The sequence below is a fragment of the Desulfatiglans sp. genome (assembly GCA_012513605.1).
Classification (GTDB): Bacteria; Desulfobacterota; DSM-4660; order Desulfatiglandales; family HGW-15; genus JAAZBV01.
In genome coordinates, this window is the sequence record JAAZBV010000137.1 from 1 (window position 1) to 57,671 (window position 57,671).

The 57,671-nt window shown below is 44.0% G+C and carries 53 protein-coding genes and 1 pseudogene (1 of these 54 running past the window's edge); 29 read left to right on the forward strand and 25 right to left on the reverse strand.

Translation table 11 applies throughout. From position 1 onward, the window contains the following. Positions 1-83: 83 nt before the first annotated feature. The 6 genes from GX654_18770 to GX654_18795 form a co-directional block, all read right to left on the reverse strand. A complete protein-coding gene (locus tag GX654_18770; GenBank protein ID NLD38907.1) occupies positions 84-1,151 on the reverse strand; it encodes a hypothetical protein in 1,068 nt (355 codons plus the stop codon). A 2-nt stretch (positions 1,152-1,153) separates the two neighbouring features. Next, entirely contained in the window at positions 1,154-2,557 is a 1,404-nt protein-coding gene (locus GX654_18775; protein NLD38908.1) for a PQQ-binding-like beta-propeller repeat protein, read from the reverse strand. Positions 2,558-2,682: 125 nt separating this feature from the next. After that, positions 2,683-5,994 (reverse strand): hypothetical protein, encoded by a 3,312-nt coding sequence (locus GX654_18780; GenBank protein NLD38909.1) that lies wholly within the window; start codon positions 5,992-5,994, stop codon positions 2,683-2,685. Between the two features lie 21 nt (positions 5,995-6,015). Next, the gene (locus tag GX654_18785; GenBank protein ID NLD38910.1) at positions 6,016-6,711 is read right to left on the reverse strand and encodes an ABC transporter ATP-binding protein; all 696 of its coding nucleotides are present in this window, start codon (positions 6,709-6,711) and stop codon (positions 6,016-6,018) included. 27 nt (positions 6,712-6,738) lie between these two features. After that, positions 6,739-8,037 (reverse strand): glycosyltransferase family 4 protein, encoded by a 1,299-nt coding sequence (locus GX654_18790; GenBank protein ID NLD38911.1) that lies wholly within the window; start codon positions 8,035-8,037, stop codon positions 6,739-6,741. Then, complete coding sequence (locus GX654_18795; protein NLD38912.1) at positions 8,034-9,227, reverse strand: PQQ-binding-like beta-propeller repeat protein; 1,194 nt, start codon at positions 9,225-9,227, stop codon at positions 8,034-8,036. Before GX654_18795 ends, GX654_18790 begins: the two co-directional genes overlap by 4 nt. 228 nt (positions 9,228-9,455) lie before the next feature. On the opposite strand from GX654_18795, the gene GX654_18800 reads away from it, so the two are divergent. The 17 genes from GX654_18800 (at position 9,456) to GX654_18880 (ending at position 26,256) form a co-directional block, all read left to right on the forward strand. Then, positions 9,456-10,718: a PQQ-binding-like beta-propeller repeat protein gene (locus GX654_18800; GenBank protein ID NLD38913.1), complete on the forward strand. Its 1,263-nt coding sequence runs from the start codon at positions 9,456-9,458 to the stop codon at positions 10,716-10,718. Between the two features lie 68 nt (positions 10,719-10,786). Then, positions 10,787-11,419: a flavodoxin family protein gene (locus GX654_18805; protein ID NLD38914.1), complete on the forward strand. Its 633-nt coding sequence runs from the start codon at positions 10,787-10,789 to the stop codon at positions 11,417-11,419. A 231-nt stretch (positions 11,420-11,650) separates the two neighbouring features. Beyond that, the gene (locus GX654_18810) at positions 11,651-12,091 is read left to right on the forward strand and encodes an Rrf2 family transcriptional regulator (GenBank protein ID NLD38915.1); all 441 of its coding nucleotides are present in this window, start codon (positions 11,651-11,653) and stop codon (positions 12,089-12,091) included. A gap of 65 nt (positions 12,092-12,156) precedes the next feature. After that, positions 12,157-13,329, forward strand: a complete 1,173-nt coding sequence (gene nifS / locus GX654_18815) for a cysteine desulfurase NifS (GenBank protein ID NLD38916.1) — start codon at positions 12,157-12,159, stop codon at positions 13,327-13,329. A gap of 65 nt (positions 13,330-13,394) precedes the next feature. Beyond that, a complete protein-coding gene (locus GX654_18820) occupies positions 13,395-13,757 on the forward strand; it encodes an iron-sulfur cluster assembly scaffold protein (GenBank protein ID NLD38917.1) in 363 nt (120 codons plus the stop codon). Next, complete coding sequence (gene mnmA, locus GX654_18825; GenBank protein NLD38918.1) at positions 13,754-14,818, forward strand: tRNA 2-thiouridine(34) synthase MnmA; 1,065 nt, start codon at positions 13,754-13,756, stop codon at positions 14,816-14,818. The genes GX654_18820 and mnmA overlap by 4 nt, the downstream gene beginning before the upstream one ends. Positions 14,819-14,830: 12 nt before the next feature. After that, positions 14,831-15,757, forward strand: a complete 927-nt coding sequence (gene cysK, locus GX654_18830) for a cysteine synthase A (protein ID NLD38919.1) — start codon at positions 14,831-14,833, stop codon at positions 15,755-15,757. Positions 15,758-15,771: 14 nt separating this feature from the next. Beyond that, positions 15,772-16,938, forward strand: coding sequence for a homoserine O-acetyltransferase (locus GX654_18835; protein ID NLD38920.1), 1,167 nt, complete (start codon positions 15,772-15,774; stop codon positions 16,936-16,938). After that, complete coding sequence (gene metW, locus GX654_18840) at positions 16,928-17,530, forward strand: methionine biosynthesis protein MetW (protein ID NLD38921.1); 603 nt, start codon at positions 16,928-16,930, stop codon at positions 17,528-17,530. The genes GX654_18835 and metW overlap by 11 nt, the downstream gene beginning before the upstream one ends. 22 nt (positions 17,531-17,552) lie before the next feature. Continuing rightward, positions 17,553-18,302 carry a serine O-acetyltransferase gene (gene cysE, locus GX654_18845; GenBank protein ID NLD38922.1) on the forward strand — a complete coding sequence of 250 codons (750 nt, stop codon included), beginning with the start codon at positions 17,553-17,555 and terminating at the stop codon, positions 18,300-18,302. Positions 18,303-18,305: 3 nt separating this feature from the next. After that, positions 18,306-19,127, forward strand: a complete 822-nt coding sequence (locus GX654_18850; GenBank protein ID NLD38923.1) for a xanthine dehydrogenase — start codon at positions 18,306-18,308, stop codon at positions 19,125-19,127. Then, complete coding sequence (locus GX654_18855) at positions 19,120-19,929, forward strand: EF2563 family selenium-dependent molybdenum hydroxylase system protein (protein ID NLD38924.1); 810 nt, start codon at positions 19,120-19,122, stop codon at positions 19,927-19,929. Before GX654_18850 ends, GX654_18855 begins: the two co-directional genes overlap by 8 nt. Next, positions 19,917-20,771, forward strand: coding sequence for an ATP-dependent sacrificial sulfur transferase LarE (larE, locus tag GX654_18860; protein NLD38925.1), 855 nt, complete (start codon positions 19,917-19,919; stop codon positions 20,769-20,771). The genes GX654_18855 and larE overlap by 13 nt, the downstream gene beginning before the upstream one ends. Positions 20,772-20,781: 10 nt before the next feature. After that, positions 20,782-21,933 (forward strand): cysteine desulfurase, encoded by a 1,152-nt coding sequence (locus GX654_18865; GenBank protein ID NLD38926.1) that lies wholly within the window; start codon positions 20,782-20,784, stop codon positions 21,931-21,933. 53 nt (positions 21,934-21,986) lie between these two features. Then, a complete protein-coding gene (locus tag GX654_18870) occupies positions 21,987-23,000 on the forward strand; it encodes a thiazole biosynthesis adenylyltransferase ThiF (GenBank protein NLD38927.1) in 1,014 nt (337 codons plus the stop codon). Positions 23,001-23,018: 18 nt separating this feature from the next. After that, a complete protein-coding gene (locus tag GX654_18875) occupies positions 23,019-25,013 on the forward strand; it encodes an FAD-dependent oxidoreductase (GenBank protein ID NLD38928.1) in 1,995 nt (664 codons plus the stop codon). 334 nt (positions 25,014-25,347) lie between these two features. Then, positions 25,348-26,256, forward strand: coding sequence for a sulfurtransferase (locus GX654_18880; protein NLD38929.1), 909 nt, complete (start codon positions 25,348-25,350; stop codon positions 26,254-26,256). A gap of 53 nt (positions 26,257-26,309) precedes the next feature. Here the strand turns inward: GX654_18880 and GX654_18885 are convergent, their stop codons facing one another. The 15 genes from GX654_18885 to GX654_18955 form a co-directional block, all read right to left on the reverse strand. Next, positions 26,310-28,106 carry an adenylyl-sulfate kinase gene (locus tag GX654_18885; GenBank protein NLD38930.1) on the reverse strand — a complete coding sequence of 599 codons (1,797 nt, stop codon included), beginning with the start codon at positions 28,104-28,106 and terminating at the stop codon, positions 26,310-26,312. A 1-nt stretch (position 28,107) separates the two neighbouring features. Continuing rightward, positions 28,108-28,989 (reverse strand): sulfate adenylyltransferase subunit 2, encoded by an 882-nt coding sequence (locus tag GX654_18890; GenBank protein ID NLD38931.1) that lies wholly within the window; start codon positions 28,987-28,989, stop codon positions 28,108-28,110. Between the two features lie 5 nt (positions 28,990-28,994). Further along, positions 28,995-29,735 (reverse strand): phosphoadenylyl-sulfate reductase, encoded by a 741-nt coding sequence (locus tag GX654_18895; protein ID NLD38932.1) that lies wholly within the window; start codon positions 29,733-29,735, stop codon positions 28,995-28,997. Positions 29,736-29,761: 26 nt separating this feature from the next. Further along, positions 29,762-30,622, reverse strand: a complete 861-nt coding sequence (locus GX654_18900) for a 4Fe-4S binding protein (GenBank protein NLD38933.1) — start codon at positions 30,620-30,622, stop codon at positions 29,762-29,764. A 58-nt stretch (positions 30,623-30,680) separates the two neighbouring features. Beyond that, positions 30,681-31,751, reverse strand: a complete 1,071-nt coding sequence (locus GX654_18905; protein NLD38934.1) for a sulfate/molybdate ABC transporter ATP-binding protein — start codon at positions 31,749-31,751, stop codon at positions 30,681-30,683. Positions 31,752-31,754: 3 nt separating this feature from the next. Continuing rightward, on the reverse strand, positions 31,755-32,732 hold the full coding sequence (gene cysW / locus GX654_18910; protein NLD38935.1) for a sulfate ABC transporter permease subunit CysW: 978 nt from the start codon (positions 32,730-32,732) through the stop codon (positions 31,755-31,757). After that, positions 32,719-33,567: a sulfate ABC transporter permease subunit CysT gene (cysT, locus tag GX654_18915; GenBank protein NLD38936.1), complete on the reverse strand. Its 849-nt coding sequence runs from the start codon at positions 33,565-33,567 to the stop codon at positions 32,719-32,721. The genes cysW and cysT overlap by 14 nt, the downstream gene beginning before the upstream one ends. 75 nt (positions 33,568-33,642) lie before the next feature. Then, complete coding sequence (locus GX654_18920; protein ID NLD38937.1) at positions 33,643-34,662, reverse strand: sulfate ABC transporter substrate-binding protein; 1,020 nt, start codon at positions 34,660-34,662, stop codon at positions 33,643-33,645. Positions 34,663-34,680: 18 nt separating this feature from the next. Beyond that, positions 34,681-34,890 (reverse strand): hypothetical protein, encoded by a 210-nt coding sequence (locus tag GX654_18925; protein ID NLD38938.1) that lies wholly within the window; start codon positions 34,888-34,890, stop codon positions 34,681-34,683. After that, entirely contained in the window at positions 34,881-35,306 is a 426-nt protein-coding gene (locus GX654_18930; GenBank protein ID NLD38939.1) for a hypothetical protein, read from the reverse strand. Before GX654_18930 ends, GX654_18925 begins: the two co-directional genes overlap by 10 nt. A 123-nt stretch (positions 35,307-35,429) precedes the next feature. Then, the gene (locus GX654_18935) at positions 35,430-36,722 is read right to left on the reverse strand and encodes an O-acetylhomoserine aminocarboxypropyltransferase/cysteine synthase (protein ID NLD38940.1); all 1,293 of its coding nucleotides are present in this window, start codon (positions 36,720-36,722) and stop codon (positions 35,430-35,432) included. Positions 36,723-37,064: 342 nt separating this feature from the next. After that, positions 37,065-37,505 carry an Rrf2 family transcriptional regulator gene (locus GX654_18940; protein ID NLD38941.1) on the reverse strand — a complete coding sequence of 147 codons (441 nt, stop codon included), beginning with the start codon at positions 37,503-37,505 and terminating at the stop codon, positions 37,065-37,067. Between the two features lie 89 nt (positions 37,506-37,594). After that, the gene (locus GX654_18945) at positions 37,595-39,388 is read right to left on the reverse strand and encodes a tetratricopeptide repeat protein (GenBank protein ID NLD38942.1); all 1,794 of its coding nucleotides are present in this window, start codon (positions 39,386-39,388) and stop codon (positions 37,595-37,597) included. Between the two features lie 177 nt (positions 39,389-39,565). Further along, positions 39,566-41,044 carry a carboxylesterase family protein gene (locus GX654_18950; GenBank protein NLD38943.1) on the reverse strand — a complete coding sequence of 493 codons (1,479 nt, stop codon included), beginning with the start codon at positions 41,042-41,044 and terminating at the stop codon, positions 39,566-39,568. 249 nt (positions 41,045-41,293) lie between these two features. Then, entirely contained in the window at positions 41,294-41,914 is a 621-nt protein-coding gene (locus GX654_18955) for a hypothetical protein (protein NLD38944.1), read from the reverse strand. Positions 41,915-42,315: 401 nt separating this feature from the next. Here GX654_18955 and GX654_18960 point away from each other — a divergent pair, with 401 nt between their 5' ends. Next, a complete protein-coding gene (locus GX654_18960) occupies positions 42,316-42,813 on the forward strand; it encodes a hypothetical protein (GenBank protein NLD38945.1) in 498 nt (165 codons plus the stop codon). Between the two features lie 57 nt (positions 42,814-42,870). Further along, positions 42,871-44,124 carry a hypothetical protein gene (locus GX654_18965; GenBank protein ID NLD38946.1) on the forward strand — a complete coding sequence of 418 codons (1,254 nt, stop codon included), beginning with the start codon at positions 42,871-42,873 and terminating at the stop codon, positions 44,122-44,124. A 263-nt stretch (positions 44,125-44,387) separates the two neighbouring features. Here GX654_18965 and GX654_18970 read toward each other — a convergent pair whose 3' ends face one another. Both GX654_18970 and GX654_18975 read right to left on the reverse strand, forming a co-directional pair. Further along, positions 44,388-44,603: a hypothetical protein gene (locus GX654_18970; GenBank protein ID NLD38947.1), complete on the reverse strand. Its 216-nt coding sequence runs from the start codon at positions 44,601-44,603 to the stop codon at positions 44,388-44,390. Positions 44,604-44,696: 93 nt separating this feature from the next. After that, positions 44,697-45,947 (reverse strand): cytochrome C, encoded by a 1,251-nt coding sequence (locus GX654_18975; protein NLD38948.1) that lies wholly within the window; start codon positions 45,945-45,947, stop codon positions 44,697-44,699. A 317-nt stretch (positions 45,948-46,264) separates the two neighbouring features. Between GX654_18975 and GX654_18980 the strand changes: the two genes are divergently transcribed. From GX654_18980 to GX654_18990, 3 genes are all read left to right on the forward strand, one after another. Next, complete coding sequence (locus tag GX654_18980) at positions 46,265-48,148, forward strand: PAS domain S-box protein (protein ID NLD38949.1); 1,884 nt, start codon at positions 46,265-46,267, stop codon at positions 48,146-48,148. 95 nt (positions 48,149-48,243) lie between these two features. Continuing rightward, on the forward strand, positions 48,244-49,416 hold the full coding sequence (locus GX654_18985; protein ID NLD38950.1) for a response regulator: 1,173 nt from the start codon (positions 48,244-48,246) through the stop codon (positions 49,414-49,416). 119 nt (positions 49,417-49,535) lie between these two features. Then, on the forward strand, positions 49,536-50,189 hold the full coding sequence (locus GX654_18990) for a response regulator transcription factor (protein NLD38951.1): 654 nt from the start codon (positions 49,536-49,538) through the stop codon (positions 50,187-50,189). Between the two features lie 4 nt (positions 50,190-50,193). Here GX654_18990 and GX654_18995 read toward each other — a convergent pair whose 3' ends face one another. Beyond that, complete coding sequence (locus GX654_18995; GenBank protein ID NLD38952.1) at positions 50,194-51,255, reverse strand: response regulator; 1,062 nt, start codon at positions 51,253-51,255, stop codon at positions 50,194-50,196. Positions 51,256-51,431: 176 nt separating this feature from the next. On the opposite strand from GX654_18995, the gene GX654_19000 reads away from it, so the two are divergent. The 5 genes and pseudogenes from GX654_19000 to GX654_19020 all read left to right on the forward strand — a co-directional run bounded on the left by GX654_19000 (position 51,432) and on the right by GX654_19020 (position 54,156). Next, positions 51,432-51,872 (forward strand): response regulator, encoded by a 441-nt coding sequence (locus GX654_19000; GenBank protein ID NLD38953.1) that lies wholly within the window; start codon positions 51,432-51,434, stop codon positions 51,870-51,872. A gap of 26 nt (positions 51,873-51,898) precedes the next feature. Next, positions 51,899-52,162, forward strand: coding sequence for a hypothetical protein (locus GX654_19005; GenBank protein ID NLD38954.1), 264 nt, complete (start codon positions 51,899-51,901; stop codon positions 52,160-52,162). 59 nt (positions 52,163-52,221) lie between these two features. Next, complete coding sequence (locus GX654_19010) at positions 52,222-52,416, forward strand: hypothetical protein (protein ID NLD38955.1); 195 nt, start codon at positions 52,222-52,224, stop codon at positions 52,414-52,416. A gap of 25 nt (positions 52,417-52,441) precedes the next feature. Further along, a pseudogene (amrS, locus tag GX654_19015) lies at positions 52,442-53,448 on the forward strand (AmmeMemoRadiSam system radical SAM enzyme). Positions 53,449-53,616: 168 nt separating this feature from the next. Next, positions 53,617-54,156 (forward strand): cation-binding protein, encoded by a 540-nt coding sequence (locus GX654_19020; GenBank protein ID NLD38956.1) that lies wholly within the window; start codon positions 53,617-53,619, stop codon positions 54,154-54,156. A gap of 534 nt (positions 54,157-54,690) precedes the next feature. Here the strand turns inward: GX654_19020 and GX654_19025 are convergent. Further along, positions 54,691-55,710, reverse strand: a complete 1,020-nt coding sequence (locus GX654_19025) for a virulence RhuM family protein (protein ID NLD38957.1) — start codon at positions 55,708-55,710, stop codon at positions 54,691-54,693. A 992-nt stretch (positions 55,711-56,702) separates the two neighbouring features. On the opposite strand from GX654_19025, the gene GX654_19030 reads away from it, so the two are divergent. Both GX654_19030 and GX654_19035 read left to right on the forward strand, forming a co-directional pair. Continuing rightward, positions 56,703-56,861, forward strand: a complete 159-nt coding sequence (locus tag GX654_19030; protein ID NLD38958.1) for a hypothetical protein — start codon at positions 56,703-56,705, stop codon at positions 56,859-56,861. Continuing rightward, positions 56,858-57,671 carry the beginning of a tetratricopeptide repeat protein gene (locus tag GX654_19035; protein NLD38959.1) on the forward strand. Its footprint extends 2,618 nt past the window's final position, so only the first 814 of its 3,432 coding nucleotides appear in the window; it begins with the start codon at positions 56,858-56,860; the stop codon falls past the right edge of the window. Before GX654_19030 ends, GX654_19035 begins: the two co-directional genes overlap by 4 nt.

Genomic DNA, 57,671 nt, shown 5'->3' on the forward strand with positions numbered 1-57,671 from the left:
AATATTTGATATCCTCTTTCAGTGGATATTTTATATGGACAACAAAATATATTGTATGTACGATCAATCCTTAACATTAAAATTTATCCTGTCATTTCAATAGATTTTAGCTTGACGCCAATGCGCGAAGGCGGGAATCCATTCTTACTCTCAAAAAACCTCACCACATTTCTTGCCCTGTCCAGTATGCAGAGATGGCCGTCATTGTCTGCCGCAATATCAAAGCCGTACTGCTGCGCCTTCTCCCTCTTTGAGCCGGTGGAAACTGTCACATTTGCAAGCTCTTTTGGCTCTGCAACAAAACCCTTCAGATTGCCTGTGCTGTCATATACCTTTACCCTGGCTGTACCCTTTTCGCAGGTTATGATATCTCCATCATTTAAAATGGTAAAACTCACCGGGTTGCAGCAGGCTGAAAAATTTTCAAGCCTGCTACCGAACTCTCCCCATGAAAACTCAAGGTCACCCATTACTGTATAGGCATCTACCCTGTGCCTCCCGGGGTTTGCCACCCTTAAGAGCCCGTCAGGGGCCATGGCCAGATCAAAATATGGGCCGGGGACTACAAATCCGGGTATATTCCTGTCAGGGTTTTTCCCGCCTATTTTGCGGACAAAGTTCCCTTCCCTGTCATAGCACCAGACAATCCTCTGACCTGCGTCTGCAATAAAGAGGTGCTCATCATCCAGCTCAATACTTGTAATCCAGCTATTATCACCAAGGATTGGCCATTCCGATTTTACATTCCCCTTTTTGTCAGTGATTATGATCCTCTGCTTCAGGGCAATGTAATACCCTGTATCTATTGATATAGCGCAATAGGGGGAGAGGTTCAAATTTATGGTCTCCCTGATTTTCCCGCTGTAATCGATTCTCTTTAAGGCCATGTCGCCTGAAACAATAAAACCGCCTGCCCTGTCCGCTGATACACTGCGTGATTCAGTAAAGCAGGTTGATACAGGGGCCATTATCTCACGGTAAAGTATCATTGCAGGGTCTATCATGGTCATGGAGATAATATCATCTCTTTTCTTTGCTGAGGCTGATACACCGGGGGATAAAGCTATACAGACCAGACCGGCAGCCACAGGGGCCTTGATAATAATATCTTCCAGAAACTCTCGCCTGGTTTTTTTGTTTTGATCATCCATAATTAACCCCCCTTCATTATATCCAGACACCTCATACTGATTAAATCCCTTACAATGAGTCTCCCGGCAACAAAGGCCATTGGGCCCCATGACTCATGCCCGGAAAGAACCCTTGCGCTGGTCAGGGGCTGATAGGCCTCATGGGTTGCCTTTACGGCATTGAGCTGGCCCTCATTATCCATAACAAAAATTATGTCGTTTATTACAGTATATGGCCCAAGCCCGAACTTGTTTGCTGAGGTGCTTGTCCATAATATATTTCCATCAAGGTCCATGCAGACAAGCTGCTGATCAGGCCTTACACCATAGATATGCCCTTTGTAAAATATGGGTGTCTGCTGGTCAGAGCCGAATACCCTTGCATTCAGCCTGTAAAGGGGCTCCGGCACATAATTATCACCCCTCTTTTTTACAGAGAGCATCATGGCCCCTGCATTATATCCCCCGCATAAAAATATACGCTCCCTGTCAATTATTAAAGGTGTGGGCACATTTGCTATATTGATGCGCCACTCAGGGTATGACCATAAAAGCCTTCCATCTTCTGCTGAAACAGCTGTAACGCCTCCGCCGGCACAGTAGACATATGATCTTTCAGTGCCAAGGTCCATCGGGACAATGGATGAATGGGTCATCTTCCACCCACTAGGGTTGGGGGTCTTCCATATTATTTCACCTGTGCGGTAATCCAGGGCCATTAAAAGGGTATCCTTTCCACCCACGCCAAGGATAAGCTTGTCACCATCCACAAGGGGACACTGGCCCGCATACCAGGCCGGCACCTCTGCCCCATCCTCCTGTACAAGATCACGTTTCCACCTTAACTCCCCGGTAATAGCATCAAGGCACACCACATGACACTTGGGGCCGAGTGTGATCACGCTGTCACCAACAATAACCGGGACTGTACGGCTCATACCGTGGTTACGCTTTATCTTTACCCTGTAGAAAAACCTCCATATCTCTCTCCCGTCATCAAGGGAGAGGCAGCGGATAACATCCCCCTCCTTTTCCTGATCATAATCCAGTATATAGACACGGCCATTTGCTACTGCTGCACCTGCATAACCCTCACCAAGGGCTGTTTCCCAGAGCACCTTTGGGGGCGTCTCTTCCCATCTGAGATTGAGCGGCCTTGGCAGATTACTTGAAAGGATTGCGTCCAGATTTGCACCCCTGAAACCGGGCCAGGAGCCCTCTATTTCAGATGGAATGCCATCGGACAGGGTAAGTTCTCCGACAAATGGAAGGGAGATGTCAAATGTTGATATGTTTTCAGGCACAGGCATGCGGATCGATACGCCTGCCCCCCGACCCTCAAGCATGAGCAGGGAAAACAGGGCCGCTCCGCCGGCTGCAATAAGAAAAATCGGGATAAGTTCCATATATTTTGATGTCAGCTTCATTCTGGTTCCATGTTTAATAACAGCTTTATTTTACACCGCAAAGAGGCAAAGGTCGCAACATTAAAATAACTATAAATATTTTTCCCTTTGCGTCCTCTGCGCCTCCGCGGTGGATATTTTCATTTTTACTCATTCCGCAAAGGGGTCAATATATCACCCTTAAGAGCTATCCCTGAGGCAGTCGCCACCCATATAACCCCGCTTAAGCCCGTAAGTATTGCAACCAGTATCAAAAGGCTGGCAGGGAGCTGCCCTGCTGCCGCCTTTAATACCGGTATAACAGAAATTACAGCGCAAATAAACCCTGATATGAGGCCGGCGCCTAAAAGATAGCCATGCTCATAACAGATCAGTATGAAAAGTTTTTTGTTATTGAATCCCACCGCCCTGAGCATGGCAAGCTCTCCCTTTCGCTCAAGAAGATTCCTCACCACAATGAGACCCAGCCCGGCACAGCCAAGTATGAGACCGAGCCCCCCCAGCATGAGGAATATGTTCAGATAGGTATCTTCCATGAGGTCAAAAAGGCGAAGGCGCTCTATGGCCGTTTCAACTGATAGGCCGGCATCCGCCATCCTGTTAGTGAGATGGGCGGATATTTCATCTCTTTTATCATGCGGGGCATCTATCAGCCAGCCCCTGTACCCCTCTGCCTCAGGGAAGAGGTGAGACATGGCCTGTTCAGATATGACAAGCCCCCCCTGCAATATGGAGCCCTTTATCATGCCTGCTATCCGAATTGTTACCTCTTCACCATTGCCGTTGCGATAGATAAGTATATCGCCAATCCTTTTTCCAAGGCCCCAGTATACTGTGGGATAGTCCCCCACCGCAGGTATCACCCTTTCACCCGGATTATATTTGATAATATCCCAGGGCCTTGACCTCAGGCCTTCATCCTCAAGCCCCTGAAAAGTAAAGGCCCCCCTTTCAGCCAGAGCTTCAGGTAAGATACCAAGAAGCCGCGGCCTCTCAACCCTGTTCAGGTTAAGGCAGCTTGCATCATCCCCTTCAAGGAGGCGGATACTGACAAACCGGGCCCCTTCAATTATCCTCTCATTCAGGCCCCATATTTCGCGGCCCGAAAGTGTATCAAGGTCATTAACAACAGCCACAGAAGACTCTGCATAAAGGGTGAATCCCCCTGTTCCAGAGCCCCGAAGCTCAGCGCCAGAATATGAATCCTTTCTGTTTGCACTCACTGACACCACCATAAAGAGACCGCATGCGAGCATTATGATAACTGCCATGCTCCTTCCTGCCCTTCGGGTGCTGTTCCTCAGGGAAAGCGAGTGTAACGAGATGTTAAAGGGTTCAGTACCCTTTCCGGCCATGACCATGAATCTCCATATTAATATCATCGCGGAAACAAGCATAAGTATGCCTGCAATAAAAAAGATAGCTGTAGCCATATCACCTTCACCGGAGAGGCCCGATATAATCAGTATGACCCCTGCCAAAAGGGTAAGGGTAAATAAGAGCCATCCTGCCTTTGCCCTGGGTCTCCTTTCTGCCCCATCTGCTTTATGGTATGCCATAAGGCCGTGTGCGCCTGATTTGATCTGCCTGCTCAATCGCCATGATATGGAGACAAGGGCAATGATAAATCCTGCTAAAAACCCTGTCACAAGAGAAAAAATAGTGGGTGAAAACAGGAGGGTCATGCCTGCTACTGCACCCTGCCAGGCAGTTGAGAGGCCGTATATGACAAGCCATGTATAAAAAAGACTCAGTGCTGCACCGGCCAGAGAGCCTGCCCCCGCAATAAAAAGCCCTTCATATAGATATATCCTTTTAATGCGCTCTACCGGGAAGCCTGTCGCAAGCAGCATGCCTGTCTGACCACTTCTGGATTCAATGCTGAAGCTGAACAAAAGCCATGTAAGTATGATGCCGGATGCAATAAGGAACATGCTCAGCCCGAGAAAAAGCTGCCCGAAATCTGTTCCCCCGCTGCTGGCCTTTATGCCTGCATCATAAACATCCATCACCGAAAGGCCAAATGTTTTAGGGTCAACAGACTGGGTTATCATCCTTTCTATCTCTTCCTTATAAGAAGAGTCCCCCTGAAAACGCACACCGGTAAGGGCGCCATAGCTGTTGGCCCACATGGCCTGACCGGCAGCAAGGGTAATAAATGCCTTTGGTGTGCCACGGTAGGTGTCCCAGTATGTTTCATCCTTATCCCTGATAAGTTCAAGGTCAATCGGAAGGGATGGGTCCCACTCACTGCACCTTTCAGAATCAGATAGCCCCGGTATATGGGGAGTAAGGCCAGGGTCAGCAGCAGGGCTGTTCATGGGTATTATGCTGCATATCCTGAAGGCTTTGTAATGCTCCTTAAGCCTCTGCCACCCGCCCGGTTCATAATAGCCTATCGTGAGTATATCCCCGACTTTAGCGCCCAGGTCATCGGCAAGCCACTGGTTTATTACTATCTCATCATCCTTCATTTCATCAGGAAAGATTTCCCTTAATGCGCCCCTTGAATCAGCAGCAGTCACCATTGAATAGGGTGTAAAGGATTCATTAACCCGCAGTTCATTTACAAAATAGGTCAGGATACTTATGGAATCAGGCTGCGCCAGAACTACCGCCTCTGCAATGGAGTTATCGATAAAGACCCTTGCACTTGAAAGCTCAAGGCCCTTATCTGTTATTGACTTGAGTTCTGCATCTGCATCTGAAAGACGCCATTCATTTTTAAGGGCCTGCTCAATTTTCTCGATAGAGATGTTTACACTGGTATTACTGATTAAAAGCAGGTTTGCCATTGCTTTGCGATTGATCTGCTCCTGAAGCCAGTTAAGCGGAACAAAGAGATTAAGGGGCGCCTCCTGATTTGACTTCAGGCTGAATCTACCGAAATGGCCGTCATCAGCAATACCTGCAACAGGGATACGGATTGATAATGTGTTATCCCTGAATGGCGCAAGCACAAGGTTTCTTGAAATGGATGAGGGTTTATCAAAACGCAGTACCACCTCACCATCATGGGTCTCCTGCATCCTGAGGCGTTCAAACAGGGCGCTGTTGATGAGTGCCGCGCCATCATGAAGCCCTTCAGGCGCATTGCCTTTTAGGGAGAGCTGGAAAAACCTCTCATCAACCCCCAATACATTGATCCGGTTGACACGCACGGCCCCGTCACCCCTCGTAACCATGCCGTTAAGCCTGAGAACAGGCGCGGTTGAAATATCATATCTTTCAAACCTTTCACTTAAGTCCTCACTGAAAAACCTGTCCGGAGGGGCTATTGCCCAGCCTGTGGCGCCAAGCCTGGCATTAAAGGCATGCCTTAGTGTCGCATTTACAGAGTCACCAACTAGAAGGGCGCCTGTCAGGGTTGCTGTTGCAATCGCTGCGGCCAGCACAACAGCAAGGTGCATTTTTCGATAAAACAGAAGACTCCTTATAACAAGCCTGAACAGTGTCATACAAGATACCCCTGACCCATATTATCGCTCATGCTTTGCCTCTTCCACAAGAATACCCTTTTGAATGGTGCAGAGCCTGCCAAACTTTCCGGCCAGGTCAATTGCATGGGTTACCACGACAAGGGTAATCTTTTCACTATTGTTCAAATCATTAAGCAGATCCATTACGCTTTCGGCTGTTTCATGGTCAAGCGACCCTGTGGGTTCATCAGCCAGAAGGAGCCCCGGTGAGTTTATCAATGCCCTGGCCACTGCGGCCCTCTGACGCTGCCCCCCTGACAGTTCACCGGGAAGACGGTTCATGCACTCTGATATGCCGATCCTTTCCATGAGTTCAAGCGCCCTGCCCCTGTATGAGGCGCTCTTACCAGGTTCATGAAAGGCGATTGTAGGGATGAGGATATTCTCAAGCACAGTACAGTGGGGCAAGAGGTGATGCATCTGGAAGACAAACCCTATCTCTTTGTTGCGTACATGGGCCAGCTCTGCCTCGTTTAATGTTGTAAGATCACGGCCATTTAGAATGACCCTGCCTGAGGATGGCCTGTCCAGTGCCCCTGTTATATTGAGGAGCGTGCTCTTGCCGCACCCTGAAGGGCCAAGCACAGCAATGGATTCACCTTTGTTAAGCTTAAGATAAACCGATTGAAGAACAGGCACATATCCCGGAAGACCAGGGGCCCCATAGCCCTTTGTTACCTCAATTAATTCCAGCATTGGTTTTCCTCAATAATAAACTCTGCGCTATGCGCTCCCAACCACCTTTTCAAGAATTCTAATCAGGCTGGCTGATGTCTTTTGTATATCAAAATGCTCCTCTATCCCTTTTTTCCCCTTTTGTCCGATGCTGAATGCCTTATCAGGGTTAATGAGAAGTTGCGTAAGGGCCGCGGCAAATTTTTCAGGTGTATTGGGATCAACAAGTATGCCGCCTCCTGTCAGTTCAAGCATCTCCGGGAATATGCCGATCTTTGGGACTACAACCGGCACCCCTGACGCCTGTGCCTCCAGGGCAAAAAGGCCATATGCGGCCTCTTCCCTTTCAGGTACGCACATTACAGAGAGAGTCTTTAACCATTGTCTGCGCCCCTCGCCTAAAAACTCCGGTATAAATTGAACATCCCCGGCAATGCCTGCCCTCTCCAGTTTTCGTTTCATATCTCTTACAAAGGGTTCATCTGCCTGGTTCTTGCCGCCTGATACCTGTAGCTGGCACCCTTTAAGTTCCGGCTTCTTCTTAAGCAGGATAAAGGCATCAATCAGGGTATCAAGACCTCTCTGGGGGCACATTCGTGAAAGAAATCCTATTGCAGGTTTTGCCGGTATGGTCACAGCCTGCTGATACTCTTTCATATCTATGCCCATATATACTGTATGGAGCCTCTTTTCATTCAGGTTCAATCTCGGAGCAATGCGGTTTGCATAGGCATAACTTACAGAGATGAATGCATCTATCTCATTTGAGCATCTCTGCATGAGCGCCCATGCCTCGCTGCTGTAGGGTTCGCCCAGGCTGTCCACAAATGCCTCTTCATCCTGAAGCAGACATACAAGAGGCGCCTTTAAACGCTCTTTCATGGCAGACGCCAGCCCCCCGATTAAAATATTGGAGAGGATAACCACATCCGGCATCTCCATATCACTCGTAATCCAGTCAATAAGGCGTTCCAGCTCCTTAACCTGATTGCCATTTTCACCCTTAAGCATGGAAATAGTAGTTTCTCCCAGATCCTTTGAGCTGGTCATACCTGCCTTTTTTGAGATCTTTGAAAGCAGTGAACGGTTATCAAACAGACTGTCCAGCCACCTTGGGGTCTTGCGGAACAGGCCCAGCTTCTGCTGCAGGTAGACATTGATGCCTCCATAAAATATGGGGGCATCAATTGCCATCTCAGACGAATCAAGCCTGATGGGCAGGTAAAGGGGCACCATCATTATCTTATGCCCCTGGCTAAAAAGCGTCCTTAAAAGGGCCTGATCTCTCAGGCAGTTCTCGCAGTAAAAATTATCCCCTGACCCTGGTGTTATCTGTATTATTTTCATTTGAAACAATATACCATCCCGTCATCACACCCCGTAACGACCATGCCATTAGCCACGGCAGGGGAAGAGGTTATTGATCTGCCGGTCTCATATGACCAAATCATTTTACCGTCTGTTAACTTTAACATGTATAACCTGCCGTCATCACTGCCTGCGATAACCCTGGTACCAACTATCACAGGAGAGCTGTTTACTGCATCCAGGGTTTTATATGTCCAGCGGGCCATGCCTGTTAATATATCTATACAGTGAATATTCATGTCACCGCCACCGATTACAACTGTGCTGTCTGTAACAGCAGGTGAAGAGATAAAAGGGCTTTTATTAATTTTATAACGCCAGGCTATTTCATGTGTGGCGAGTGACGCCTTTAATAACTCGCCTTCATAATTACCGATAAAAACAAACCCACCCCTTATTGCAGCAGAGGCGGCAATATATGCGCCTGTATCAATCTCGCCTGCCTTTTTACCGTCGGTTAGATTGATAATATGTATAATCGCATCGCATCCGCCAAACACACAGTATTTATCATCTACAGCAGGAGACCCATTTATATAGTTTCCTGTTTCATATTGCCAGACTGCCTTCCCGGCCCGGGCATCAACACAATACAGGATTGAATCGTAACTTCCTGCGAGTATATATAGATTGTTTTCTGCATTCCTGAACCAGTTAACTCCCCCTGTAAGTTTATCTTCTGTACTAAATTTCCAGAGCTCAGCCCCTGTTCCTGAATCGAGAGCATAGAGGGTTCCTGCAAGGGTGCCTATATACACCACTTTATCAATAACTGTAGGAGATGTCTCGACCTCATCATCCAGAAGCCTTGACCAGAGCGGTTTACCTGTTTGAACATCAATAGCATGGATATGTTTATCAGAAGAGCCGATATATACTATATTATTAACAATTGCAGGGGATGATTTAACCCCGCCTCCTGTTTTGAATTTCCATACAGGTTTAAGGCTGTCTGGCAGTTCACCGTTGACATAGCCGGTCTGGGATTGGTTTCCGTGAAACTGAGGCCAATTTCCTTCTGGATTGGCCGGGATAGCCGGGCCAGGCTGTGTAATCTCATCAGGGGTTCTAAGGCTTTGCATACGATGCCTGTTTATGCCCCACACCAGAATGAAACATATAATCACTGCCAATATTGTCCATATTACTGTGCGGGTTATAATGCCCATAGTTAAAACCCTCTAAATCCTGTTTTGGATGATGATCTTCAGAATTATCCCTAAGTTAAGAATTGCAGCTAAAATATTCAACAAAAATCGTATCAGGAGCCCACATAATCGGATTTTATCCTGAATTAAATGAGAAAAGTTTTAAGCCCGAATATTATTGAATAATAAATTATCAATATGGTAAATTACTTCTCAAAAAAATAATGCCTGTTTTTTAAAGGAGCCTGTATGAAAACCATAGTAATGAGTATCTCTATTTTATTTCTTTTAGCCTTTAATCAGACCTCTGAAGCTGACTGGCCCCAGTACCTTGGCCCGAATAGAAATGCAGTATCCGGTGAAAAGGGACTTCTAAGGTCATGGCCAAAGGATGGTCCAAAGGTGCTGTGGACAGTACCTCTTGGCGAAGGGTTTGGCGGTCCGGCAATAAGCGAAGGCAAGGTGTATGTGTATGATAGGGTTGATGATGAGACCAACATACTCCGCTGCCTGGATCTTAATACAGGTAAGGAAGAATGGACCATCGCCAATAATGCGCCAGGGTCGGTCAGCTATGATGGATCAAGGTCAGTGCCTACTATAGACGGTGACATGATTTATATATGTGACCTCTTTGGGAACCTTACCTGTGTTAACAAAAATAGCCGCAAGGCTGTATGGAGTAAAAACATCTGGAAAGGTTTAGGCGGTTCAGATTTTCCTAAATGGGCAATCTCTCAGAACCCGCTGATATACAAGGAAATGCTCATTGTCGCTCCACAAACCCCGACTACAGGGCTCGTGGCCTTTGATAAACAAAATGGGAATATTATCTGGAGAACCCCTGAACTCCCCGGAAATGTCGGGTATGTTTCACCCGCACTTGTAAAAATCAATGGTGAAGAGCATCTGACCATGGTAACTGCCAGCAGTCGTGATGGTTCAACAAAGGGTGCAGTCATAGGGTATAGTCCAATAGACGGAAAACGTCTATGGGTCTATGAAGGCTTTCAGTGTGGTATCCCCGTACCCAATGTTACCCAGGTCAGTGACAACCAACTCTTTATAACCGGCGGATACAGGGCAGGGGGGGCTCTTTTTCAGATAGAAAAAGATGGAGATTCCTATACGGCTAAGGAGATATTAAGTTCAAAAAAGTTTGGCACCCATGTTCACCCGGCTATACTGTATAAAGGCCATCTTTACGGCCACTGCAGTAATAATGAAGTCAGAGACGGTTTCGTGTGTATGGATCTTAAGGGAAATATCAAATGGGAAACCGGAAGAAACCCTGGTTTTGACAAGGGAGGTTTTATCCTGGCAGATGACATGATCATAAGCAGTGACGGCGAAAAAATGCTATATCTTATTGATCCGAATCCAACAGAGTTCAGGGTGCTGGCAAAAGCTGAGTTGCTGGAAACGAAACAGGCCTGGGCACCTTTGGCATTGAGTGATGGAAAACTTGTAATACGGGATCAGAAACAGATGAAATGTGTGGTGGTGAAATAAGGGTTCGAGGGATCAAGTGAAAAGCATCCTGCTTTTTCATTATAAAAAAATATTAAATGGAGAACATCATGAAGGTATTATTAGTTAACGGAAGCCCTACTAAAAATGGATGCACAGACACGGCCCTTACTGAGGTGGCGAATGCCATCAATAATGAAGGCATTGAAACCGAGATATACTGGACTGGTAATAAAGCTATTTCCGGTTGCATTGCCTGCTATAAATGCAGGGAAAAGGGGAAATGTATTATTGATGATGCGGTTAATGATTTTGTGGAGATGGCAGAGGGCGTTGATGGTTTTATATTCGGTTCACCTGTTCATTACGCTGCTGCGGGCGGGGCTATCACGTCGTTTATGGATCGTTCCTTCTTTTCTGCTGCCTTAAGCGGCCGCAGATACTTCTACCTGAAACCTGCTGCCTGTGTTGTCTCTGCCCGCAGGGGAGGCACAACAGCGGCGTTTGACCAGTTGATGAAATACTTTACCATTTCAGAGATGCCGGTCATCTCATCCCGGTACTGGAACATGGTGCATGGTTCAAACCCTGAAGAGGTTAAAAAGGATCTTGAAGGGATGCAGATCATGCGGGTGCTGGGTAAAAACATGGCCTGGTTTTTAAAATGCAAAGAGGCCGGAGAAAAGGCAGGGGTGCCTCTTCCGCAGAGGGAAGATATCATCTTCACTAATTTTATCCGTTAGTGATTTCAGCAATCAGAAATCAGCGGTCAGCCAATTCTTTGTTTTAAAACCTTTTATTGAAAGCTGAAGGCTGGCTGCTTGTATCTAAAAACGACAGTTTTTGGATAGACACCTGGTAATATTAAAAAATTCTCCCCGGTATTTTGTCAGAATCATAATATTACTTGACAAAAATCATCAAAATTATTAATTACTAGTAAAACGATAGGAAAAGTAGATTAAAGGTGTGATATGAAGCTTTCTACAAGAGTAAGGTATGGTGTCAGGCTCATGGTTGAGCTGGCAGAGCGTTATGGTGAGGGACCTGTTTTTTTAAAGGATATTGCATCAGGACAGGGGATATCAGAGAAATATCTGAGCATTATTGTAATCCCCCTCCGCTCGGCAGGGCTGGTTTTTTCTGCAAGGGGCGCAAATGGAGGATATACCCTTTCTCGTGATCCAAAGGCAATTTCACTCAAGGATGTGGTTGATGTGCTTGAGGGGGAGGCCTGCCTGGTTGATTGTGTCAGGGATCCATCAGCCTGTGACAGAAACAGCCATTGTTCAAGCAGGGGGGTATGGCAAAAGGTGGGAGACAGGATTTCTGAGGCATTAAGCGAAGTAACACTTGCTCAAATGGCTGATGATTCACTTGAAAAGAAACAAAAAATGGCCGGTTACGAGATCTGATTTTTTTTCATAATTAAGGCCAGGACGATGGTACAAGAGATATAATATAGTTATGAGGAGATAAAATGAAACAGATATACATGGATTACGCAGCCACAACACCGGTAAGGAAAGAGGTTCTGGATGAAATCCTGCCATTTTTTTCAGAGAATTTTGGCAATCCTTCAAGCCTGCATACCTTTGGGCAGGATGCAAGGTATCCGGTTGAATCAGCCCGTGAGAAGATTGCCTCTGCCATAGGGGCCACCCCGGATGAGATAGTCTTTACCAGCGGGGGCACGGAGAGCAACAATTTTGCTGTAAAGGGTATTGCAAACGCAAGGCAGGATAAGGGAAGGCATATTATTACATCAGCCATAGAGCACCACGCAATCCTTGAGCCCTGTCATTTCCTTGAGAAAAACGGGTTTGAAGTAACCTATCTTCCGGTTGATTCAAAGGGGCTTGTTGACCCGGATGATGTGCTTAAGGCCATTAAAAATGAGACAATACTTATATCAGTCATGCATGCCAATAATGAGATAGGGACAATTCAGCCAATTAAGGAGATAGGCGCTATTGCGCGTGAAAGGGGTATTCTCTTCCACTCGGATGTTGTGCAGACCCTGGGTCGTATGCCCATTAATGTTGATGATTTGAATCTGGACCTTGTGAGCGCCTCAGGTCATAAGATATATGGCCCCAAGGGTGTCGGGTTTATCTATATAAGGAAGGGCACCAGGGTTACCCCCTTTATGCATGGCGGTGAGCAGGAGCGTGGACGCAGGGCATCAACCCATAATGTGCCGGGGATTATCGGTATAGGAAAGGCTGCTGAACTCGCCATGATTGACCTGCACTCTGAGACAGAAAGAATCACAGCTCTGAGAGATAAAATGATCAGTGGAATCCTTGCTAACATAGAGGATTGCCGCCTCAACGGGCACCCTGAAAAGAGGCTTTTTAATAATATACATGTATCCATTGATTATATTGAAGGGGAGTCGCTCCTCCTTTACCTTGATATGGAGGGCATTGCCTGCTCTACCGGGTCGGCATGTTCTTCTGCGAGCCTTGAACCATCCCATGTGCTAACAGCTATCGGGGTGTCACCTGATACTGCATATGGCGCCCTTCGCTTCACACTCGGAAGGCTGGCAACAGAGGAGGATGTGAATTTTGTTATTGATACACTTCCTGGTATTGTTAAAAAACTGAGAGACATGTCACCAGTTTATAAGAATAAGGGCAAGGCATAATATCTAATTGAAATATAGTTCTGAGATGGAGGATTGAGGCGGTGGAGAGATACAGCGAAAAGATTATGGATCATTTTAAAAATCCCAGGAATGTGGGTGAGATGGTAAACCCCAGCGGTGTGGGGAATGCCGGTAACCCGGTATGCGGAGACACTATGCAGCTGCATATTAAGGTTGCTGACAATATCATAATAGATGCAAAGTTTAAAACATTTGGCTGCGGGGCTGCTATTGCCACAAGTTCTATGATGACTGAGCTTATCATCAATAGGACGATTGATGAGGCAATGGCTGTCTCAAATAAAACAGTTGCCGATGCGCTTGGAGGGTTGTCACAGGCCAAGATGCACTGTTCAGTGCTGGCTGAACAGGCATTGGGAAGTGCTATTGATGATTATCACACGCGCAGGAAAGAAGCTGATCTATGAAAAAAGTGCTTGTAGCCATGAGCGGGGGTGTTGATTCCTCTGTAGCCGCCTTTTTACTTAAGCAGGCAGGATATGATGTAACAGGGGTTACCATGTGTCTTGGCATGCAAAAGGAGGAGGGCGAGGCAGCCTGCTGTGGAAAGGATGCAATCGATGATGCAAGGACAGTATGCGATAAAATCAGGATACCCCATCATGTAATCGATTTTGCTGCCATGTTTGAAAGGCATGTGATTGAAAGATTTATAGGTGAATATAATATGGGCAGGACCCCTAATCCTTGTGTTGAGTGTAACGGGTCTTTAAAATTCGGACGCCTGCTTGAGATGACACGTGAGATGGGGTTTGAGTATCTGGCCACAGGTCATTATGCCAGGATCATACAAAATGAAAAGGGTTACAGCCTGATGAAGGCAAAGGATATTACAAAGGATCAGAGCTATTTTTTATACCCAATAAAAAAAGATGATCTTGGAGCCATACTTTTTCCGGTTGGTGACTATCTGAAAAATGATGTGAGGAGAATCGCAGAAGAGGCCAAGCTGGTTGTGGCAGAAAAGGCCGAGAGCCAGGATATATGTTTTATCGGGAAGGGCGGGCTTGAAAAGTTTTTTATTGATAGCGGAGGGCTGGTAAAGCCCGGCCCTATAGTTGATAAGAGCGGAAAAGAGGTCGGCACACATAAGGGGATTGTTTTTTATACCATTGGTCAGCGTCATGGTATGGGTATTTCATCAAAGGTGCCCCTCTATGTTTCAGCCATCAATGCGGAAAAAAATGAGATTGTTGCTGGCACAAGAGAGGATATCTATTCATCATCCCTTTCTGTCGTGGATATAAATATGCTGGTTGATACTATGCCAGAGTCTGGCAGTGGCAAAATAAGGTACCGTAAAAAGGAGTCGCCATGCCATCTTTCATATGTGGATGGGAAGATAGAGGTGGAGTTTGATGGCCCGCAGGAGTCAGTCACCCCAGGTCAATCCTTTGTGTTCTACCAGGGAGATCAGGTGATGGGCGGCGGAATCATCAATGAAGTTATAAAAGGAACAATAAATTAAAGGAGAGATATTATGGCAAAGATATATCAGGATATTACAAAGACAGTAGGTAATACGCCCCTTGTAAAGTTAAACCGGATGACCGAAGGAATAGATGCTACAATACTGGTAAAGATGGAGACATTTAATCCCCTTTCGAGCGTCAAGGACCGTATTGGCTTAGCCATGATTGAAGATGCAGAAAAAAAAGGGCTTATTAAAAAGGGGGCAGTAATTATTGAACCCACAAGCGGAAATACTGGCATAGCCCTGGCCTTTGTCGCGGCTGCAAGGGGATATAAGCTTATACTTACAATGCCTGAGACCATGAGCATGGAGCGGAGGCAGCTTTTAAAGATACTGGGCGCTGAGCTGGTGCTTACTGAAGGGGCAAAGGGGATGAAGGGCGCTGTGGCAAAGGCTGAAGAGCTTGCAACGGAAACGCCTAACAGCTTTATCCCCCAGCAGTTCAATAACCCTGCTAACCCGGAGATACACAGAAAGACCACAGCAGAGGAGATATGGAATGATACAGATGGTAATGTTGACATCCTTGTTGCAGGGGTTGGTACAGGTGGAACCCTGACCGGTGTATCTGAGGTGTTCAAGAAACGCAGGCCGGGGTTTAAGGCCATAGCGGTAGAGCCGGAGACATCACCAGTGCTCTCTGGTGGAAATCCCGGCCCCCACAAGATTCAGGGAATAGGGGCAGGGTTTGTACCGGGGGTGCTGAACAGAGAAATAATTGATGAAATTATCCAGGTGAAGGCGGAAGATGCAGGCAGGACAGCGAGGGATTTAGCCCGGTTAGAGGGGATTCTGGGCGGTATTTCAGCCGGGGGTAATGTCTGGGCTGCACTTGAGGTAGCAAAACGACCTGAAAACAGGGGCAAGACCATTGTTACTGTTATATGCGATACGGGTGAACGCTATCTTTCTACATGGCTGTTTCAGGAGTGACAGGTAATAAATAAATGGTTATAAAAAAGGATGATAATCAGAAAAAGAGCGTCGGGGTAGTAGAAACCTCTTTTTATACCTTTGGCGGTCCTGATTCCCGGATGACACTTGAAAGCGGGGAATCCTTAGGCCCGATAACACTTGCCTATGAGACCTATGGCAAACTCAACAGAGATAGATCAAATGCCATCCTTGTGTGTCATGCCCTTTCAGGGGATGCCCATGCGGCAGGTGTGCATAAGGGGCAGGATAACCCCGGGTGGTGGGATGACATGATAGGGCCTGACAAAGCATTTGATACTGACAAATATTTTATTATCTGCTCAAATGTGGTTGGCGGATGCAAGGGTTCAACAGGGCCTGCTTCAATTAACCCTGTAACAGCGAAACCCTATGGACTTGATTTTCCCTTTATAACCATCTCTGATATGGTTAATGCCCAGAAACATCTGATAGACTTTATGGGTATAAAAGCTCTTTTGTGCGTAGCAGGCGGTTCAATGGGCGGGATGCAGACGCTTCAATGGGTTGCCTCATATCCGGAATTTGTAAAATCTGCAATCCCGGTTGCAACTACACTTAAACACTCGCCCCAGCAGATTGCCTTTAATGAAGTTGCCCGGCAGTCAATTATGGCTGACCCAACGTGGCATGACGGTGACTATTATGAGTCTGGCCAGCCTGAAAAGGGGCTGGCAGTGGCGCGTATGATAGGCCATATCACATTCATGAGCGACCAGTCCATGGAGGAGAAATTTTCAAGGAAGCTCAAAAAAGGAATTCTTAATTTCAATTTTGACCCGGAATTTGAGGTGGAGGGTTATCTCCATTACAGGGGGGCAAACTTTGTTAAACGCTTTGACGCAAATTCATACATCTACCTGACAAAGGCGCTCGATTACTTTGATCTTTCAGGTGGAAGGCTTATACCGCAGGATAAAAAATTGAGCACAAGGATTATGGTGATATCATTCAAATCTGACTGGCTGTACCCATCTGCCCAGTCACAGGCTATTGTACGTCTCCTTAAACTGAAACATGTAAATGCCACCTATTGTGAATTGAATTCCACATATGGACATGATGCCTTTCTTGTTGAGATAGATGAGCAGACTACTTTGATAAAACATTTTCTTGATAAGACCTTTAGCGGGCTTAAGGCGGATAATCATGGGGTCTAAGAATATCAGGCTGGATCATAGAATAATTTTTTCGGTTATTGAGCAGGGTGCAAAAATACTTGACCTCGGGTGCGGTGAAGGCGACCTGCTCCATATGCTTGTGCGTGATAAACAGGTGACAGCGCAGGGTATTGAAAAGGATGACAGCGCAATACAGGAGTGCGTTAAAAAAGGGGTGAGTGTATTTCATGATGATATTGAGAGCGGCCTTAAAGAATACCCTGATAACTCCTTTGATTATGTAATACTCAACCAGAGTATGGAAGAGATCAAAAATGTAGATAGCCTCATACATGAGGCCCTACGTATAGGGAATAAGATTATTATCAGCTTTCCAAATTTCGCCTATTATAAATCAAGGATTATGCTCTTTTTTAAGGGCAGGGCCCCTGTTACCAAATCATTGCCATTCTCCTGGTTTGATACGCCTAATGTAAGGTTCCTGAGCATCACTGACTTCAGGGAGTATTGCCTTGATAAAAACCTGTGCATCATAAACAGCTTTTTTCTGGGGGAGAACAGGATAGTGAGGTTTTTGCCAAATCTGTTTGCACTCAATGCTATTTTTGTCCTGGGAAGGGGAGAGGCATAAAAATGAAATCGGGGAGATAGTCATGGGAATTTATCAGAGAATAAAAGAGGATGTAGATACTGTCTTTAAAAAGGACCCGGCTGCGGGAGGTGTTATAGAGGTGCTTACCTGCTATCCGGGGCTTCATGCGGTTTGGATGTACCGTGTTGCCCATTTTTTCTGGGGAAAAAGATGGAGGTTATGCGCCAGATTGATCTCCCACTTTGCCAGGTTTTTAACCAATATTGAAATACACCCTGGCGCTGTAATTGGCAGGAGGTTTTTTATTGATCATGGGGCAGGGGTTGTAATAGGCGAGACAGCCGAGATAGGTGATGATGTGCTTATGTATCACGGTGTGCTGCTCGGTGGTGTAACACTCCAGAAGAAAAAGAGGCACCCTACTATCGGCAATAATGTAATGATCGGGGCAGGTACTATTGTCTTAGGGCCTATTCATATAGGGGATGGCGCAAGGATAGGGGCAGCCTCTCTTGTGATAAAAGATGTCCCTGAACATGCGGTTGCCATAGGTGTGCCGGCCAGGCTGGGCATGGGATTCACAGGAAAGGAGCTTCAGGAGATAACTGAAAACAGGCTTCCTGATCCCATTGCAGATGCATTTCGTTTTATGGGTCGCCAGCTTGAAACCATTGAAAGCAGAATGGAGGAGCTGGAAAAGTGTCAGGGTATATCAATGAAAAATAAAGAATGCATAGAAGAAAACAGGCGGGAAATAGAGAGGATATTTTCTCCTTTCAATGAAGAATTTATACATGGCGCAGGGATTTGAGAAATGCAAGAGATATATGATGAGATTGTAAAGGTTATGAATAATGGGGATACAGCATCACTTGCTACTGTTGTATCGACAAAGGGTTCAACCCCGCGGTCGAGCGGCGCAAAGATGCTGGTTAAGGGTGATGGTTCCATAACCGGTTCCATAGGCGGAGGGTGCCTTGAGGCTGATGTGTGGCAGGTCTGCATGGATGTTATCAAGGAGCAGAAACCAAAGCTTCTTGAATTTGACCTGACAGGGCGTGAAGAAAATGCAAGCGGGCTTATCTGCGGCGGGATAATAGAGGTGTTTGTTGATCCTGTAATATCAACTCCGACTGTCTTTATATTCGGTGCGGGCCATATAGGCTTTGCAGTATCAAAGATTGCAAAGATAGCAGGCTTCAGGATTGTTGTAATTGATGACAGGCCTAATTATGCAAATAAAGAGAGGTTTCCTGATGCTGACGAATTTGTTATAGATGATATTGCTCAGGCGGTGCAAAGCTTATCTATAAACAGGGTCTCCTATGTTGTTATTGCATGCAGGGGCCACCTGGAAGACCAGGAGGTGCTAGAACAGGCGCTTAAGACTGATGCCGCCTATATTGGCATGATAGGCAGCAAAAAAAAGGTGAAAACAATATTTGGCAGTATGAAGGAGAAGGGGTTTACCCAGGCGAGTCTTGACAGGGTCAGCGCGCCCATCGGTGTTTCTATTGCTGCTGAGACCCCTGAAGATATTGCAGTGAGCATAGTTGCTGAGATGACCGATGTAAGAAGAGGCAAGAGCGGCTCTTCAGCAAAGAAGGCTAATAAAAGGCAGGCAGCAGATGAATAGTGGTGAGGATAAGAGGCCTGTCGTATTGATACGGGGGGCTGGAGAGATGGCCTCAGGCATAGCATATCTTGTTCACAGAAACAGCTATAATGTATGCCTCACGGAAATCACCAGGCCCCTTACTGTAAGCAGGGAGAATTCATTTTCCGATGCTGTGTTTGATGGAACAAAAACAGTGTGTGATGTTACTGCAGTGAGGGTTGATGCGGATATAGATGAGATAAAAAATACCTGGGAAAATGGGTTTGTACCACTTGTGATTGATCCTGACGCCTCTGTCAAAAATATAGTAGCTCCTGATATTGTAGTTGACGCCATAATGGCAAAAAGGCCTACCGGCACAACCATTAATGATGCAAGGCTTGTAATAGGAGTCGGCCCAGGTTTTTATGCCGGAAAGGATGTTCATATTGTTGTGGAGACATGCGACAGCTCAGGAAATCCAGGAACACTGATATTTGAGGGCGAAGCAGAGGCTGATACAGCTATACCTATAGATGTTGGCGGATATAAATCAGAGCGGGTGATATGGTCTCCCGAAGATGGTGTTTTTACTCCAGCCATGCGGATGGGCGATAGGGTTAATTCAGGTGATATCCTTGGATATGTTAATGATACCCCGTTAAAGGCAGGGATAGGCGGCACACTGAGGGGTTTTGTGAGAGAGGGTACTGTGATTAAAAAGGGGACAAAACTCATTGAGATAGACCCTGTGTATGAGCAGGATGTTTATGGATTGATAAGAGACAAGATATGGACAGTGGGTTTGGGGGTTGTGGAGGCGATAAAATGCAGCAGATAGAGAGCCGGGCAGATAATAAAAAAAAGGAGTTAGATGGAGCTCTTGCTTCAATGAAGAGGGTTATTATAGCCTTTTCAGGCGGTGTGGACAGCACCTTTTTGCTGGCTGAGGCCGCTCGTGTACTTGGCCCTCAAAATGTGCTTGCAGTGACCGGTTTTTCCGCAAGTATGCCCGGAAATGAATTGCAGGAGGCCGTTAATTTCACAAAGGGGTTGGGTGTTGAACACCAGATAATCCATACAGAAGAGTTAAAAGACCCGTTGTATGTAAGTAACTCCGGTGATCGTTGCTATCATTGCAGGAAAGAGCTGTTGAGGAAACTGGACGAGGTAAAAAAAGAGAGGGGATTCGGCCATATTATCTATGGCGCTGTATCAGATGACCTCGATGATCATCGTCCCGGAATGCGGGCTGCAAAGGAGTCAGGGGCATCAGCGCCGTTGATGCAGGCAGGCCTTACCAAGGAGGAGATTCGTATCCTTTCAAGGGAGATGGGATTACCGGCCTGGGACAAACCGGCATCTCCATGCCTCGCCTCAAGGATACCCTATGGTACCCCTATAAGTGAAGCAGCGCTGAAACAGGTGGAAAAGGCAGAATACCTCATGCGAAATGAGCTGGGCATAAGAGAGATCAGGGTGCGCCATCACGGGCAGATAGCCAGGATCGAGACATCAGTTAATGAATTTGAGCGCCTGTTGTCAACCCCGGTGCGTAAGAGGATTGTGGAATATTTTAAAGGGCTTGGCTTTTCCTTTATATCTCTTGATCTTGAAGGGTTCAGGAGCGGACGAATGAATGAGGCGCTTCTTCATATTCCTGAAAAGCAGGAGAGGGATTAAGGGTTGATCCATGAAAAGAGAGAAGGTTGAAATATATTTTGACAATGCAGCAACAACCCCTGTGAGGGAGGAGGTTGCCAATAAGTTGTCCAAATATTATTCAGAAATATATGGCAATCCATCCAGCCTGCACCAGACGGGTCAACGTGCCAAACGTGGGTTAGAGGTGTCACGGCAAAAAATATCGGGTTTCCTGGGCTGCGAGGCTAAGGAGCTCTATTTTACCGGCGGCGGGACCGAGAGCAACAATATTGCCATAAGGGGTGCCTCCTTTTCTAAACGTGAAAGGGGAAGGCACATTATCACCTCATCAATAGAGCATCATGCTATATTAAATCCGTGTCATACCCTTGAGCAGGATGGGTTTGAGGTTACATATGTTCCTGTAACAGATGCAGGCATTATTGATATTGAGGCCCTTCGTAACAGTATTCGACCTGATACAATCCTTATAAGTATCATGCTGGTTAATAATGAGCTCGGGACCATCCAGCCCATCTCTAAAGTCGCTGAAATAACAAGAGAGAGGAGTATTCTCCTCCATACCGATGCATGTCAGGCGGTCGGGAAGATCCCTGTTAATGTAGATGAGCTTGGTGTGGATATGCTTTCTCTTGCAGCCCATAAATTCTATGGTCCAAAGGGCCAGGGCGCCCTTTACATTAGAAAAGGAACAGTGATAAAACCCTTAATGTATGGTGGGCATCAGGAGCGGATTATAAGACCGGGAACGGAAAATGTGCCCGGTATAATGGGCATGGCCGAGGCGATGATGCTCGCTAATGATGAATTGCAGGAGGAATCAACAAGGTTGAGCAGCCTGCGTGACCACCTTGAACAGGGTATGAAAAATCGTTTCAGCAGTGTTGTTTTTAATGGGCACAGGGAAATGCGGATTCCAGGCATCTCCAACATGAGCTTCAACAATATGGATGGAGAAATGCTGCTTCTCGCCCTTGACACCTTTGGTATTTCTGTTTCAACAGGTTCTGCTTGTAATGCAGGCTCAACAGAAATCTCCCATGTACTAAGGGCTATTGGCCTTGACCCTGAACTTGCCCGGGGCAGCCTGAGGTTTTCGCTGGGGAGGCAGAATACAGCTTCCGAGGTTGACACAGTAATAAATGCCTTGAGCGGGATTATTGAATTGCAGGCGCTCTGACAACAAGGTTAAAAAAAGGATAATAACCTGTTTTACAGGTTACCAGGAAAAGCATGATAGATAACAGATATTCAAAACAGATCCTCTTTAACAATATTGGTCCTGAGGGGCAGAAAAGGATCTCGGCCAGCACTGTTATTGTAGTTGGAATCGGCGCACTGGGCACTGTGATAAGCAGCCAGCTTTGCAGGGCAGGAGTAGGGCGGCTTATACTGGTTGACAGGGATTTTGTTGAGATAACCAATCTTCAGCGTCAGATATTGTTTACTGAAAATGATGCCAGGCTTAAACTACCCAAGGCAATTGCCGCAGCCGAAAGTCTCAGGGCTGTAAATTCCGAGATTATTATTGAGCCCATTATAGCAGATGTAACTTCCAGGAATATTGAAAAGCTTGTTAATGAATCTGATTTGATACTTGACGGGAATGACAACTTTGAGATTCGTTTTCTCATTAATGACGCGGCTTTAAAATTGAATAAACCCTGGATTTATGGCGGGGCTTTGGGCTCCTATGGCATGTCCATGAACATTATTCCGGGGCAGACCGCCTGTCTGCGCTGTCTTATGCCCAAGTCACCACCCCCGGGTAACCTGCCTACCTGTGATACGGACGGGGTGATTAGCCCTGCAACCGGGATTGTCGCCTCTATCCAGACAGCGGAGGCCCTTAAAATTCTTACCGGTAATCACCCCAGAAAAAGTCTTATTCATTTTGACCTGTGGGATGGGAAATTTAATGAATTTACTGTTCACAGGAGAGATGGTTGCCTTGCCTGCGAAAAGGGTGTATATGAATATCTCAATACCTCTAATATCTCATGGGCTACTGTGCTTTGCGGTCGTAATTCGGTTCAGATAGTTCCGCCAGAGGAGATTCAGGTTTCATTAACCGATCTTAAGGGGCGGCTGGAAAGGATAGGCAGCGCAAGGTACAACGGGTTCATGCTGGTTTTTGAGGCAGAAGGGTATGAGATGACAATATTCCCTACAGGCAGGGCTATTATCCGCGGAACCACGGATGAGTCTGCTGCAAGGGCAATCTATTCAAGGTATGTTGGACTCTAATTTTCATAAGGAGGCAAAATGGGATCAAAATACAGTCATGTTTTTGCACCAATAAGAATCAGGGGTATTGATTTTAAAAACCGCATAATGCTGGCTCCACCCTCACCTAATCTGGCGAATGATGAGGGAATGGTGACAAACGACTTTGTTGACATGTTCAGGTCATTTTCAAGGGGCGGCGTGGCAGTAATAAATGTCGGTAATTCGATGATTGATTACAAAGAGGCGCGGGATGAAGAGCGTCAGCTTGATCTGAGCTCTGATGACTGTATCCTTCCATTAACACGGTATGTGGAGGCATGTCTTGATTTCGGGGCACAGCCCAACCTGGAGGTTAACCACAATGGCAAGGACTCTGACCCTGACAGAACGGGCAAGCCTGCATACAGCGCCTCATCATTTATTCCGCCGATCGAGAAATGGCGCGCCAAGATGGCTGGAAGGGAACCGAGGCCGACCATAGAGATGGATCAGGCCAAGATAGATTCCACTGTCTATAAATATGGCGCCGCCTCGCTGCGCTGTAAAAGGGCCGGTTTTAATATGGTTATGATTCATGGAGGGCACGGCAATCTCATTTCGCAGTTTTCAAGCCCCCTCTATAATAAACGCACTGATGAGTATGGCGGCTCGCTTGAGAACAGGGCCAGGTTTACTGTAGAGGTTCTGGACAAGGTGCGTGAGATGTGCGGGAATGATTTTGTTATTGAGATGCGCATCTCGGCTGATGAGATCAATCCTGATGGGATGCATTTTGATGAGACCCTGAAGTATATTGATATCATCAAAGACAAGCTTGATATACTTCATGTCTCAGCAGGTCTTCACGGCGAGATAAAATATATGCGCAACTGGTGGCAGAACTATATGATGGAGAGGATGTACAATGTCCATTATGCCGCTGATGTAAAAAAGGCATTCCCCAACCTTAAGGTGGCTACTGTCGGCTCGATCATGAATATTCAAATGGCAGAGGAGATCATCGCTTCAGGAAAGGCCGATTTTGTTGCCATGTGCCGACCTCTTTTAGCCGACCCTGAAATGCCGCGCAAATATGCGCTTGGCATGGAAGATGATCACCGGCCATGCCTCCGCTGCCAGTACTGCGGAAAGAGGCTCATGATCCCTGCTGTTATTAACTGCGCGGTGAATCCATACCTGGGTAATGAAAGGGAATTCCCGGATGGCAAGGTTAAAAAGGCAGAAATAAAGAAAAAGGTTGCAGTTATTGGCGGAGGGCCGGCAGGCGTAGTAGCCATGCTTACACTGATTGACCGCGGCCATGATGTTACACTCTATGAAATGACTGACAAGATCGGCGGATTGATCGTGCCGGGTTCAGTGCATCCCTTTAAACAGGATTTCAGGGATTACCTGAGTTATCTCCAGTGCCAGACAAAAAAGGCAAAGGCAAAAGTGCTTCTTAACACAGAGGCAACAAAAGAGGTGCTGGACAGGGAAAATTATGATGCCATCATCATAGCTGTGGGTTCAAGGCCAATAGTTCCAAATCTTCCGGGAATCAAAAAGGGGCATGTACACTGGGCCCCTGACGCATGTACAGGTAAGGTAAAGATAAATGGAAAGGTTGTTATCATAGGCGCAGGCGCTGTTGGGGTGGAGTGCGCCATTGACCTGAAACAGCACGGTAATGATGTAAGCCTGATAGAGATGGCCCCTAATCTTGATCACCTGTCAGGTTCAGCGAGCGGTGCTGCTTATGAATTACAGGAACTTATAAAAGAGCTTAAGATACCTGTGCACCTGAACAGCAGGCTGGATGAGGTAAAGGATAAATCTATAATGTGCACCAATTTAAAGACTAACGAAAGGGTTGAATTTGATGCTGATACAGTCCTTCTTGCAATAGGGATGTCATCAAAGCATGATGTGGCAGATGCATTGAGACATTCAGCACCTGAAACAGAGGTGTTTGTTGTTGGAGACGCTATTAAACCGGGGCTTGTTGGGCCTGCGGTAATGTCTGCATTTAAGGCTGCGGCTTATATTTAAAAAATAGGGTGGGGTTTTATACCCAATTTTGTTGGATTAAGATTCATGGTAGGTCATTCCCGCGAAAGCGGGAATCTATTTGTTTTTATTTTCAAATACATAAAGTGGATCCCCGCTGAAGTTTATCCCGTACTTGATACGGGGCGGGGATGACGATTAAGCCGAAATGCCTGTGCGGTTTCCTTAAGTCAACAGTATTTGGTTTTATACCCCACCTGAAAATGGTCAGGAATAAATCCTGACCCTACGAAAACAAAAGCATAAAAGATAAAATTTATATTACCTCAATGATTAGCTTTAAAGATTTATATCGATATTTATCAGGAGAAAAATAATGAAATATAAAATTGTAAACCGGTTGCCAGTGATGCTTCTCCTGATGATTCTTGTTATGCTTCCTTCTGCCTGTAAGGCAAGGGAGATACCCCCTTTTGTATCCACTGACTGGCTGGAGCAGAATATAAATATCCCGGGGATCACGATTCTGGACATCAGGGAGGATGAAGAATATCAAAAAGGTCATATCCCGGGCGCCATAAATGTATCTGTTAATTCATGGGCTGTTGAGAAGAGTGGGCTCGTGCGGGAGCTGCCTGATGAAAAGGAGCTCCTTGAATTACTGGGTTCTATCGGGGTAAAGGTGGATTCAAAGATTGTTGTGGTCGGTAGAGGCATAAGCGATTTTGACCGTGCTGATGCAATAAGGGTTGCATGGACAATCCTTATTGCAGGTGTTAAGAATGTATCTGTGACTGATGGGGGTTTTTCAAAGTGGGTGAATGAGAAAAGGGTTGTAACTCTTGATTCGCCTGTTGTTAAATCTTTAAAATATGATGGGAAAATAGATACCTCTTCAGTCGTATCCAAAGCCTATGTTCTAAATAAAATTGGCAAGACAGTTATCGTTGATAATAGAACCCCTGATGTCTATTCAGGCGCAAAGACAGAACCCTGGGCCCCAAAACCAGGACATATCAAAGGGGCTGTCAATCTGCCCACCCCATTTATTTTTGATGAAAATGGGATGTTGAAAGGTCTAAGTGAGCTTGAGGCTATGGCCCAAGATGTGATCGGTAAAGAGAGGTCACAGGAGCTGATTTTCTATTGCGGCGCCGGGCCATTTTCCTCTGTATGGAGCTATCTGCTTACAGAGATGCTCGGTTACACAAATGTAAAGGTCTATGACGGCTCCATGCAGGAGTGGATCATGGAACCGTCAGGTCCTGTGGAAACAGTGAGATAATATTATATAGTGTCCATCCAGAAAGAGGTTGTTTCTGGATTTAGCTTTCAGCGCTAAATAATATATTCAGGTATCACCTCCTTTTCTCTAAGGAGATCTGTAATCCTCTGCATAACCTCATCGATGGGCGTTTTAACCGGAATGGTTAAATCAACAGGATACTGCGTAAAAGGGTTTAGCCCGATGCATACAACAAGAAATTCCGCCGGGGAATTAAGCTGTTTTAAAATTTCAAGATCATAGTCATCAATCCCGGAGACCGCTGAAATTAGGATCATTCCAGAGTCGGTCATAATTCTTGCGAGCTCACCCATGATTCTTATGGGATAACCCGGGTCAATAGCACTCTGTTCCATATTCTGGGCCAGACCTGAAAGCACATTGTCAAGGCCAATGTAGTAGCTTTGATGCCCTGCGTTAAAAAGTCTTTGTTCCAGCTCTCTGGCATAATCCTCAATTGATTTATACTCTTCACCGGCAAATAGAATAAATTTAGAACTATGATTATTTTTGGCAGCCCTGTCAACATTCGTGATATATCCTTTTTCCCATGCGATTTCACGGGTGCGTATCTGCTCATTTAAAAGGGCTCCTTCCCTTTCTGCCTCATCAAGAATAATACCTCCTCCGGCTATCTCATAATTGTCCACAAGAACAAATCTCCCTGTCCCTTCGAAATCAGCAACCGGATCAAATGCAATGGGTTTTGATGTCTCAATGATAACCTCACCAACGTCATGTCTGTCCAACTGCTGCTTATTATGATTCATATGCAGGTCCGAGGCATCAAGTACATGGGTGATTTCAGCGACTGTTGCTGACATCCGTGAGGTAGCAAGCTTGAGCTTGTAACTCCTTCTCTTAACAAGAGGAGATCTCCCCATCCAGAATATATTGGCCTTCAACCGGGAGCTGACCTTCGGTTGACTATCTCTGCCAGAGGCAATTATCTCGCCCGGCCTGGTATACAGTTGATCTTCAAGGGTAATGCCAATTGCCTCACCTGCATGGGCATTTGATTTAGGAGAAGTATTAAAGGCCTCAATGCTCTGTACCCTTGATCTCTTTTTTGATGGAAGAAATATTATCTCATCGCCAACACTCACCACACCTGATTCTATTGTGCCGGCTATAATACGGCGGTCATCCCCCTCTTCTGTAAACTTGTAGATATCCTGAACCGGAAATCTGAGGGGGAGGAGCTCTTTGCCTTTTTTATTTCCAAAGGCATCAAGCTGTTCCAAGACAGTTGGGCCATTGTACCACTGCATCAGATTGGATGGATGCGTTAAATTTTCTCCATTACGTGCGCTGATCGGAATAAACGAAACAGGTTTTACCTTCAACTTTTTAAGAAAGGCGGAATATTCAGATGCCAGTCTGTTATAGACCTCTTGGTCATAATTAACCAGATCCATTTTGTTAATAAGCACTGTCACCTGACTGATTCCAAGCATTGAGGCGAGGTACCCGTGGCGTTTACTATTCTCCTGAATACCTTCATCAGCAGCTATTACAAGCAGAGCAGCCTCTGCCCTTGCTGCGCCTGTCACCATATTTTTCAGAAATTCAATGTGACCGGGCGCATCAATCACAATGTAATCTCTTGAGGCTGTCTTGAAAAAGCACCTTGCGCTGTCAATGGTAATACCCTGGTCCCTTTCATCCTTCAGGGCATCAAGGAGAAAGGCATACTCAAAAGGTTTTGCTGTCTTTGCGCAAAGGGACTTAACCGCTTCGAGCCTGCCTTCAGGCAATGCGCCTGTATCAGCAAGCAGCCTGCCCATGACAGTGCTTTTACCGTGATCTACATGGCCAACAATAACTATGTTTAACTGATCTCTTTCCATTTTACATATACCCGTCCCTTCTAAGTGTCTCAAGCCCTCCACCATCTTCCTTGTCCTGTTCCCTGCCGGCCCTCTCAGCAATATTTGAGAATTTACCCTCCTTCAATTCCCTGATGATCTCACTGACTGTCCGTGCCTCTGATTCTACAGGCATGGTGCATGGCCAGCATCCTAATGAGCGGTATCGTTTTCCATCACCTTTGTTATAGTACAAGGAAACAGTCGGGATATTTTCGCGCTCGATATATTCCCAGATATTAAGCTCAGTCCAGTCAAGAAGAGGGTGTATTCTCACATGTGTGCCTGGTGCAAAATCTGTTTTGAACTGGTTCCACAGCTCAGGCGGCTGATCACCCACATCCCAGTCATTATCCTTGTCTCTTGGCGAGAAATATCTCTCTTTTGAGCGGCTTCCCTCCTCATCAGCACGCACCCCTGTAATAACGCCTGTGTACTGCTCGGTATTGGAATCAATTACATATTTATCAAGCTTATGATCAAAGCGGTACCTTGGCCATTCACCTGAAAGGGTATATTTGAGCGCCTTTATCTTGAGATTCCCGCAGCAGGTGATCCTGTCACAGTTCCCATCAGGAAAGGTTGCCTTTGTTTTCAAAGCCTCACTATTTTCTCCATAGATTATGTTTAACCGCCACTCCCTGGCAAGCCTGTCACGGTACTCGATCATTTCAGGGATCTTAAAATGTGTGTCTATGTGCAGAAGAGGCAGCGGCACGTGTCCGAAAAAAGCCTTTCTCGCCAGCCAGAGCAGCACGGTGCTGTCCTTTCCGATTGACCAGAGCATGACCAGATTTTTAAATTCACGGTATGCCTCTCTGAATATATAAACGCTCTGAGCTTCAAGTCTTTCTAGATGATCCATACTATTTATCCTCTCTTCCTTACAAGTTTTCCATCGACAATATGCAGACCGCACTCCTTTTGTTCAGGAGATTCCCACCACCATCTGCCTGCCCTTATATCATCACCAGGCTCGATCGCCTTTGTGCATGGCTCACAGCCAATGCTTGGGAACCCCCTGTCATGAAGCCTGTTATAGGGGATCTCATGTTTTTTTATATAACCCCATACCTCCTTTTCGCTCCAATCAGCAAGGGGGTTTAGTTTGATAAGACCATTACCCTCATCCCATTCTATCTTCTCAATCTCTGATCTTGTTGTTGACTGAGATCTTCTAAGACCTGTAACCCAGACATCAAGTGTAGAGAGAACCCTGCCAAGGGGTTTAAGCTTTCTAATATTGCAGCACAGTTTGCGGTTTTCTATGCATTTATAAAAAAGATTTGGCCCGTGTTTACCCACCATATCCTCAATATCAGAATAATCAGGAAACAGGATTTCATAATGTATATTGTATCTAACCATTGTCCTCTCCATAAGTTCATAGGTCTCAGGGTGAAGCCGTCCTGTATCAAGTATAAAGAAACGGGCCTCCGGTAATATTTTTACCATCATATGGGTCAGCACCTGGTCTTCAGCACCGAGACTGGATGCAAGTGCTATGCGGCTATCTGGCTTATTGGAAAACCCTGTGAGGAAATATTTGAGCAGTTCCTCAGCAGTTTTATCCCTGAATATTTTTAAAAGGTTTGTTATTTCATTTTTCATAATAGGTTCCTGCCTCCAAAATGGTGTTACATGTCATTCAAAATATCGTTAATTACTGCGCTGACACCTATTCGCTCCATCATATAACCGAACCGCTCTTTCTTGCGGCCATTTGCACGATAGTATTCAATTACCCTGCTGGTATGTTCGTATAGCTCCACTTTTGTCTCAATCAGGACAGGGACTTTTGTTGCGATCCTTGGAAACTTCCCCATTGTCCCACCCAGCCAGAGGATATATCCAGTCTTTTTTGGCTGCCATGCGCCTGTTGGGCAGCTTGAGGTGCATCTGCTGCAATTTATACATCTCTCACTGTCATGCACATAATTCTCATTCAGCTTTATAATCGCTTTGGAAGGACATGTTTTTTCACACAGACCGCAATCGATACATTGCTCTTTTACCCATTCCGGTTCTATCCCTCCCATAACGCCAATATCATTTTCGCTGGCCTTGGCGCAATTGTTAGGGCAGCCTGTAACTGCCATCTTGAATTTATATGGGGTCTCTTTTCCAAAGTACCTTAAGTCCAGCTCGCGTGCTATCTCCTTTGTCTCGATAATACCAAATTTACAGGTGGCGTTTCCGGGGCATCCGGTAACGATCCTGATTCTGGGGCCATTTACACCCATTTTTACACCAGCTGATTGCAACTCATTTATGGCCTCAGCAATCCGGGTTTGATGAACAAAATGTATGTCAATTCCCTGTCTTGTGGAGAGATGAATCTGCCCTTTTCCAAAACGTTCAGAGACCTCAATAACCTTCTTCAATTGTGCCGGTGTGAAATCTCCTGCAACAGCATGCAGCCTTAAGGCATAATATTCCTTTTGCTTCTGCTGAATAAGGCCGGACTTTTGAAGAAGAGCAGAATCGATTTTATCCATGTTTTGAGTCTTAAAAATATTCATATGCCTTCCTTTAATAACATCCTTTTTAAATCGTTTATATCTGATAGTCCTCGACAAAGACCTTTACATTTTTGGGCCTTACAAAGACCTTTTCGCCGCTCTTCAAGTCGAGGGCCCTGTATTTATCCCTTGTCAACTCGGCCTCTACCACATCCGGATTTCCAACGACTATAAGGCTGACACGTGCAACAGGGCCAACTGTTCGGATATCTTTTACAGTGGCAGGTATACCTGATAAGTATGATGATTCACGATCAATGTCGATATCCTGAGATCTCACATATCCTATTGTTTGCTCCCCGTTCGCCGCAGCCAAAATAGATGCCCCCTTATCCATGCCGGCCATAAAGGTGGAGGCTTCATTGATCCTTCCATGAAACAGGTTGACGTTTCCCAAAAAATTGAACACAAAGGGATTTTTTGGATTATTGTAAACCTCTTCAGGTGTGCCGGTCTGCTCTATCCCCCCTTTATTCATGACAATAATCGTGTCTGCCACCTCGAGCGCCTCCTCCTGGTCATGGGTAACAAATATACTCGTTATATGAATCTCATCATGAAGATCCCTTAACCACCCTCTTAATTCTGCCCTGACCCTGGCATCAAGGGCGCCAAATGGCTCATCAAGGAGCAGTATCTTTGGTTCCATGGCAAGTGCCCTCGCAAGCGCCACCCTCTGCCTCTGCCCACCTGAAAGCTGTGAGGGATAACGATTCCTGAGGCCCTCAAGTTGCACAAGCCTGAGCAGTTTATTTGCCCTCTCTTTTATCTCACCCTTTGAAGGGCGCTCTTTTCTCTTCCTGATCTTCAGGCTAAAGGCGATATTGTCGAATACTGTCATGTGACGAAACAGGGCATAGTGCTGAAAAACAAAACCGACTCTTCTTTCACGTATATGGCGATATGAGGCATCTTCTCCATTTATCAGGATCACGCCTGAATCGGCGATCTCAAGCCCGGCTATGATTCGGAGCAGGGTAGTCTTTCCTGATCCTGAAGGCCCCAATAATGCTGTAAGTTCCCCATCGCATATCTCAATGTTCACATCTTTAAGCGCCTCAAAATCACCAAACTTTTTACTCACATTGTTTATCGAAATTCCCATTTATTAATTCCCCTCATCTTGATAAAACTTTACCGGTGCATCTATAAAAGAAGATTGTGCAAAGTCCGGCGCCCCGGCTGTAACATTCATTGACTCCCTGCCTGTTTTACCCGATATTTTACTGTTTTGTTCACGGTGTCCAATCTTCCACTCTGCCAGCTTCTTAACAACAAGTGTGAAAATCGCAAGAAGAGCAAGGAGCGATGCAACTGCAAATGCGGCCGAAAAATCATATTCATTGTAAAGTATCTCTACATACAGGGGGATCGTGTTTGTTGCTCCACGTATATGACCAGAGACAACCGATACAGCCCCAAATTCACCCATGGCGCGTGCATTGCATATTACAACACCATAAACCACTCCCCACCAGATATTGGGGAGTGTTACCCTTAAAAAAATCTGAAAACCATTTGCCCCGAGCACAATTGCCGCCTCCTCCTCTCCGCTTCCCTGGGACTGCATCAGGGGAATAAGCTCCCTTGCAACAAAAGGGAATGTGACAAAGATGGTTGCTAGAACAATACCGGGAAGGGCAAATATTATCCTGATATTGTAGGCGCTGAGCCATGGGCCTAACCAGCCATGTAACCCAAACACAAGGACGAATATGAGCCCTGCTATCACGGGTGAGACAGAAAAAGGGAGGTCTATCAGCGTAATTAGCAGATTTTTGCCGGGGAACCTGAACTTTGTAATGGCCCAGGCGGCTGCCAGACCGAAAATAAGGTTAAGAGGTACAGTTATAGCGGCTGTTAACAATGTCAGTTTTATTGCTGAAAGGGCATCCGGATCCACAAGAGCTGCAAAATAGGCCGGGATGCCATTTTCAAATGCCTTGCTGAAGAGTGCAATAACCGGCAGAATGAGAAACAAGCCAAGAAAAACTATTGTCACACCAATAAGCAGCCAGCGGACAAAAAGCGGCTCTGTTAGAGCGCTATCAAGGGTAACAGCGTCTAATACCTTATGCTTCGGCATATTTTCTGCTCCATCTTTGTAGAATGTTTATTGCAAACAACAGAACAAATGATGCTGCAAGCATTACCAGTGCAATCGCCGTTGCCCCGGAATAATCAAACTGTTCCAGCTTGGTTATTATTAAAAGCGAGGTAATCTCTGAGATCATCGGCATGTTTCCGGCAATAAATATTATTGAACCATATTCACCTATTGATCTTCCAAGGCTTAAGGCAAATCCTGTAAGCATGGAAGGCGCTAAAACGGGAAAAATTATATAACGGATTGTCTGCAGGCGATTAGCTCCCAGGCAGAGAGCCGCCTCTTCAGCCTCCTTTTCTATATCCTCTATAACCGGCTGAAGTGTTCGTACCACAAAAGGAAGGCCGATTACTGTCATTGCAATGACAATGCCCATTGGAGTATATGCAATCTTAAGCCCGAGAGGCTCAGTAACGGCGCCAATCCATCCATTTGATGAATAAACTGTTGCCAAGGTTATGCCTATTACTGCTGTTGGCAGTGCAAATGGGAGATCAATCAGTGCATCAACAAGATTTCTGCCTGTAAACCTGTATCTGACAAGTACCCATGCGGTGATTGATCCAAAAATAACATTTATTAAGGCTGCAACAATAGCCGCCCCAAATGTGACCCTGTATGAGGCCATAACCCGCGGAGATGTAACTGTTTCAATGAAATCAGACCATGTCATCCCTGCGCTCTTAAATACCAGTGCTGAAAGCGGGATGAGTACAATGATCCCGATGTAAAATATAGTGTATCCAAGGGTCAGATTGAAACCGGGGAGCACCCTCTGATATTGTTTTCTGCTTTTTAAATTTTCAGTATCCATTATAATTATCCGATAATTGAGCTGCCCTATTAATCCTTCAACTTATTAAAGGCAAACAGCCACTGTAATCCATGATCAGTATGCCTGATAAATCTGGTCAAAAATTCCCCTGTCTGCAAAATGGGTTGCATGTGCCTTTTCCCATCCCCCGAAGATATCTTCGATTGTAATGAGATTTACCTCCTGAAACTGTGCAGTATATTTGCATAAAACAGATTCAAGCCTGGGGCGGTAGTAATTTTTCGCTGCGATCTCCTGACCATGTTCACTATAAAGAAATTGGATATAGGCCTTTGCCAGGTCGGCTGTTCCATGTCTCTCCGCATTACGATCAATAATTGCAACTGGTGGTTCTGCAAGTATGCTGATAGAAGGCACAACTATTTCATACTCATCCTTGCCTGGTTTATTCACAACCAGGTAGGCCTCATTCTCCCATGAAATGAGCACATCACCTATCTTACGTTCTATAAATGTGGTTGTAGAACCCCTTGCGCCTGAATCAAGGATCGGTACGTTCTTGTATATGGCCTTGACAAACTCTTTAGCCTTTTCCTCGCCGTTGCCCCATTTCAACAGGGCATATCCCCACGCAGCAAGGTAATTCCAGCGCGCCCCTCCGGAGGTCTTGGGGTTGGGGGTAATCACAGCAAGACCTGGTTTTGCAAGATCATCCCAGTCCTTTATTTTTTTGGGATTGTTTTTTCGTACAAGCAATACAATCGTTGATGTGTAGGGTGAACTGTTATTTGGAAAACGTTTCTGCCACTCCTTTGGCAGGAGATCACTCTTGTCAGCGATGGAATCAATATCATAGGCAAGGGCCAGGGTAACAACATCAGCATGAAGGCCGTCAATTACTGACCTGGCCTGCTTACCGCTTCCGCCGTGAGACTGCCTGATATCAACCGCTGTGGAATTGACTTTCTGCCAGTACTCATTGAAAGCAAGGTTGATCTCCTGATAAAATTTCCGTGTCGGGTCATAGGATACATTCAGCAATGTTTTCTTTCCACTTGCATGGGCTTTTACTGGCAAAGATGCAATGATTGCTATTAAAAGTATCAATAGTATTGTAATGCTATATCTTCTCATGATGATACTGCTCCAATTTCACTTTAACGCCTTATCCAGGTCTTTTATCAGGTCATCGACTGTTTCCAGCCCTATTGATAGCCTAATAAGATTATCCTTTATCCCTGTCTTTTTTCTATGAGACTCTGCCATTGAGGCATGACTCATGGTTGCTGCAAGTTCTGCAAGTGAGACCGGGCCGCCAAGGGATTCTGCAACCTGGAATATCCTGAGCCTTTTTAAAAATATTTTACTTCAGGAATACCGCCCTTTATCTCAAATGAGACTACTCCCCCGAAACCTGTCATCTGCCTTGCTGCGATATCATGACCGGGGTGTGAAATAAGCCCGGGGAAATAGACCTTTTCAACCTTTGAGTGGCCCTCAAGGTATTCTGCTGCTGCAAAGGCGTTTTTCTCATGCTGCTTTACCCTCAACGCAAGGGTTTCAATGCCCCTCATGACAAGCCAGCAGTCAAATGGGGAGGCGGCTGTGCCCATTGCATTAATGAGAAACTGCACCCTCTGTGTAAGCTCATCAGTTGTGGTGACAACAGCGCCCCCAATAACATCACAGTGGCCGTTGTTGGTATATTGGAAAAGAGATGGCCCCATATGCCTTGTCAGGCCTATCTCCGGTATGAATAGATGAGGTTTCAAATCCATATTTACTATTTATTGATCTTTTCATTGTTTTGTTCCGCCTTTTAGTTGTTTGGTTTTGGCACCGGGTTATCAGAAAAATGTGAGCCCCTGATAACACCGATGCCTGTTAATATGGCTATGCTGCTAAACCCTCGCCAGCGCCTGCTCTATATCTGAAATAATATCATCAATATGCTCTATGCCTATTGAAAGCCTTATAAAGTCAGGGGTAACACCTGTCGCAAGCTGTTCATCAGCGGAAAGCTGCTGATGAGTGGTTGTTGCAGGGTGTATGGCAAGGCTCTTTGCATCCCCCACATTGGCAAGGTGTGATATCAGTTGAAGCGAATCAATAAATGTTTTACCTGCCTCTTTACCACCCTTTATGCCAAAGCCAAGTATTGCGCCTGCGCCATGTTTAAGGTACTTCTGTGCCCGCTCATTTTCCGGGCTGTCATCAAGACCTGGATAATTTACCCAGTTCACCTTCGGGTGTTTCTTAAGATATGCAGCTACCCCAAGGGCGTTGGTAGAGTGCCGAGGCATCCTCAAATGCAGGGTTTCAAGCCCCTGGAGAAAGAGGAATGCGTTAAAGGGTGAAAGGGCAGGGCCAACATCCCTTAAAAGGGTTACCCTTGCCTTTAAGATATAGGCCAGGTTTCCAAGGGGTTTAAGCGCCTCAACAAAGTTTATCCCATGATAGCTTGGGTCCGGATCAGCTATAAGGGGGAACTTACCGTTTGTCCAGTCAAACTTGCCCGAATCCACTATAACCCCTCCCAGGCTTGTACCATGCCCGCCGATAAACTTTGTGGCAGAGTAGACTGCAATATCTACTCCAAAGTCTATGGGTCTTAATATATAGGGTGATACTGTGTTATCCAGCACAAAGGGTATTCCGTTCTTATGTGCAACCGCTGCTATGCCTTCAAGGTCTGCAACATCCAGTTTCGGGTTGCCGATGGATTCTGCGTAGATCGCCTTTGTCTTAGGTGTTATGGCCCTTTGAAATGCTTCCAGATCATTGGATTTAACAAATTTTACATTTATCCCGAGCCTTTTAAAGGTGTAATGAAACAGGTTATAGGTGCCGCCATAGAGGTTATCGGCTGAGACTATCTCATCCCCTGCCTGTGCAATGTTAAGTAATGCCAGTGTTATGGCAGACTGCCCGCTTGCAACTGCCAGCGCCCCTATGCCCCCATCCAGGGCAGCTATCCTCTTTTCAAATACATCTGTTGTCGGGTTCATGAGCCTTGTATAGATGTTCCCGAACTCCGCCAGCCCAAACAGGCTTGCCGCATGATCGCTGCTCCTGAACTGGTATGATGTTGTCTGGTAAATGGGCACCGCCCTTGATCCGGTAGTGGGATCAGCCTCCTGCCCGCCATGCAGCGCCAGGGTCTCGATTTTTAGCTTGTTGTCGATTGCTGTCATCTCTTTTTTCCTTTCCTGTTAATTGTTTAATAATGAACCCTGATAATTTTTTAAAAACATGTTTATAACTAAAAATAAAAAACCCGCTATGCCGGTTTATTGACCTAGCAGGGCGGGTTCTCTTTACGGTGAGTTAATTAATTCTCCTCTTCTCACATAAAAGCCCCCCTGCTGCCGCAGGTACAGCACATGGCCATATTACACATATACATTATCATACAGGTTTTTTTGAATATGCTTATCATTCTATGTCCCACCAACTGCCTTTTTAATAATGGCCCATGATCATTGAAACGAGGCCTTTTTTATTTAATTCCTTGACCATTACAAAGCTGAACCTTCCTATATTACATAATCAGGTTCAGCGTATTTTTCTTTTATCTGGTTAACCAGATCCTCAAAGGTTACGCTGTCAACTATCTCTGATGCTGATTTTGCCACCTTTTGCCATATCCCCCTGAAGACACATCTTGCGATATCAGTGCATTCTGTATAACCAGCTTTAGCGCATGATATGGGCTCAATATCCCCATCTATCAGCCTGACGACATCGCCTACAGTAATCTTGTCAGGCGACTTTGAAAGCCTGTAACCGCCTATGCTCCCTCGCCTGCTTTCAATAAGCCTGCCCTTTCTCAGCTCCAGCAGTACCTGCTCAAGAAACTTTTGAGGGGCATCAATCCGTTTGGCCATCTCCTGACTCCTTACCAGTTCCATGTCATAATGGAGGGCCAGGTCAAGTACAGCCTTTAATGCATAATCACCTTTATATGTAATTCTCATAAGCTGCTCATCAATACAATTCCTATTGGAAAGGTATAGTATTCAAATCTTTTATTTGTGTCAAGTGAATTTTTTGTAAAATTTAAATTTTATTTTTCCGGGATGCCGATTTTTCGCAAGGATTCTATCTTGTAATCAAGCAGCTCCTTGTCTTTCTGTATCCTCATATAAGATTCATAGACCTTGAGTGTAAAATTGGGTGCAATGCGAAGCACCTCAGAGGCGTGATATTTTGCCTTGTCCATATCATTATCAACAGAATATACACCTGCAAGCATGCAGTGTGCCTTGAGGTTGTTCGGATTAATCTTGAGGGCCTTTTCACCATATTCTTTTGCTTTTTCATGGTTAAAGAGTCTGTTATGAAAAGGCACAGAATAGACTGCGCCAAGGTAGACAAAAAAATCTGCGTAGGGGTAGGGGTCAAGACGTATAGCCCTTTCAATGAACTGTATGGCCTTTTCATATTCACCCGTCAGGTAATGAAAATAACCAAGAAAATAGTGGGCCATTGCGGCATTTGGCTCCAGATCAACCCATTTTTCAAGACGGGATATTGCGCTCTTACTATTTTCTTTTAACAGGTCAATATAGGCATAAAGAAGCATGGTGTAGCCGTATGTTTTATCCAGCGCATATGCCTTTTCAGCATATTCTTCTGCAAGTTTCAGGGATAATGCAGGGTCATCGCTCCTTTCATAGAGGATCTGATAGATATGATATATGCCTACCCCGTAATAACCTTCAGGTTCTGATGGCGCGATGCTGATAAGCTTTTCAGCAGTAACCTTTGCCATTTCATGGTTTTCTTCAAGGAGGTACTTTATAAGAGAGAGATAGGTCTCATAGTAATGGGGGTCTTTTCCAAAATAGCGCCGTACCACATCACCGCCAATAAGCTTTATGCGCAGTTCAATGGATATCTGTGTGGTAATCTCTGACTGAAGAGTAAAGATGTCTACCATCTCACGGTCATATCGTTCTGACCATATATGATAACCCTTTACCGCATCAATCAACTGGACAGTAACCCTGACGCGGTTGCCCTGCTTTCTTACACTCCCTTCAAGTATATACCTGACCCCAAGCTCCTCACTCACCTGCTGTGCCTTGACCGGTCTGTTTTTAAAAAAGAAAGAAGAGTTTCTGGCAATAACAAACAGCTCTGGGTTTTTTGAAAGGCCTGTAATGATCTCCTCTGTAAGGCCGTCGCAGAAAAATTCCTGGTCAGCCTCTCCGCTCAGGTTAACAAATGGCATGACAGCTATTGATGGCCTTTCAGGCAAAGGATAAGCCATCCTGTTAAAGGATGCCTTTTCAGTTGCCCTTGTCCCATTTGCCTCACTGTCCGGTTTATCTCCAGGGATAATTTTATAGATGCGGACAGGTTCATCCAGATTTTTCACCTGGTGTTCTCCAAGGTATTCATACTGTACGTCTATCTTTCTTTTTACCTGGTCATATACATACCTGGAAATGTTGATCCCGCCAGGGTCGGATAAAGATTGTATGCGGGCTGCGGCATTAACGCCGTCACCATAGATACTGTTATCCTTTATGATTACATCACCCAGGTTAATGCCTATCCTGAACTGCATTTTTTTATTTTCCGGGAGAGAAGCATATTTGGCTGCTAATTCCTTCTGTATCAATATGGCGCACTCAACCGCGTTCACCACGCTGTTGAATTCGGCAAGTATATTGTCACCAGGGGAATCAACAACACGGCCCTGGAAGTCTGATATTAGCGTCTCCATAAGCTTTTTATTTTCTTCCAGGTTATGGATGGTCCACTCTTCATCATCTTCCATTAGCCTGCTGTAACCTGCTACATCAGCTATGAGGATGCCGCTGAGTCTTCGCTCGATACGCTCCTGATTCATGGGAAAGCCTCTCCATACGAAAAAAACTTACAAAAGATTCTCTGTGTCTGACGGTTAAATATCATGAATTTCAGGGGATATTAGCGTATCGAATCAGGCATGTCAAAGTATGTTTATGTTAAAAAGTACCCGCCGGTTGTTTTTTCCGGTGCAGGTACTTTTTAGAATTGAGGAAGATTAATTTTTGTCTGCCCCTTCTCTTAGCTTTGAAAAATATGCATCAAAGGCCATAATCTTATCAAGGTCAGGGTGTTTTTTAGGGCCGGTTTCACCATCTATATACATAACCATGTTTTCATTTTCAATAAATGCGGGCCAGTCGGGTAACCCTTCACCATTGGGGTCACCTGTTCTGGCAAAGTTTATCCAGTAGGCGCCCATAAGCTCACTTAATGCAATATCTGTCTGGGTGGCAGGTCTGCTGTTCATTGGGCCGGGGCCCCCAAGGTTATTAAATACATATGGTATTTCAGCAGCATGGTTCGCGCCGCCAGGTATACCCTCTATGCGGTGGTCAAAGTAATAGACATATGCCCTGTTTCCTGATTTAAGGGAATGGAGTCTTGCCCATGCCCATGTGGGCCATGCAAATGTCGATTCGCGCATAAGATCCTTTGCAGACTGGGTCGCCTCTTCATCGGTAGCGTGCGGGTATGCCTTGAGAATATCCTCTGCTGCAGCGGCATACTGCCCTTTTACCATTGCCTTGAATGACGCACTGTTCATAGGCTGATTTACGAACAATCCGCCTTCATTGGAGTTTGACCCGATAAGTACAGGGGTGTCATTAAATGCGCCGGTTTCATATATCTCATACATGTTAGCTGGGATGATTATTCCATCAGGCACAGGCCAGAAACTCCCCATACCCTTGGTGTTTTTCTGGATTTCCTCTGCGCTCAGGGTGCGGGCAGCCGCAATGTTACCTGCACCAAGATCGCTCAGATATTTCTTACCAAGCTCTTCAGCCTGTGCAAGTGTCAACCTTGCAGGGCCTAAACCACCGCCGCTCTCTGAAATAGCGCGTTGAAAAAGGCCTTTAGCCGCAGGTGATGCTGTAAGCATAAAGACAGAAAAACCACCTGCGGATTCACCGAAAATGGTAACATTCCCCGGGTCTCCGCCAAAACTGGAAATGTTGTCTTTTACCCATTTTAGGCCCGCGATCTGATCCTGTATGCCGTATGTGCCTGAACCGCCGCCACTTTCTGCGCTGAGTTCAGGATGGGCCAGAAAACCCATTGGGCCTAAACGGTAGGCAACGCTTACCAGCACAACCCCCTTTTTTGCCAGGTTTGTGCCGTCATAGGCAGGTGAACTTGTCATGCCTATGCCGAATCCGCCCCCATATATCCAGACCATTACAGGCAGCTTTTCATCGATCTTTTTTGCCCCTGTCCAGACATTAAGATACAGGCAGTCTTCGCTTATATCCTGCGGGCCGCCCAGCATTGCGCCAAAGGCGGTGTCCTGCATGGGGCCGGGTGCAAATTTGTCTGTCTTCTTCACCCCTTGCCACGGGACAACAGGCCGGGGTGATTTCCACCTGTTTTCACCAACAGGCGGTGCGGCAAAAGGAATGCCTTTATATGAAAATATGCCGTCAAGCTCTATGCCCTCAATAGTGCCACCTGTTACAGCAACTGTTGCGGTCATAGCAGGTACCTCTTTAACCTCTGGTGCTATGGCTTGTGCGGATGTATCGGTTTTTTGCTGCTGGGGTTCATTGCTGCATGCAAATGTGAAGAGTGTCAGCATTGCCAGCAGCATAAAACAGCTTGAATGTTTGATAAGCATTTTACCTCCTTGAGTCTATATGTTTAAAAGGGATTGATCATGGCCCCATAAAAGGGGCTACATGCTGGTATGGACTATAATAGATAGAAAAATGGTAATCAAGGGTCTTTATTTCAATTTCCCATTATCATCAAATTCTATAAGCATACCTTTTCTTATTGTATTATTTTTTATCTGGTAATCCTCAGCCAGTTTGCAGCTCTTCAGATTTCCATTTTCATGCAGATTGATATTAACAAGCAGGGTGGTCTTGCATGGCACGCCATCTATCATGACCTCTTCAGTGGGATAAAAACTCCTTAACTTCCCGCTGTCATAGAATGCTGTGCTTACACCTTTTGGGCCTCCACTCCCCTTGCAAAGATAACCTTGTACCATGTAATCATATGGAAATGCGCATATGTGTCCGGTAACATCATTGTATGGAAAAAGAAACCATGTGTGGGCGGGAAGAAGAGTCCCTTTATACATGAAATCCTTACTCAACTGGAATAACCTCAACTGAGAGTCCTCCCTGAAGTGTATCCACCCCTTTTCGCATGGAAAACCATCTATTTCATGATCCTCTGTCATGTAACCTATGACAGTGCCTGACTCGGGTTGAAAGATCTTTTTGAAATGGATGCCATTTTTATCAACATCGTATTCCCAGCTTTTACAGCCTGTAAAAATAAGACTCGCCAATATAATAAAGCCTGATACTAAAATTTGTGAATTATACCTTTGCATTTTTGTCTCCTTTTGTCCTGTCAATAGGGACAAGGCCTTCCGGAAAACCGGCTGGTAAACATACCTTGTCTCTAAGCCTTATACCTAAGTCAATAATTTTGAAATGCATCCATCTCTTATAAAACCAGCCTATTGCCAGTGAATCACAATGATACTTCTGGAAAATCAAGAATAACAGAATTAATAAAGCAAGGAACATGCCGATATCTATGCGAATATAAACATGTTGATTTAACTTGATATGTCCGGTAGTGTTAAACCAATTTAGTCATTAACCAAACATTCAAAAGACATGAAATGCACGTCTGTTGTGCATGATATGTATGCTTTCACCGGTTTTTATCTTAAAAAAGGATATACCTTGGATGAAAGCCACATCAACCTGAATCGTGGAGGAGATAATGAGGTTATCAGATTTTATCGACAGAAAACAAATCAGTTTTGTCATTGCCGGAATGTTCCTTTTAACATCATTCTGGGGATGTGAGAAAGGCAATGTACCATCAGGGTCTGCTGTAAGGGATGGTGTTATGCTTACTGTCCTTGATCCAAGGGGGCAGCCATCAGGTATCTTCGGAAGGGTAGGTGAGGCAGGTGCAGGTATACTTGCTAACCGCAACCCTGATACACAGCCCAAACTTTCCATGGATGAGCTTGCGCCCCTTCGCATGGCGCCAAGGCTTGATACACTTGAAAATAAGACCATCTACCTTGTGGATACCGGCTTTGCCGGATCGATGGATTTTTTTAAGGAGATGCAGAGGTGGTTTAATGAGAATATGCCCTCTGTCAAGACAGTTACTATTTTGAAAAGTGGGAATGCCTTTGTGGACAGCCCTGAGCTCTGGCCAGAACTTAAGCAGAAGGCCGATGGCGTTGTCTTTGGCGTGGGCGGGTGAGACGGCTGTTCGGCGAGTATCGCCGAGTTCAGTCGTATAATGGAAGGGGAATTCGGGGTGCCTACTGCCCCGATTGTTACATCTCGTTTTGCAGAGTATGTTATCAGGGATGGTAAATCACATGGAATGAACCTGAGGTGGGCGTTCCCGCCTTACCCTGTTATGGGGGTGGATAAGGAGACACTGGTTAAATATATCAATGGCGATGACCCTGTAACAGGTAAAAAGTTTATGGCAGAGGTTATTGATGCACTTACAAAACCTTTGACCGAGGAGGAAAAGAACCCCCCTGTTCAAAAAAGGGAAAAGCGTCCGCGTCTGCTTGCACCTGACACTGAAGCAAATCTTAACAGGATGTTTATAGAGAAGGGGTGGACAGACGGGCTTCCCATAGTGCTCCCTACACAAGAAAGGGTGGCCGAGATGCTTACAGGCACTGATCATGATCCGCAGGAAAAAGTGGGCATGATGTCTGTAACTACCCATGAGGAGCTTAATGAATATACGGTTGAAAAGGTTGCCGCCATTGCTGTTATGGCAGGGGCAAGACCCGAACATCTGCCTGTTATACTTGCGATAGCTTCAACACAGCACCCATCAATACCAAGCTCCACAGGGTCATACGGGAGTATGGTGGTGGTAAACGGGCCTGTAGCACGAATAATCGGCATGAACAGCGGTGTTGGTGCTCTTGGGCCATTCAACTATGCTAACTCAGTGATCGGGAGGTCATGGACACTCATGAGCATCAATTTCGGAGATGCCAGGCCCGGTGATACCTTTATGGCTTCTATCGGTAACGGCCTGAGTTTTACAAACCAGTGCTGTGCTGAAAATGAAGAAAAGAGCCCGTGGGAGCCATTCCATGTTCAAAAGGGTTTTAAACATTCAGAAAGCACTGTGAGTGTATTCAGGGGATGGAATGTTGCAACGCTCGGTATGGGCGGGGCAGACGCGATAGTGCAAAGGATAGAGTCAGCAGGAATGATGGGGAGCGCTACCTTTGTGGTAGACCCTCTTGCAGTAAAGGTGCTTAAGGACGAGGGATGGACTGATCCATTTAAACTGAGTGAGTATGTTGCCGGTAAGCTGGGCAACGCCTTCTTTAAACCAAGGCCCGAAGATATTAATTTTGTGGTGGTTGGAGGAGAGACCAACCCTATATGGCAATCCACAGATTACACCTATTACAAGACGGTTTCGGTTGATAAATGGATGCCTGAGAATGGGATTAAGCTTGATAAAAAACCCATCCGCATGCCGGTAAGCAAACAGTGTGAGGATGAGTTGTGCCTTATTGGAAAAAAATAATATATTTATTTTTTGCTGGGTAATGTTTTATGCACCACCTCGTAGAGACAAGGCATGCCTTGTCTCTACGAAGGCCGATATCAGGGATAAAGCCCAATGTTGTTGAGGTGAAAATACATTTCCAACCGTGTAGGGGCAGGCCTGTGTGCCTGCCCGGTGATGGCGGTTCATATCCTTAAATATTGGATGGACACGCAGGTCCACCCCTACGTAGAGACAGTTTTTAAACCTGTCTCTACTGATTTATGTGCCACTTGATAAAATCATCCCTTTGGTTTTATATAACTCCCTGCCAGCTCCTTTAAGATTGACATGACATTGCTCCCCCGTTCACGTGCAATACGGTGGGCGTCATCAACAATCCTTACCGCCTGTTTCTCAAGCTCTGCTTCGGGCGGGATGACCATATTCATCTTCTGATATTTCCATTGCAGAAACTGTATGGTCATGCGCTCTTCCTGACGTCTTATAAATCCCATATTTTTATCCTCAGGTGATATTTTGGTTGAGTATATCTTTCAACATTAATTGGTGTAGGGGCAATTCATGAATTGTCCCTACATATCATTTCATTATTTTAGAGAAATTTTCTTTCGCATATCCTGGGCCATTTCCCTGATTTCAGTCAGGTCCTTTTTCATCTTTGCATAGCCATACCATGTGGAATAATCGTAATTAAGGTGAAAAGCCCCCTGAAAGGTCTTCATCCTGTGATCCATAAACATCTCATAGAGTGTCTGTTCAATCTTTGTATCTACATCATAAAAGGCCAATAGATCAGGGTAACTGGCGTTCCCCTCTTTTTTTACAATAATATGATCTCTGTACAGCCCGGCGACTATCTCTATCGCCTCAGCAAACAGTTTATCGGCCTCTTTAACCATCTGGTCTGCATTTTTGAAATTTTCTGTTACAAAATTTGGCGAATGGCACTTTTTGCATATATCTGTAAAACGTTTTCTTTCGGCATCAAATTCTTCCTTTGTGAGACGTGCCATTTTAGCCTCTTTTACAACATCAAGCCTGGGGGTTGGATTGCCATCAGGGTCGAGCACACCAAGCCCTTTCAATATGGTGGCTCTGTACCCCATCCATTCTGCGTCCTCTTCTGGCAGGCGAACGGCCAGAAATCCCCATGCGGAAAATACCCTGTGGTCACCTCCAGGCATATGGCATGTCTGACATTTGGGGGCACGATCTTTATTCTGATGATCAATTATCCGGTTCAGCAGATAGGTTACACCGTGCTTGGCCCCGGAGTACATCTCCCATTGTGCATGGTCAAAACCCATGTGGCAGGTCTGGCATGCCTCCGGTTCTGATGCCTCCATTTTTGAAAAGGAGTGGCGGGTGTGACAGTTCTGGCAATCCATGCCGTAGCGGTAGTATTTGCGGCCCTCTTCAAGCCTTGAGTTCTGATCCTTTACTCCAAGGGTATGACACCCTCCGCACCCCTTCTGACCTTCAATGAACGGTTGAGGCTGCATATGGGTATATGGCATTGCCTCTAATGCAACAGCGCCAAGGGCATGTTTGCCTGAAAGATACTGTGATGCCTGATCCGCATGGCACTCCTCACATGTAGAAATAGTTGGAAGCTGTGCCTTAGCAACATCATCTACCCCCTGGTGCATATTCCCGTGGCAGTCAACACAGCTCATGCTCTCTGCCATTTTACCGCGGTTAAAATCCTTTACCTGCATTGGTGTTATTTTTTCATGGCATTTTTCACAGTCAGAGATTACTGCCCTTGATACAGGTGATGCAAAGATAAACAAAAAGCAGAAAGAAATGAGCGCAAAATGATTTTTTTTAATGGGCATTGTGTCTCCTTGTAAAAACAATATTTAGATGAATTTTATACAGTATATAAGATTTTTCCCGATCAATCATTAAAAAATAATGTTTTTTTTAGGTCTATATCCTGCATTTTCCGGAAATATTTCTCCCTGCTGTATAAAATACTATTAAATTGGTATTCTACCCTGCAGGCAACTTTGATTTATTATATACCCTGTCAGTCAGGATATTCATGTATGTAATAGATATTTATAGCCTTCTCAACTTGATAAAAATATGGTAGAAACCGGTTCAATTGTAAAAAGTTTACTCAATCCTTACAGGAAAATAAGATATCCAGATGAAAAATAGATATTATGATCTTATATTATACGCTGTTGCTTCCGCATTAATACTGACCTGTTTCTGTTATATATATGTAGAGGACTTTCTTCTTTTTCACTTTTTTGTAGAATTGTTTTCCATTATTATCTGTTTCAGCATTTTTGTGATCACATGGAATTCAAGATATTTTATTGACAATGGATATGTAATTTTTCTCGGGGTGGCGTTTTTTTTCATTGGTATTTTAGATATACTCCACATGCTTTCATATCATGGAATGCCTTTTTTCCAGGTCCACGGGAATGATTTGCCAACACAACTGTGGATTGCTGCCCGTTATATGCAGGGGATTTCATTGTTCCTTGCCCCTTTCATGCTCAAATATAAGATAAAATTATATAGTATCTTTTATTGTTTTTTGTTTGTAACCACTCTAGTGATTTTTCTAATTTTCAGGGACATTTTCCCCAGTTGTTATGTTGAAGGCATCGGATTGACGATGTTCAAGAAGATGAGTGAATACATTATCTGTTTAATCCTCCTGTTATCTATATTTCACCTTTTACATTATAATAAGATATTTGATCGTTTAGTCCTTATATTAATCATATCCGCAATCTCTGTTACAATCCTTTCAGAACTCTGTTTTACACGGTATCTCAGCGTCTATGGTTTCTCCAATTTTGCCGGCCACTTTCTTAAAATAGTTGCCTTTCTGTTGCTTTACCGGGCGATTATTGTAACCGGCTTAAAAAATCCATACAGCCTGCTGTTCAGGGAGTTAAATCAAAATAAGGAAGAGTATCACTCGCTTTTTACAAATATGATTGATGGATTTGCCAGGCACCGCATTATCACAGATGATAATGGACAGCCTGTTGACTATGAGTTTATAGAGGTAAACCATGCATTCGAGGAACAGACAGGCCTGAAAAAAGAAATGTTGATTGGAAAGAGAGTTACTGAAGTCTTGCCTGGTATTAAAGATGAACCATCTGATTGGATTGGAAGATATGGCAGTGTTGCCCAGACCGGAAAAAGTATAAGGTTTGAAAGTTATTCACGGGATCTTGAAAAATGGTTCTCGGTTATTGCATACAGTTCAAAGAAAAATACCTTTGCCACAGTTTTTCAGGACATTACTGAACGCAAACAGATTGAACAGACCCTGGAGAGAAAGGTGAAAGAAAGGACAGAAGAGCTTGAAAGGAGAAATCAGGATCTACAGGATTTTTCTTTTATTGCATCGCATGATCTCCAGGAACCTTTACGCAAGATCCGAACATTCGCAGATATGATCTTTGAGAAGATTACCAAAGGGTCTCTTGAGCAGGTAGGAGATTATCTCTCCAGAATGCAGGACTCTGTCAAGAGGATGCAGAACCTGATAAAATCATTGCTCGAATATTCACGTGTTACTACTGCTGAAAAACCGTTTGAAAAAATTGATCTTTCAAAAGCAATGACGGAGGCTATGTCCAGCCTTGAAATCCTTATAAAGGAGAAGAAGGCAACTATTGAGGTAACAGCGCTGCCGGCCGTTGAAGCTGATCTTATCCAGATCATTCAGGTTTTTCAAAATCTCATTGAGAATGCCTTGAAATTCCACAAGCCCGGTGATGCCCCTTATATCAGGATATATGAAAATAAAATTTCCGGACCCAGTTGTCAGATCATTGTGGAAGACAGGGGTATAGGTTTTGATGAGAAATACCTGCCCAAAATATTTATGCCTTTCCAGCAGCTTCATGGAAAAATGGAGTATAGGGGAACAGGAATGGGGCTTGCGATATGTCAGAAAATAATAAACAGGCATGGAGGAATCCTTACTGCAACCTCCGAACCCGGAAAGGGAGCTTCTTTTATTTTTACGCTTCCCATCGTTCAGACAACCAGCTAGCAGTTATTTAAGTTTTAACTTTATTTACAGGTAGTGTCAGTCAGTAGAGTTTTTAGTATATAGTTATTCATTAAATTATTTTTTTTATCTATACCATGGCCGTAAATATAACTGATCAACATGTTAAAGTACTCTTAATTGAGGATGACGAAGATGATTATATTATTATTAGGGAGTTTCTTGCAGGTATCCCGTTAAAATCATTTGATGTAACATGGATATCAAACTATCATGATTCGCTTCCCCTTCTCAGAAATAATTATCATGATGTCTGTTTGCTGGATTACCGCCTTGGTGTTAATAATGGTATTGATCTGCTAAAGGAAGCCAATGACTCAGGTGCATCAATTCCTGTTATTTTTCTTACAGGGCAGGGTGAATATTCAATTGATCTTGAGGCAATGAAGGCAGGGGCAGCAGATTATCTTGTCAAAGATACATTAACATCATCTATGCTGGAGCGTTCAATTCGATACTCCATTGAAAGGGCAAATGCAGCCAGGAAACTTAAAAGTGCATATGATGAAATGGAAGACCGGGTGAGACTAAGGACAAAAGATCTCAAGGATGCGAATATGAATCTCCGCAAGGCATCCGAAAAAATAAAATCATTTGCCTATTCGGTTTCACACGATTTGAAAAGCCCTGCAAGCAGTCTTATAGGCCTGACAAATCGTCTTTATAAGTATTGTGAAGATAATCCTGATGAGAAATACAAAGTTTATTGCCTGCAAATCAAGAAAGCGGCTGAACAGGTTTATTCATTGGCTGGGTTAATAAACGGTTTTATTACCGCAAAAGAAATGCCACTTAAATTAGAGGTAATTCCCCTTGAAGAGGTTTTTAATGATATTGCAACAAGATATTCGGAGCGACTTTCTGAAAGGGAGATACGCATGATAATACCCGATAATTTACCCTCTATAACAGCAGACAGGATGTGTATTTCCAGGATATTAACTAATCTTGTGGAAAATGCCTTGAAATATGGTGGTGATAATCTCAGCAGGATATGCGTAAGAGTAGATGAAAATAACAGTGAATATATTATATCAGTAGAAGACGATGGTTTGGGGCTGCGTGAAATAGATAACCATGATATTTTTCAGCCATTTATTAGGATAGACGAGAATCGGAAAATTGAAGGTAATGGATTAGGCCTTGCCATTGTAAAGGAATTAGTTGAAAAGCTCGGAGGCAATGTCTGGTATGATTCGGTGTACGGGAAAGGCGCTACTTTTTATATCTCAATTTCCAAATTCATCTGACACTGATCTAAGACATTTACCATGTCGGGATAATATGATAATTGGAATAATCAGAAGCTGAATATGTGGTTTTGTATAGGGTTAACAATAAAATGTCCTTATCGTTAGCGAGGAATAATATGGATAAAAAACGTATTGTGATTGCTGAAGATCACGCAATCGTCAGGGATGGCTTGCGATCACTCCTTACATATGAAGGGAATTTCGATGTTGTTGGGGAAGCGCAAGATGGAATGGAGGCAATTCGTTGTGTGAAAAGCTTAGAACCCGATCTATTACTGCTTGATTTGAATATGCCTAAAATGGACGGTATCTCTGCCATAAAAGAGATAAAAAAGCAGTCCCCGGATGTTAAGATACTCACCCTCACAATGCATAAGGATGAAGAGTATATTCTGGAGGCATTCCGTTCTGGGGCAGACGGATATTGCATTAAGACATCTTCAGGGAAAGAGGTGCTTTCAGCAATAAAAATAGTTCTCTCCGGCAGGCAGTTTGTGAGCCCTGACATATCCGGCAAGGTGCTTGAAGGATACCTTGAAGGCAAAAAAACCCTGAAAAAAGAATCTTCCTGGGAAGGCCTCACCCAGAGGGAGAAAGAGGTATTAAAGCTTGTTGGCGAGGGTTATCAGAACAAACAGATATCGGACTTTCTGTGCATAAGCATCAAGACCGTTGAAAAACACAGGGCCAATATCATGGAAAAGCTTGACCTTCACAGCGCTTCATCCCTTACTGCATATGCTATTGAAAAAGGGCTGGTTGTGAAATAAATATTTAGCCGCTGACAGGAAACTGAATTTTAATCTGTGTATGCTGCCCTTCACCGGTTACAATATCGATTTTTCCACCAGCAAGCGCTACACGCTCAATCATACCATTAAGCCCCATATTGTTTTTTTCAGATGCCAGCGCCATGGCTTTCTCTACATCAAAACCCTTACCGTTATCTTCGAAAAAAAGATACAGGATGTTCTCCGACTTTCGCATATGCAACTGAAGGTGATCTGCATTGCTGTGTTTCAGGGCATTATTAAGGCATTCCTGTATTATCCTGTAACAGACAATCTTTAACCTTTCAGGGATATCCTCTTCCTTTAATTCTAGCCTCATATCAAGCTCTATCTTCCTGTGGATCTCCAGAGTCCTCCTGCATAGAGAACGTATTGCTGCTAAAAGCCCAAGTGTATCAAGAATTGATGGCCTGAGGTCATAGGCGATCCTCTGCGACTCGTCTATAACCTCCTTTAACAGGTCCATAATTTTTTCGAGTGAAAACCCGGTCGAGGCTGATTCAGACGAAGAACCCATGCTGCGTATCGTCTGTTCCAGGGCAAATCTTATTGCGGTCAGACTTGAACCAATACTGTCATGCAATTCCCTTGCAACAGTCTTTCTCTCCTGTTCCTGGGTCTCAAGTATCTTTAACGACAGGTAATGGAGCTGTTTTTCGGATTGTTTTAACCGGTTAAGTATTTTACTGTTACGTACCGCATATCGTATTGATCGTTCCAGGAGGACAGGGTCGAGCCGATTTTTATCGATATAATCCACAGCCCCTTTTCCCATTGCGAGCATGTCAATATCAAAATCACCCTGGCCGGTAAGAATGATTATGGGTTCAGTAAAACCCCTGCGAACATATTCGTCAATAAATTCAAAACCGGTGTGCATTCCCAGAAAATAGTCAACTATACACAGGTCATGTTCTGTTGCTGAAGCCTTCATAAAGCCTTCATCAAAATCCTTTGCCCAGTCAAGTTCGAACTTGTGCCTTTTTACCTTCGACAGTATCTCACTAATAATGATGAAATCATCTTCATCATCTTCTACCATCAAAATTTTTATTAGCTCAGGGGATTCCATTTTCAATATGCCTTTTTTCTTCAAAATACATAAATAAGATATCTCAAGTAGGGTTTTTACCCCATTATTATTCTCATTAACTGAAACTAGAATGATGGTCAATGGTTAAAGGGAGGATATATCGATATTTTAACTAAAGGAGTTATAAAATGGAAATCGGAAGACCAAATCTTGCTCAAAAAAATGCACTTGTTGTAGATGATGACGAGGTGATTCTTAAAAGCTTATCCGGTTGGCTGGAATACAGGGACTGGAATGTTGTAACTGCCTGTGATGGAACAGAGGCCTTTAAAATAATGACCCGGAAAAATGATTTCGATCTTGTCCTTACTGATTATAATATGCCACGAATGAACGGATTGGTTTTGGCAGAAAAAATAAAGGATATAAACCCCTTAATCCGAGTCATTCTTGTTACAGGAACATGTAGCAGTATTTTAGAGCGGGAAATCAATATAATCTATATTGATGATGTTCTGCATAAACCATTTTCTCTTGATGAACTGGACAATGTTCTCGATGAATGTATTACCAGAAATAGTTTTGCTGATCTGTTTACACCTGCTATCCCACTCTGGAATCATTCATAAACCAATCAAAGAAAGGAGCAAATAAAATGAATCCACCTATCGAGCTGCCCCTGGGAAATGATTCAGTAAGGTTTACTTATGATGGAAGGGTTTTTATCGAGGATGCCATTAAGGCTTTAACCGGTGAAAAAAAGCAGGAACCAGCACGAGTCTGGAATAAAATAAAAAAGGATCATCCGACCGTCCTAACATATTGCAGTTCATACTTAACAAGTGAAGGTGATAAAATTCAAACCATTGATGTGGAGGGAATGGATATGATTTTTCAGCTTCTTCTTGAATATATGTGAGGTATTCGGATTGAATTACAGGTAAATGCAAAAAAAATATTTGCCGAAAGGATACTGTCATGAAAATAAAAGTGGATCATTTGAAATGTGATACCACAGGCGCATGCGTAAAAAAGTACCCTCAACTCTTCAGGTTTCAGGAGGGAAGCAAAAAGGCTGAATTCATGTATGAAATAGTTCCCCTGAAATTTGAATCAAAATGTCCGGACATATTAAAGATATGCCCTATGGGTGCAATTTATTCTGAATGTTGACCCAACTATTCGGAAAGTGCAGAATATGAAAGAAGCGCTTCTATATGAAAAAATCGAAGGACTCAGTGCCCATTGTTTTTTGTGCAATCATCACTGTAAAATTAAAAATTCAGAATTCGGATTTTGCGGTGTGAGAGAAAACAAAGAAGGAAAATTATTTACCCATACATACGGTGAAGCAGTTGCAGCTAATATTGATCCTGTTGAAAAAAACCCCTGTATCATTTTCTTCCGGGAACAAGGACATTTTCTATTGCTGCACAGGGATGCAACTTCCATTGCGGTTTTTGTCAGAACTGGCAGATATCACAGGTTCCCATTCAGAAGAGCAACGGTTTGACCAGGATAAAATTATTACCCGGAGACATTGTTGATAATGCCATTACTCAGCATTGTAAAAGCATTTCATACACCTATACCGAACCTACAATATTTTTTGAATATGTCCTTGATACGGCGAGACTGGCAAAAGAAAATAAGTTATACAACATCATGGTAACTAATGGGTATATGACTCTTGAAGCGCTCAGGATGATAGCGCCATATATTGATGCATGTAACGTGGATCTCAAATCATTCAATGATGATTTCTATTCAATTACCTGCCACGGCCGCCTGAAACCGGTCCTCAATTCCATAAGGGAAATGAAGACTCTTAATATATGGATAGAAATCACCACTCTGATTATCCCTGATCAGAATGATACGGAAAAAGAGCTTACTGATATCGTTGAATTTATCGCCGGGCTTGATAAACAAATCCCATGGCACATCTCCAGGTTTCATCCCGATTATCAATTTATGAACAGCAAATCCACTCCGCTGAATACACTGGACATAGCCTTTGATATTGGGAAAAAGGCGGGTCTGAAACATATCTACAAAGGGAATGTGCTTGGTGATGTCACAGAAACATTATGTCCCAATTGTGGTGAAACGCTTATTCGCAGAAACGGCTTTTTCGTGGATATGAACCGCATTCAACAATCATCATGTCCGGCGTGCGGACAATCGGTCGCAGGAGTATTTTGACAGGAGGAGTGTAAAAGTAATGGTCTAAGAAGAAGGTAATGAAGAAAGCGCCATCCTGAGGTTCCCCAGTTAACATCAGATCATGCAAAAAGCACAATGTCTTTATCCTGTTACCTTCACCAATACACAGGAAGCCACTTCGGAATTACACGAAAGGAGGTCACAAAAATGCAGGCACGCGGTCCGCTGATGATCGAGCATCGTCTGATTGAACGTATGCTTTCGGTTATCGGAGAGGTCTTAGGAAAAATCGAATCAAAGCACAGTGTAGATCCTTTATTTGTGGATACAGCAGTTGATTTCATAAGGGTGTATGCCGACAGGACTCATCATGGAAAGGAAGAAGATATTCTTTTTCGGGAACTTAATCATAAAACGCTCTCCGAAGAAGACTGTAAAATCATGAAAGAACTCATAGATGAACATATATTTGGCCGGCAGACGACGAAAGCGCTTGTTGAAGCCAATACCCGTTACCGGAATGGTGATGAGACTGCCTTGAACGAGATTGCCGGTAATCTCAAAACTCTTATAGAATTCTATCCCAGACATATCGAAAAAGAGGACAAAGTATTTTTCCCTTCATCCAGATACTATTTTACTGATGAAGAGGATCACGCTATACTGGCAGAGTATTGGGAGTTTGACCGGAAGATGATTCACGAAAGGTATAAGAAAGTTGTTGAAGGATTTGAAAATCAACAATGAATCCCGTGAAAACGGGGGGCCATTAAAGAACACGGAGTTAGGTTGGGTATTAACCCAACATCCTTTAAAAAATGGGGGTGTTGGTTCAAAAACAACTTTCTTTAAAAGATATAACTGAAAGTTGTCAACTGAACATAGTTATAAGGCCGGAAGAAGAGGCTTATTTTTACTAAGTTGAAGAGTTAACCAGAGAAGCTTTCTGGAATTTATATAAGCCTGAATGTGATGAACATTATACGGCGCACAAGCTCAGAATCAGTACAGATTTTATAAAACACCTTGATTATGTGGCAGAAACAGATGGACGTATTGTTGGCACTATAATGTATACTAAGTCATATGCTGAGTGATTAAGGCGGCTATCGGGATAGGAGCGTAAACAGCGCACACCCACTGATGCCGGGTGTTGGCCAAATGACAACTGTGCAGGCCTAACACTGGTTTTTTCATGCAAAGGTAATCGTTTAGAGTTTTTCTAAAGTTTATCTATTTTCCCTGCCCTTACCCATCTTGGAAGCCTGAAGATTCCCAAATTTATTCATCCTTTTCTTTTGGTACATTTTGCTTTTTGCTTATATTTTCTATTACTTTCAAGCTCTCAATATATTTATTTTCTACATCGCTCAAGGTTTTTTGCTGATACTTTTTATATTCTACGGTAGCCTTTTCAATTGCTGTTTCATGACTTACAGAACCTGCTCCCTGCAATAGTTTTTCACCGCTCATGGTCAATATTTTATCAAGATGAAAGGTCCAGTCTTTCATGGTCATTGATTGTTTTCGTTCGGCTTGTCTTTCTGCAAAATCCAGATACCCCGATACTATTTGCCCAAGCGAGCGAAGTTCATTTTCATTTAGATAATTTTTTGCAATAACAACATCTTTCAGAAAAGGACGACTACCAGGAAACGACATCAGCCCCATAAATTCTTTTTCGGCATCAGCACGATCAAATATTACCTCAGCGGCTGTTTGTCCATGGACTGCGTAATGAATTTTATTTTGCACTTTTTTGAAAAATTCAATGGAAACATCTGACATGGGGTCATAATCAATGCTGGTTGCATAAATATCCAGTACCTGGCGGTAAAATACCTTCTCGGACGAGCGAATGTCGCGTATTCGTTGCAGTAGTTCTTTCCAATAGCCGCCGCCTCCCAAATTTTTAAGCCTCTCATCATCCATTGCAAAGCCTTTGATGATGTATTCTTTGAGGATATTTGACGCCCATATCCGGAACTGTGTCGCTCTTTTGGAATTGACCCGGTACCCCACAGCAATGATTGCGTCAAGGTTGAAATATTTGGTTTTATAGTTCTTGCCATCAGTGGCAGTTGTTTCCAAAATGGAAACAACTGAATCTTCATCCAGTTCACCGGAATCAAATATGTTTTTAAGATGTTTGGATATTGCTGGAACATTTACATCAAACAACTCGCTCATCTGTGCCTGTGTCAGCCATATTGTTTCATTCTGAAAAACAGTATCTACCTTTATCCTGCCGTCATCGGTTTTATAAAGGATTATTTCAGACTGGTTGTTTTTTTCTGTCATGATTCCTGCCCTCGATATTGTAAACATCTAAATTGCATTTCATTCAGACAAATCAATTTATATTTTGAGGTGCATCCCCTATTTCACTACTTAATGGATCCTTTTACTCTATTTTATCGATTTTCTATCAAATTGAAGTCTCATATCCTTTAATCTTTGTAAATCAAAAAATATCATTACTCCGGAAGATACCTCCGCAGAAAAAAAGGTCTGGCCATCTTAGCAGGGCTATAAAAGAAATGCCACCAGGAGTAGAAGAAGAGGCTTTAAGATTTGCTGCCCAATCAGAATCTTTCTCAAAACTGACTGATGAGGAACGGAAAACCCTTGATGAATTTTTGAAATTTCTGAGGTCTGAGGATGAAGGTATGTAATGAGAAATTATTCCGGCTGTAATTGATGCGAATATATTGAAACAAAGGGGTGGCCCGTACAGCCTTCAGCCTTCAGTCTGTTACAGCCTGTCCCCAAACAGTCTAAAGTCTAAAACGCTTCAGCCTGATTTTCCCCTTGCTTTTTCAATAAATTAGTCCTAAACCTTTAGCCTGTGAAATTCATGATTATGACCGCGAAGCGGATTTCACCGGGCTTGGACATTGTACCTTTTCGGGTATAATGAATTATTGTCTTACGAGTCTTATCGTTTTCTCTAAAATCTTGAATCTTGAATTTTGAATATTGAATCAAGATTTTTATTAATAGTATTTTTGATGTCATTCCCATGCAAACGGGAATCCAGTTGTATTTAATTTATAATTGTTGGGAACAGTCCAATATTAAGGGCTCCCCTGTTTGTTCTTTTGATTTTGTTTTGGATGTGAGCAGGGTAAAGGATATCATCAAATGAAGTGGAGGAGATGAACAAGAGTCAAAGGCAGACCCTTTTCAACTTAGTATCCAAAGAAAACTTTATAATTAATGGAATGGTAAATTACCTAAAACAGGCTGATGCAGCCATAACATAATCAACTTAAAAAATAAGGAACAAGGATATGTCTCTAGAAATATTATTAGCATTATTAAGCATCGTGATCACAATATTATTAGCTCTTCTAGTAAAAACAAGGGTTAGCAAAAATAAAATAAATATAAAAATGAAAAATAGTAAAGCAGAAATAAAAGATATTGTTGGCGGAGATAAGGTTAAGTGATAAATTTAAAAGATATTATAAAAAATATCTCTACTGTAGATACCAAGTCATATAAACTTGATAATAAAAATCAACATAATACGATTAATCTCAAACAAAAAAATAGCACATTAAATGCAGATGAAATTATCTGTGGTAATCAATACAATGAGTACCACATCCATTTCGATAATACAGATGATAAAAATATTAAAGATCTAATAGATATCAACTACGAACGAAAATCTTTATTTGATAAAGAAACAGTTGTACATTATCAAGAATCAGATATCCCTTCTCAGATTTCACTACTATTAAAAGAAGCAGAGAGTTTACAAAAAATACGTAAATTTAACGAAGCATTAAAAATATACTTGGATATTTCTACAGACCCATCAGTGTCGAACTTATTACCTCAAAAAGCTAGATTCACTATTAATCTAAATGTGGGGATTTGTTATTTTAACTTAATATCAACCCCAAATTATTTGGAGGAGGCTAAAAAATATATTGATAGAGCTTATGGATTAAAAGAGGGACAAGATGAAGAAAGAATTTATTTGGTTCTATCATGGTACTACAAAGAAATAGGAAATAATGTTTTATCAAAAACCATGCTTAACGAAGCTATTAAGATAAATCCTGAATATATAAGAGCGATAAATATGCGAGCTCTTATCAGAAAAGAAGAAGGTGAAAAATTAGAGGAAATACTTAAAGATTATTTTGATGAAAACGGTGAGTTGAAAGAATTATTTAAAGAAAATGAAAACGTTTTTATAAATCTGGGTCAACTCTTTTATATGGCAAAGAAAAATGATGATGCCATAG

Coding starts and splice junctions, on each gene's coding strand:
- GX654_18770 (NLD38907.1), bottom strand. CDS start 1,151: ATGGATGATCAAAACAAAAAAACCAGGCGAGAGTTTCTGGAAGATATT.
- GX654_18775 (NLD38908.1), bottom strand. CDS start 2,557: ATGAAGCTGACATCAAAATATATGGAACTTATCCCGATTTTTCTTATT.
- GX654_18780 (NLD38909.1), bottom strand. CDS start 5,994: ATGACACTGTTCAGGCTTGTTATAAGGAGTCTTCTGTTTTATCGAAAA.
- GX654_18785 (NLD38910.1), bottom strand. CDS start 6,711: ATGCTGGAATTAATTGAGGTAACAAAGGGCTATGGGGCCCCTGGTCTT.
- GX654_18790 (NLD38911.1), bottom strand. CDS start 8,037: ATGAAAATAATACAGATAACACCAGGGTCAGGGGATAATTTTTACTGC.
- GX654_18795 (NLD38912.1), bottom strand. CDS start 9,227: ATGGGCATTATAACCCGCACAGTAATATGGACAATATTGGCAGTGATT.
- GX654_18800 (NLD38913.1), top strand. CDS start 9,456: ATGAAAACCATAGTAATGAGTATCTCTATTTTATTTCTTTTAGCCTTT.
- GX654_18805 (NLD38914.1), top strand. CDS start 10,787: ATGAAGGTATTATTAGTTAACGGAAGCCCTACTAAAAATGGATGCACA.
- GX654_18810 (NLD38915.1), top strand. CDS start 11,651: ATGAAGCTTTCTACAAGAGTAAGGTATGGTGTCAGGCTCATGGTTGAG.
- nifS (NLD38916.1), top strand. CDS start 12,157: ATGAAACAGATATACATGGATTACGCAGCCACAACACCGGTAAGGAAA.
- GX654_18820 (NLD38917.1), top strand. CDS start 13,395: ATGGATCATTTTAAAAATCCCAGGAATGTGGGTGAGATGGTAAACCCC.
- mnmA (NLD38918.1), top strand. CDS start 13,754: ATGAAAAAAGTGCTTGTAGCCATGAGCGGGGGTGTTGATTCCTCTGTA.
- cysK (NLD38919.1), top strand. CDS start 14,831: ATGGCAAAGATATATCAGGATATTACAAAGACAGTAGGTAATACGCCC.
- GX654_18835 (NLD38920.1), top strand. CDS start 15,772: ATGGTTATAAAAAAGGATGATAATCAGAAAAAGAGCGTCGGGGTAGTA.
- metW (NLD38921.1), top strand. CDS start 16,928: ATGGGGTCTAAGAATATCAGGCTGGATCATAGAATAATTTTTTCGGTT.
- cysE (NLD38922.1), top strand. CDS start 17,553: ATGGGAATTTATCAGAGAATAAAAGAGGATGTAGATACTGTCTTTAAA.
- GX654_18850 (NLD38923.1), top strand. CDS start 18,306: ATGCAAGAGATATATGATGAGATTGTAAAGGTTATGAATAATGGGGAT.
- GX654_18855 (NLD38924.1), top strand. CDS start 19,120: ATGAATAGTGGTGAGGATAAGAGGCCTGTCGTATTGATACGGGGGGCT.
- larE (NLD38925.1), top strand. CDS start 19,917: ATGCAGCAGATAGAGAGCCGGGCAGATAATAAAAAAAAGGAGTTAGAT.
- GX654_18865 (NLD38926.1), top strand. CDS start 20,782: ATGAAAAGAGAGAAGGTTGAAATATATTTTGACAATGCAGCAACAACC.
- GX654_18870 (NLD38927.1), top strand. CDS start 21,987: ATGATAGATAACAGATATTCAAAACAGATCCTCTTTAACAATATTGGT.
- GX654_18875 (NLD38928.1), top strand. CDS start 23,019: ATGGGATCAAAATACAGTCATGTTTTTGCACCAATAAGAATCAGGGGT.
- GX654_18880 (NLD38929.1), top strand. CDS start 25,348: ATGAAATATAAAATTGTAAACCGGTTGCCAGTGATGCTTCTCCTGATG.
- GX654_18885 (NLD38930.1), bottom strand. CDS start 28,106: ATGGAAAGAGATCAGTTAAACATAGTTATTGTTGGCCATGTAGATCAC.
- GX654_18890 (NLD38931.1), bottom strand. CDS start 28,989: ATGGATCATCTAGAAAGACTTGAAGCTCAGAGCGTTTATATATTCAGA.
- GX654_18895 (NLD38932.1), bottom strand. CDS start 29,735: ATGAAAAATGAAATAACAAACCTTTTAAAAATATTCAGGGATAAAACT.
- GX654_18900 (NLD38933.1), bottom strand. CDS start 30,622: ATGGATAAAATCGATTCTGCTCTTCTTCAAAAGTCCGGCCTTATTCAG.
- GX654_18905 (NLD38934.1), bottom strand. CDS start 31,751: ATGGGAATTTCGATAAACAATGTGAGTAAAAAGTTTGGTGATTTTGAG.
- cysW (NLD38935.1), bottom strand. CDS start 32,732: ATGCCGAAGCATAAGGTATTAGACGCTGTTACCCTTGATAGCGCTCTA.
- cysT (NLD38936.1), bottom strand. CDS start 33,567: ATGGATACTGAAAATTTAAAAAGCAGAAAACAATATCAGAGGGTGCTC.
- GX654_18920 (NLD38937.1), bottom strand. CDS start 34,662: ATGAGAAGATATAGCATTACAATACTATTGATACTTTTAATAGCAATC.
- GX654_18930 (NLD38939.1), bottom strand. CDS start 35,306: ATGGATTTGAAACCTCATCTATTCATACCGGAGATAGGCCTGACAAGG.
- GX654_18935 (NLD38940.1), bottom strand. CDS start 36,722: ATGACAGCAATCGACAACAAGCTAAAAATCGAGACCCTGGCGCTGCAT.
- GX654_18940 (NLD38941.1), bottom strand. CDS start 37,505: ATGAGAATTACATATAAAGGTGATTATGCATTAAAGGCTGTACTTGAC.
- GX654_18945 (NLD38942.1), bottom strand. CDS start 39,388: ATGAATCAGGAGCGTATCGAGCGAAGACTCAGCGGCATCCTCATAGCT.
- GX654_18950 (NLD38943.1), bottom strand. CDS start 41,044: ATGACCGCAACAGTTGCTGTAACAGGTGGCACTATTGAGGGCATAGAG.
- GX654_18955 (NLD38944.1), bottom strand. CDS start 41,914: ATGCAAAGGTATAATTCACAAATTTTAGTATCAGGCTTTATTATATTG.
- GX654_18960 (NLD38945.1), top strand. CDS start 42,316: ATGAGGTTATCAGATTTTATCGACAGAAAACAAATCAGTTTTGTCATT.
- GX654_18970 (NLD38947.1), bottom strand. CDS start 44,603: ATGGGATTTATAAGACGTCAGGAAGAGCGCATGACCATACAGTTTCTG.
- GX654_18975 (NLD38948.1), bottom strand. CDS start 45,947: ATGCCCATTAAAAAAAATCATTTTGCGCTCATTTCTTTCTGCTTTTTG.
- GX654_18980 (NLD38949.1), top strand. CDS start 46,265: ATGAAAAATAGATATTATGATCTTATATTATACGCTGTTGCTTCCGCA.
- GX654_18985 (NLD38950.1), top strand. CDS start 48,244: ATGGCCGTAAATATAACTGATCAACATGTTAAAGTACTCTTAATTGAG.
- GX654_18990 (NLD38951.1), top strand. CDS start 49,536: ATGGATAAAAAACGTATTGTGATTGCTGAAGATCACGCAATCGTCAGG.
- GX654_19000 (NLD38953.1), top strand. CDS start 51,432: ATGGAAATCGGAAGACCAAATCTTGCTCAAAAAAATGCACTTGTTGTA.
- GX654_19005 (NLD38954.1), top strand. CDS start 51,899: ATGAATCCACCTATCGAGCTGCCCCTGGGAAATGATTCAGTAAGGTTT.
- GX654_19010 (NLD38955.1), top strand. CDS start 52,222: ATGAAAATAAAAGTGGATCATTTGAAATGTGATACCACAGGCGCATGC.
- GX654_19020 (NLD38956.1), top strand. CDS start 53,617: ATGCAGGCACGCGGTCCGCTGATGATCGAGCATCGTCTGATTGAACGT.
- GX654_19025 (NLD38957.1), bottom strand. CDS start 55,710: ATGACAGAAAAAAACAACCAGTCTGAAATAATCCTTTATAAAACCGAT.
- GX654_19030 (NLD38958.1), top strand. CDS start 56,703: ATGTCTCTAGAAATATTATTAGCATTATTAAGCATCGTGATCACAATA.